Origin of the sequence: Clostridium sp. YIM B02500 (assembly GCF_022324665.1) — a bacterium.
Taxonomy (GTDB): domain Bacteria; phylum Bacillota; class Clostridia; order Clostridiales; family Clostridiaceae; genus Clostridium; species Clostridium beijerinckii.
In genome coordinates this window covers 1-57,671 of record NZ_JAKGTE010000032.1, presented here as the reverse complement: position 1 = coordinate 57,671, position 57,671 = coordinate 1, and the positions used below count along the sequence as shown (strand labels likewise).

General features: G+C 31.5%; 45 protein-coding genes and 1 pseudogene. 13 read left to right on the top strand and 33 right to left on the bottom strand.

All coding sequences use genetic code 11. The features are described from left to right. Positions 1 to 183: 183 nt before the first annotated feature. Positions 184 to 984: a ribose-phosphate pyrophosphokinase gene (locus tag L1S46_RS21225; RefSeq protein ID WP_238900869.1), complete on the bottom strand. Its 801-nt coding sequence runs from the start codon at positions 982 to 984 to the stop codon at positions 184 to 186. A 69-nt stretch (positions 985 to 1,053) separates the two neighbouring features. Further along, complete coding sequence (locus L1S46_RS21220) at positions 1,054 to 1,947, bottom strand: NUDIX domain-containing protein (RefSeq protein ID WP_017212802.1); 894 nt, start codon at positions 1,945 to 1,947, stop codon at positions 1,054 to 1,056. A gap of 737 nt (positions 1,948 to 2,684) precedes the next feature. Here L1S46_RS21220 and L1S46_RS21215 point away from each other — a divergent pair. Further along, positions 2,685 to 3,221: a GNAT family N-acetyltransferase gene (locus L1S46_RS21215; protein ID WP_238900868.1), complete on the top strand. Its 537-nt coding sequence runs from the start codon at positions 2,685 to 2,687 to the stop codon at positions 3,219 to 3,221. Between the two features lie 684 nt (positions 3,222 to 3,905). Here the strand turns inward: L1S46_RS21215 and L1S46_RS21210 are convergent. Continuing rightward, on the bottom strand, positions 3,906 to 5,240 hold the full coding sequence (locus L1S46_RS21210) for an ATP-binding protein (protein WP_238900867.1): 1,335 nt from the start codon (positions 5,238 to 5,240) through the stop codon (positions 3,906 to 3,908). Positions 5,241 to 5,621: 381 nt separating this feature from the next. Between L1S46_RS21210 and L1S46_RS21205 the strand changes: the two genes are divergently transcribed. The 4 genes from L1S46_RS21205 to L1S46_RS21190 all read left to right on the top strand — a co-directional run bounded on the left by L1S46_RS21205 (position 5,622) and on the right by L1S46_RS21190 (position 7,827). Further along, a complete protein-coding gene (locus tag L1S46_RS21205) occupies positions 5,622 to 6,485 on the top strand; it encodes an ABC transporter substrate-binding protein (RefSeq protein ID WP_238900866.1) in 864 nt (287 codons plus the stop codon). Between the two features lie 181 nt (positions 6,486 to 6,666). Beyond that, a complete protein-coding gene (locus L1S46_RS21200; RefSeq protein ID WP_017212800.1) occupies positions 6,667 to 6,981 on the top strand; it encodes a spore coat associated protein CotJA in 315 nt (104 codons plus the stop codon). A 9-nt stretch (positions 6,982 to 6,990) separates the two neighbouring features. Continuing rightward, on the top strand, positions 6,991 to 7,254 hold the full coding sequence (locus L1S46_RS21195; protein WP_017212799.1) for a spore coat protein CotJB: 264 nt from the start codon (positions 6,991 to 6,993) through the stop codon (positions 7,252 to 7,254). Between the two features lie 6 nt (positions 7,255 to 7,260). Further along, entirely contained in the window at positions 7,261 to 7,827 is a 567-nt protein-coding gene (locus L1S46_RS21190) for a manganese catalase family protein (RefSeq protein ID WP_012058296.1), read from the top strand. 479 nt (positions 7,828 to 8,306) lie between these two features. Here L1S46_RS21190 and L1S46_RS21185 read toward each other — a convergent pair whose 3' ends face one another. Further along, on the bottom strand, positions 8,307 to 8,618 hold the full coding sequence (locus L1S46_RS21185; protein ID WP_017212798.1) for a glutaredoxin domain-containing protein: 312 nt from the start codon (positions 8,616 to 8,618) through the stop codon (positions 8,307 to 8,309). Between the two features lie 555 nt (positions 8,619 to 9,173). Between L1S46_RS21185 and L1S46_RS21180 the strand changes: the two genes are divergently transcribed. Continuing rightward, positions 9,174 to 10,544 (top strand): 8-oxoguanine deaminase, encoded by a 1,371-nt coding sequence (locus tag L1S46_RS21180; RefSeq protein ID WP_238900874.1) that lies wholly within the window; start codon positions 9,174 to 9,176, stop codon positions 10,542 to 10,544. Positions 10,545 to 10,783: 239 nt separating this feature from the next. On the opposite strand, the gene L1S46_RS21175 is transcribed toward L1S46_RS21180, so the two are convergent. Together L1S46_RS21175 and L1S46_RS21170 are read right to left on the bottom strand one after the other, a co-directional pair. Beyond that, positions 10,784 to 13,438, bottom strand: coding sequence for a phosphoenolpyruvate synthase (locus tag L1S46_RS21175; protein ID WP_238900865.1), 2,655 nt, complete (start codon positions 13,436 to 13,438; stop codon positions 10,784 to 10,786). A 22-nt stretch (positions 13,439 to 13,460) separates the two neighbouring features. Further along, complete coding sequence (locus L1S46_RS21170; RefSeq protein WP_238900864.1) at positions 13,461 to 14,075, bottom strand: TetR/AcrR family transcriptional regulator; 615 nt, start codon at positions 14,073 to 14,075, stop codon at positions 13,461 to 13,463. 308 nt (positions 14,076 to 14,383) lie between these two features. Here L1S46_RS21170 and L1S46_RS21165 point away from each other — a divergent pair, with 308 nt between their 5' ends. Further along, a complete protein-coding gene (locus L1S46_RS21165; RefSeq protein WP_026015896.1) occupies positions 14,384 to 14,971 on the top strand; it encodes a TetR/AcrR family transcriptional regulator in 588 nt (195 codons plus the stop codon). Positions 14,972 to 15,029: 58 nt separating this feature from the next. Continuing rightward, a complete protein-coding gene (ppsA, locus tag L1S46_RS21160) occupies positions 15,030 to 17,654 on the top strand; it encodes a phosphoenolpyruvate synthase (protein ID WP_238900863.1) in 2,625 nt (874 codons plus the stop codon). A 180-nt stretch (positions 17,655 to 17,834) separates the two neighbouring features. Here the strand turns inward: ppsA and L1S46_RS21155 are convergent, their stop codons facing one another. Next, positions 17,835 to 18,230: a hypothetical protein gene (locus L1S46_RS21155; RefSeq protein ID WP_087702702.1), complete on the bottom strand. Its 396-nt coding sequence runs from the start codon at positions 18,228 to 18,230 to the stop codon at positions 17,835 to 17,837. A 500-nt stretch (positions 18,231 to 18,730) separates the two neighbouring features. Beyond that, positions 18,731 to 19,975 carry an ammonium transporter gene (locus tag L1S46_RS21150; protein WP_017212791.1) on the bottom strand — a complete coding sequence of 415 codons (1,245 nt, stop codon included), beginning with the start codon at positions 19,973 to 19,975 and terminating at the stop codon, positions 18,731 to 18,733. Positions 19,976 to 20,264: 289 nt separating this feature from the next. Here L1S46_RS21150 and L1S46_RS21145 point away from each other — a divergent pair, with 289 nt between their 5' ends. Next, a complete protein-coding gene (locus L1S46_RS21145; protein WP_238900862.1) occupies positions 20,265 to 20,426 on the top strand; it encodes a hypothetical protein in 162 nt (53 codons plus the stop codon). 293 nt (positions 20,427 to 20,719) lie between these two features. On the opposite strand, the gene L1S46_RS21140 is transcribed toward L1S46_RS21145, so the two are convergent. From L1S46_RS21140 to L1S46_RS21115, 6 genes are all read right to left on the bottom strand, one after another. Continuing rightward, entirely contained in the window at positions 20,720 to 21,328 is a 609-nt protein-coding gene (locus L1S46_RS21140) for a hypothetical protein (protein ID WP_238900861.1), read from the bottom strand. Between the two features lie 251 nt (positions 21,329 to 21,579). Further along, a complete protein-coding gene (locus L1S46_RS21135; RefSeq protein ID WP_238900860.1) occupies positions 21,580 to 22,899 on the bottom strand; it encodes an SEC-C metal-binding domain-containing protein in 1,320 nt (439 codons plus the stop codon). Positions 22,900 to 23,119: 220 nt separating this feature from the next. Next, positions 23,120 to 23,845, bottom strand: a complete 726-nt coding sequence (locus L1S46_RS21130) for a DsbA family oxidoreductase (protein WP_238900859.1) — start codon at positions 23,843 to 23,845, stop codon at positions 23,120 to 23,122. An 82-nt stretch (positions 23,846 to 23,927) separates the two neighbouring features. Then, positions 23,928 to 24,296: a DUF1304 domain-containing protein gene (locus L1S46_RS21125; RefSeq protein WP_077306277.1), complete on the bottom strand. Its 369-nt coding sequence runs from the start codon at positions 24,294 to 24,296 to the stop codon at positions 23,928 to 23,930. A gap of 398 nt (positions 24,297 to 24,694) precedes the next feature. Beyond that, a complete protein-coding gene (locus L1S46_RS21120; protein ID WP_238900858.1) occupies positions 24,695 to 27,118 on the bottom strand; it encodes a flavocytochrome c in 2,424 nt (807 codons plus the stop codon). A gap of 14 nt (positions 27,119 to 27,132) precedes the next feature. After that, positions 27,133 to 27,732, bottom strand: a complete 600-nt coding sequence (locus tag L1S46_RS21115; protein ID WP_238900857.1) for an NADPH-dependent FMN reductase — start codon at positions 27,730 to 27,732, stop codon at positions 27,133 to 27,135. 252 nt (positions 27,733 to 27,984) lie between these two features. Here L1S46_RS21115 and L1S46_RS21110 point away from each other — a divergent pair, with 252 nt between their 5' ends. Continuing rightward, complete coding sequence (locus L1S46_RS21110) at positions 27,985 to 28,932, top strand: LysR family transcriptional regulator (RefSeq protein ID WP_077869960.1); 948 nt, start codon at positions 27,985 to 27,987, stop codon at positions 28,930 to 28,932. Beyond that, positions 28,925 to 29,863, top strand: a complete 939-nt coding sequence (locus tag L1S46_RS21105; RefSeq protein ID WP_238900856.1) for an FAD:protein FMN transferase — start codon at positions 28,925 to 28,927, stop codon at positions 29,861 to 29,863. The genes L1S46_RS21110 and L1S46_RS21105 overlap by 8 nt, the downstream gene beginning before the upstream one ends. Before the next feature lie 110 nt (positions 29,864 to 29,973). Here L1S46_RS21105 and L1S46_RS21100 read toward each other — a convergent pair whose 3' ends face one another. The 6 genes and pseudogenes from L1S46_RS21100 to L1S46_RS21075 form a co-directional block, all read right to left on the bottom strand. Continuing rightward, a complete protein-coding gene (locus L1S46_RS21100; RefSeq protein WP_238900855.1) occupies positions 29,974 to 32,583 on the bottom strand; it encodes an FtsX-like permease family protein in 2,610 nt (869 codons plus the stop codon). Then, entirely contained in the window at positions 32,580 to 33,263 is a 684-nt protein-coding gene (locus tag L1S46_RS21095; RefSeq protein WP_077856444.1) for an ABC transporter ATP-binding protein, read from the bottom strand. The genes L1S46_RS21100 and L1S46_RS21095 overlap by 4 nt, the downstream gene beginning before the upstream one ends. Before the next feature lie 135 nt (positions 33,264 to 33,398). Continuing rightward, positions 33,399 to 34,400, bottom strand: coding sequence for a HAMP domain-containing sensor histidine kinase (locus L1S46_RS21090; RefSeq protein WP_238900854.1), 1,002 nt, complete (start codon positions 34,398 to 34,400; stop codon positions 33,399 to 33,401). A gap of 1 nt (position 34,401) precedes the next feature. Continuing rightward, the gene (locus L1S46_RS21085; RefSeq protein ID WP_238900853.1) at positions 34,402 to 35,079 is read right to left on the bottom strand and encodes a response regulator transcription factor; all 678 of its coding nucleotides are present in this window, start codon (positions 35,077 to 35,079) and stop codon (positions 34,402 to 34,404) included. A 236-nt stretch (positions 35,080 to 35,315) separates the two neighbouring features. After that, positions 35,316 to 35,549: pseudogene (locus L1S46_RS21080) on the bottom strand (hypothetical protein); the annotation flags it as partial. 460 nt (positions 35,550 to 36,009) lie between these two features. Beyond that, complete coding sequence (locus L1S46_RS21075) at positions 36,010 to 36,966, bottom strand: 2-dehydropantoate 2-reductase N-terminal domain-containing protein (RefSeq protein ID WP_238900852.1); 957 nt, start codon at positions 36,964 to 36,966, stop codon at positions 36,010 to 36,012. Between the two features lie 101 nt (positions 36,967 to 37,067). Here L1S46_RS21075 and L1S46_RS21070 point away from each other — a divergent pair, with 101 nt between their 5' ends. Next, positions 37,068 to 37,619: a TetR/AcrR family transcriptional regulator gene (locus L1S46_RS21070; protein ID WP_238900851.1), complete on the top strand. Its 552-nt coding sequence runs from the start codon at positions 37,068 to 37,070 to the stop codon at positions 37,617 to 37,619. A 773-nt stretch (positions 37,620 to 38,392) separates the two neighbouring features. Here L1S46_RS21070 and L1S46_RS21065 read toward each other — a convergent pair. From L1S46_RS21065 to L1S46_RS21050, 5 genes are all read right to left on the bottom strand, one after another. After that, positions 38,393 to 39,124 (bottom strand): CPBP family intramembrane glutamic endopeptidase, encoded by a 732-nt coding sequence (locus L1S46_RS21065; RefSeq protein ID WP_238900850.1) that lies wholly within the window; start codon positions 39,122 to 39,124, stop codon positions 38,393 to 38,395. Between the two features lie 139 nt (positions 39,125 to 39,263). Further along, the gene (locus L1S46_RS21060; protein WP_238900849.1) at positions 39,264 to 40,457 is read right to left on the bottom strand and encodes a helix-turn-helix transcriptional regulator; all 1,194 of its coding nucleotides are present in this window, start codon (positions 40,455 to 40,457) and stop codon (positions 39,264 to 39,266) included. A gap of 276 nt (positions 40,458 to 40,733) precedes the next feature. Continuing rightward, positions 40,734 to 40,862 (bottom strand): hypothetical protein, encoded by a 129-nt coding sequence (locus L1S46_RS26425; RefSeq protein ID WP_275299038.1) that lies wholly within the window; start codon positions 40,860 to 40,862, stop codon positions 40,734 to 40,736. A gap of 301 nt (positions 40,863 to 41,163) precedes the next feature. Beyond that, positions 41,164 to 42,006, bottom strand: coding sequence for a nitroreductase family protein (locus L1S46_RS21055; RefSeq protein ID WP_238900848.1), 843 nt, complete (start codon positions 42,004 to 42,006; stop codon positions 41,164 to 41,166). Between the two features lie 63 nt (positions 42,007 to 42,069). Next, positions 42,070 to 42,249: a hypothetical protein gene (locus L1S46_RS21050; RefSeq protein WP_041897881.1), complete on the bottom strand. Its 180-nt coding sequence runs from the start codon at positions 42,247 to 42,249 to the stop codon at positions 42,070 to 42,072. Between the two features lie 199 nt (positions 42,250 to 42,448). Here L1S46_RS21050 and L1S46_RS21045 point away from each other — a divergent pair, with 199 nt between their 5' ends. After that, on the top strand, positions 42,449 to 43,030 hold the full coding sequence (locus tag L1S46_RS21045; RefSeq protein WP_238900847.1) for a TetR/AcrR family transcriptional regulator: 582 nt from the start codon (positions 42,449 to 42,451) through the stop codon (positions 43,028 to 43,030). A 261-nt stretch (positions 43,031 to 43,291) separates the two neighbouring features. On the opposite strand, the gene L1S46_RS21040 is transcribed toward L1S46_RS21045, so the two are convergent. The 8 genes from L1S46_RS21040 to L1S46_RS21005 all read right to left on the bottom strand — a co-directional run bounded on the left by L1S46_RS21040 (position 43,292) and on the right by L1S46_RS21005 (position 57,527). Further along, positions 43,292 to 43,483: a YwbE family protein gene (locus L1S46_RS21040; RefSeq protein WP_238900846.1), complete on the bottom strand. Its 192-nt coding sequence runs from the start codon at positions 43,481 to 43,483 to the stop codon at positions 43,292 to 43,294. A 189-nt stretch (positions 43,484 to 43,672) separates the two neighbouring features. After that, entirely contained in the window at positions 43,673 to 47,095 is a 3,423-nt protein-coding gene (locus L1S46_RS21035; RefSeq protein ID WP_238900845.1) for a chemotaxis protein CheB, read from the bottom strand. A gap of 422 nt (positions 47,096 to 47,517) precedes the next feature. Next, entirely contained in the window at positions 47,518 to 48,297 is a 780-nt protein-coding gene (locus L1S46_RS21030; protein ID WP_238900844.1) for a class I SAM-dependent methyltransferase, read from the bottom strand. Positions 48,298 to 49,442: 1,145 nt separating this feature from the next. Beyond that, complete coding sequence (locus tag L1S46_RS21025; RefSeq protein ID WP_012058270.1) at positions 49,443 to 50,318, bottom strand: AraC family transcriptional regulator; 876 nt, start codon at positions 50,316 to 50,318, stop codon at positions 49,443 to 49,445. Positions 50,319 to 51,504: 1,186 nt separating this feature from the next. After that, on the bottom strand, positions 51,505 to 52,899 hold the full coding sequence (locus tag L1S46_RS21020) for a GntP family permease (RefSeq protein WP_077856815.1): 1,395 nt from the start codon (positions 52,897 to 52,899) through the stop codon (positions 51,505 to 51,507). A 188-nt stretch (positions 52,900 to 53,087) separates the two neighbouring features. Then, entirely contained in the window at positions 53,088 to 54,644 is a 1,557-nt protein-coding gene (locus L1S46_RS21015) for an acyl CoA:acetate/3-ketoacid CoA transferase (protein WP_238900843.1), read from the bottom strand. Between the two features lie 432 nt (positions 54,645 to 55,076). Beyond that, a complete protein-coding gene (locus tag L1S46_RS21010) occupies positions 55,077 to 56,783 on the bottom strand; it encodes a sigma 54-interacting transcriptional regulator (RefSeq protein WP_171781171.1) in 1,707 nt (568 codons plus the stop codon). A gap of 318 nt (positions 56,784 to 57,101) precedes the next feature. Then, complete coding sequence (locus L1S46_RS21005) at positions 57,102 to 57,527, bottom strand: MaoC family dehydratase (RefSeq protein ID WP_077830696.1); 426 nt, start codon at positions 57,525 to 57,527, stop codon at positions 57,102 to 57,104. Between the last annotated feature and the right edge of the window lie 144 nt (positions 57,528 to 57,671).

The following is a 57,671-nucleotide window of genomic DNA, read 5'->3' as shown; positions in this document are numbered from 1 at the left end:
TACATTAGAGAATATGTTGCAGGCATTTCTTCATCATAAGTTGTTCCATTTTTGCTTGTCACGAGCTTGTCTCGGGATCATGCTGAAATGGTGAACTTATTATGTTAGAAAGCCTCAACTTATTCTCAGTAACCGAAACAACAGAGTACCTGTCCTTTCGGTTGATTATTGCATAAGCCTAAGTTATACAATAGAGGATATTTCAATCTTCTCATGCTCTTTAGATAAAATGCTGTTAGTAGTAAATACCTTAGTAATTAAATCAGTCTTTAAAATTTCTCCATCAAAAATTGTATCCTCACAATGTGTTACCACCAGATAAATCTCGGAAGCTCCCATTTCTTTAAGCTTTTTAGCTGTTAAAATAAACGTTCCACCCTTAGAACATAGATCATCTACAATAATAGCTTTAAAATTTTCACATTCTACAGTTCCGTTTATTTCAAGCTTATTTATAAATCCTGTTTTAAAATCTCTTTCTTTGTTTGCAGTTAATATTTTTTCATATTGAATTTGTTTGCCGTATCTCTTAGCTGCACCTGCATCTGGATAAACTAAGTAAACTGAATCTTTTTTATCATCAACTTTTTCAAATAAATTTTTTGCTAATATTGCAGACATATTTATAACTTTAACTCTATCGAGTAATGCGACACATACATCTGAATGTGGTTCGTAAATTGATACTTCTTCAAAATTTAAATAATTAATAAGTCTGCATAAATGCTTTAGGGTAAATACAGTAAACCCTTCTGTTCTGTCCATTCTGCTATAAGGCATATAAGGAATTATAAGATTACATTTAATATTTAATTCATCCAAATGTTCCTTTAAAAATATCAAATGAGTTATATCATTATCACTTTCAAATTTGAGCTTAATGGTATTTACCCATTCTTTAATATTTAACTCTTGGCTGTTTATTAAACTTTCTCCATTAGGAAATTTTTTAACCTCTATTTCTTTGTCATTAAAAAAAATCATTTAATTATCCCCTCTCATATTAAATCTCAATTCTCTATCATTAAATTTTATTAATAACTTACATTTTGTTTAAAAATTGTGCTCCCAGTTTTCATTAAACTTAAATACTTTAGCAGGTCTAAAAGGTTTCCCCTCTATTTTTTCATCAGTTTCTATAATCATATCTTCCATTTTTCTTCTGAAATTCAAGATTTCTCTTCCCATTATTGCTTCATATACATTTTGAAGTTCCTTAACTGTAAATAATCTAGGCAAAAGATTTAGTGCAATTGGCGTATATTCTATTTTATTTCTAATTCTGTCTACTGCATAATCTATTATTTTATAATGATCAAAAGCTAATTCATCATTACTTTCATTTAACGTCTTATAACTATTTTCCTTTTTCCTAAAAATAGTTCTTTCTATTTTTTCTATTATTTCATAATTAAATTTTATTTCCTCATCTTCACTTTCAAATTTTAGAATATATTTATTTATGGTATGCGTCTCATTTTTTTTAGAATCAATTAAATTCTTTTCTACCCAAAACCACTTTGATTCTTTCCTATCTTTATAATCACCAAATCTAATATCTTCTTTAGATATTAATGCTATATTTCCTATACTTATTACTCTTGTCCTTGGATCTCTATCAACTTCTCCAAAAGTATATAATTGCTCAGTATATACATTATCTATTCCTGTTTCTTCTTTTAGTTTTCTTAGTGCTCCTTCTTCTAAACTTTCATCATTTTTAACAAAGCCTCCTGGAATTGCCCATTTTCCTTTGTAAGGATAATCATCTCTTTTAATTAAGAGAATTTGCATTCCCTTCTTTGGTACTTTCCTTGAATTCTCTTCTATCCTATCACCGGTTGTAAATATAATAATGTCATTTGTAACACTTGGCCTATCATAAATATTTACATCATATTCACTTAAAAATTTTCTTTCATTTTTATCCGCTAGTTCTTTATTCAATTTACCCACCTCTATATATTAAAAAAATTATTATATTTACTATTTATCATTCAGATAATATCAATTTGATTTTATGTATTAATATTAACTCTATTAACTTTATTTGTAAATACCTTTTTGAAAAATAATTATAGATATCCAAATTTTAAATTATATTTATGTGTATCAAAACCGAAATTAGATACAAATTTGTTCCAGCGGACTAATGAAATTTTCGCTGGATAGTTCTAAGTTGAAGGTTGAACCCATTTCTGCATGCTCCAAAAGCAAGTTTAGGACAAGCAGAAAATGGAACAACCTTCAACTAAGAACTATAACAACTCAATTTCAAATGCCGCTTTCACAAACATGTATCTAATTTCTAGTATAATTCACAAAGATTAAAGTATATCTTTTGGTTTCGATATCTATATAGGTTCCCCATTAAAAATTTAAAATATCTCAAGCAGAGAAATTTTCATATTCATATGGAACAAATATGTATTCAATTTGGGCTGATATCAATATAATTTCGCCTCACGTTCGTTCATCGATATAAAGAAATAATAGAGGCTAAAAACTTTATAATTCAAAGCAATGTAGAACACTCATATAGCAGAATAAAAGACTTAAAAATAGAGAGCAGATGTATGTATGGCTTTTGTGATATTTTGTAAATCATGTTATAATAAGTGTTATTAAAAACTATAGTTTAATAAACAATAACAGATTATTGTGAAGTTATAGGAGCGTATAGAATGAAAGAATTCTTTTTAAAATCAATAAGAATTGGATTTTCAAGATGGAGTGAAGATGATATATGTGATGCTTTAGAATTATGGGGAAATCCAGAAGTAACAAAATTTATCACGGCAGAAGGCACAATGTCAAAAGAACAAGTACACCAAAGGCTAAGAAAGGAAATAGAAAATTACAACAATTACAATATTCAATACTGGCCAATTTATTTAATAGAAACTAATGAAAATTTAGGATGCTGTGGTTTACGTCCATATGATCATGAGAATAATATATTAGAAATGGGAATTCATTTAAAAGAGAAGTATTGGGGAAAAGGGATTGCTAAAGAAGCATGTTTGGCAGTAATGGAATATGCTTTTAGAAATCTTAATGCTAATGCACTTTTTACTGGACATAATCCTAAAAATTCAGCCTCTGCTCAATTGCTAAAACAACTTGGATTTGTTTACACCCATGATGAATATTATCCACCAACAAAATTATACCATCCTTCATACTTGATTAAAAAACAAAACTATATGGATATGCACTAAAAGGCAATATTCATAAATCATGAATCAAAAAATTAAATAATAAATGTAAAGTCGTATTATTAAAGAAAATGAATTTGCGATTTTTTTGTGTGCATTTTTCATATATTTAGCATTATAGGCATATAATCCCATTTATGATTTTTAAGGCTATATTTCAGAATTATATTAAACATAGCCTTATATTATTAAGAAATGAAAATGAAAAAAACTTTTTTACAAGTTTTATTATACTTATACTACCTTAACATTAGCTTAATGAAATTCAAAAAATATTATTATATATATGTTGCAAAAATAATTCTTCATTATAATTCTAAAAATCTTGCAATAATTTTAACCATAATTGTGAATTGTGAAATGTGCATTGCTACAGATACTTTCTAATTATGTAGTTAATTTACTTATCACAGAATAATAAATAAATGTATAAATTAAACCCGTAAGGGCAATAAATCCTAAAAAGTACTTTATTAATTTCAATACTTTTGACATAAATCTAATCCTTTCACTTTGTTATTATTTTAGTGATACACAAAATATCGTTTTACTATTATTTTAATGATACATCAAAATACCGTTAGTTTCAGAAAATGTTAAACTTTATTTATAAATTTATTCAAATATTTTTTATAGCATTCTAATTTTATCTAAGTCAATATAGCACTATATTAAAACTTAATTTAATTAAATCAACTCGAACTGCTTAACTGAGATATTTTCAACATTTCTTGTTATTGGTAGCTTCATAAAAAATGTTGTTCCCTTACCTAGCTCTGTGTCAAACCATATTTTGCCCTTATGAATATTAGTAATTGTATGATAGACCATAAACAAGCCAAGTCCTGTTCCTCCACTTCTTCTAAAAGAAAAAGGTTCAAATAAAGTCTCATTTATTTCCTCTGGAATGCCCCCAGCAGTATCCTTAATTATAATAAGTATGGAATTTTTATATTTTTCAGTTGTAACTTCAATTAATCCACCATTGTCCATTGCTTGAATTGCATTGTTTATAAGATTCTCTATTGCCCTCTTTAAAAGCTTTTTTGATATGTTTGCATATTCATCTACATTGTCTACCAATGATAGCTTTATATTTTTATGAGTGCAAATAGGCTGAAATGAGTTTAAAACATCTTTTATTAGAGGAGTTACCTTCTGTGGTGTGAGCTCTTCTGGTTTAAATATACTTAAGAGTTCCATTACCATATCATTCATTTCATCAACTTGATTAATTATTCTATCAAAATAATTGTCCATCCTAGCTTTATCTGAAGTTGCTATGCCAAGCTGACCTAACCCTCTAACTACAGATAGTGGATTTTTAAGATCATGAACAGCTGTTGCAATTAATTCACTTGTTGCAGCTAAATTGATTCCAGTTGATGTGTTACTAAATTTATCATTGATATATTTCATGGCTGTCTCAATTGAATTTATACAAGCTATAAAAGAGTGTAATTTTACCGGATTCATATGTTCAACTGGAACACTTATTCCAATTGCCCCTATGACATTTTCATTATTTATAATTGGCACACCTATACATCCACACTTACAATCAGGCATACCATAGTGTTCTGCCCCATAAACCAAAATTGGCTGCCCCATTGCCAATGCAGTACCTATTCCATTATTCCCAATATTTTCTTCTGACCAATTTACCCCAAGAGAAAAACCTTCTATTATTCCACCCAGTTCTTCAGTCTTTTCTCTAAACTCAATGATCCATCCATCATTATCTGATAAAGCAATTATGTGTGGAATATTTGCCAAACTCATAGATAGTGAATCCATATACAAGTTTGATATTTCTGTTAGTTTAGAGTTTTCCTTTTTCTTTTTTTCAAGATCCCTGCTTGATAAAAACTCAAATTTCACTTCCTTAGGATTCATTCCTAACTTCTCGCATCTTTTCCATGACTCTAATGTAATTTGTCTCGCTGTTGGATTTTCATTTATAGTCGATATAAAATCATCCCAAGATGAGAAATCATTGCTTATTTCTACTAGACATTTCATTCGGACTTTCACCCCATATATTTATTGTTTGACTATAAGTCAAATCTATTATTGTTTATTATTCGCTAATCAGATTTAAATTCCTCTTTTTCAACAAAATAATACATTATAAGATAAATAATTTCCTAGAGTTATGATTTATTTATCTATATCATAACTATTTATTGAGATTTTTACCACCCTTTATTATACCTTCTTTTTCTTAACATAACCTTAATTACAAAAAATCTTTTGATTTAATATATATTCCAAAAATATTTAAAGACTCTTAGTCTTAATCGTGAATTATACATTTTAAATTGCAGCATATATATTATAAGTCTCTTTAATGAATAATTTTATATTAAGTTAAGATAATAATAAAAAGGAGAAATTTAGTATATGAAAATTCATAAAAAATTACTTGTTTTTGCTATGTTATTAATAAATATCATTCAATTAATATTTTGTGGCGCTAATATACCGAATAATGAAATGACAAAAGATAGATTGGAAAGAGTAAAAGAAAAAGGGCTACTGGTTATCGCATCTTCAAATGATATTCCCTTTGCTTACATAGATCCAAAAACTAAAGAATTCACTGGAATTGATGCAGAAATTATAAGAGAAGCCGCTAAAAGGCTTGGGATAAACAAGGTAGAAATGAAGCAAATTCCATTTAACAATTTATTAAAACAATTAAATACAGATGATAGCATAGATATAGTAGCTGATGGAATGTATGTTACAGATGAACGAAAAAAAGAAGCATTGTTTACAAATATATTATATAAAGAATCTGAAGCAATAATTACCCCTAAAGTATCTAAAATTGTCTTTAAGGAAGATTTTAAAAATGCTGTAATAGGTGCACAAGTTGGAACAGCTTTTCTAGATCTAGCCAATAAATGGAAAGCAGAGGGTGTTGTTAAAGATGTAGTTTCATTTAAAACTCAAAATGATCTATTATCAGCAGTAAGTACTAAAAAAATAGATGCCGCAATAACTGATTCTATTTTTGCTTCATATATGATCTTTCGAAGTAATTTATATTTGAGGGTATTGCCTCCAACAGATTATACTCCTGAATCCCCTGGCAAAATAGCTGCTGCTGTTAGGAAAAATGATATTACTTTAGCAAAAGCAATAAATGAAAAAATAGATGAAATGAAATATGATAAAACAATTCCTGAAATACTCGAAAAATACGGCTTAAATAGCAGTTACTTTGTTTCAGTTACAGATGGTCATATTTATCTAAATTAAAGTGAAGGTAGTAATTAGTTTTTCTAAATACTGCCTTTATTTTAATTTCACACTCCTTTATAACATTTTCAGACAACGAATATCAAAAATTCAAAATATATTTTATAAATTATCACATTATTTCATAATACGCATAAGATACTTATATAAATGAACAACAAATGAAGGAGTGTTAACCCTTATGTACAGACGCGACGATGATGACTGTATGTGTAAATCAAAAGAATATTCTAAAGAATACTCAAAAGAGCATTCAAAAAAATATGAATATGCACGCGCATATATATTGCCTCAAAAATATGAAAATTTGTATTCTTGCAAAGAAGGTTTCGTAAAAGGAACAATATTTAAAGACCTTTACAGACCATATAAAAAACAGCATGATCATAAAGGCTATGATTGTGACCATAATCATCATGAACATGAGCATGAGCACCAAGATGAGTATGATCATGAATATGAAATTGAATACAAGAAAATCAAATACGAGAGGTGATATAATATTATGAACCAACGAGAGATGCTAAATAGTATAAGAGTTTATCAGTTTTGTGCTGTAGAGCTAAACCTATTCCTCGACAATTTTCCTGAAGATAAAAACGCTAAAGAAGATTACAACAAGGTATCTTGTAAGTTAACTGAACTAATTAGCGCATATGAAAAGAACTTTGGTCCATTAACAAACTTTGGATCTGCATATGTAGAAAATCCAAAAGCTTGGGTAAGTACACCATGGCCTTGGGAAAATTGTAGCAGGGAGGAGGAATAAGAGTTTATGTGGTATTATGTAAAAACATTAGAATATCCAGTAAATCTAAAATGCAAAGATCTTAATATGGCAAAATTATTGGTAACTCAATATGGTGGGCCTGATGGAGAATTAAGTGCTGCCTTGAGATATTTAGATCAACGCTATACTATGCCAACTGGAAAATCAAAAGGATTATTGACAGATATCGGTACAGAAGAAATGGCCCATGTAGAAATAATTGCTACAATGGTATATCAACTTATGGAAAATGCAACTATAGAAGAGATAAAAAAAGCAGGACTTGCTGGGCATTATGCTGATCATAGAAAAGCAGTATTTTATACAGATGCAACAGGAAATCCATGGACTGCAACTTATATACAAGCCAAAGGCGATGTAATTGCTGATTTACATGAAGATTTAGCTGCTGAACAAAAAGCACGAGCAACTTATGAAAATTTAATACACTTAACTGATGAACCACAAATTAAAGAAATATTAACATTCTTAAGAGAAAGAGAAGTCGTTCACTATCAAAGATTTGGTGAATGCTTAGAACACGTTCAAGATGCAATGTGCTTAAAAAAATAAGATAGCATAATTTATATATATAGGCTTATATATATAAATAAAACTGCCTCAAAATACAATTTTGGGACAGTTTTATTATACGTATATATTTTCCTAGTAAAGGCACATATTTATCAATAAATTCTTGCTTAGGCTCTATTATATGTAAACAAAGTTTCTTTTCACCACTATTACTATTTGTACTAGTCACTTTTTCATCTTTAGCAATAGAGATTAACTTTTTTTAAATATTGTATGCCTATAAATGTCTTGTACTACATTCATTCTGATTATTATTTTTTCTATGTGGTAAGTCTGAAATTTAACTCTTTAATTTAGTTGCCTTTTAAAATTACTAACAACAATATATCTATTATTATTGTTAATATTTATGCTCCGTCATTATACCAATTTAAGAATATTATACCTCGATGGTATTTGAACCTATTAAATGCGTTTGCTAGGCATTAACGATATTTTATATTCTCGTGCCAGAAATATTAACATTTACCGCTACCATCAATAGAGCAACTATTTGCACCATTCTTAGGCTTTTCTATATCCAAATAATCAAATACGTCTAATGTTTTTATTCCATCTTCTAAAATAAAAAACGGAATACCTATTTTCCCATCTTTAATAACATTAGTAAACATTTTATCATTATCACGATAAGATAAAAATTCCTTTAAAATTTTAGTACTTTCGGTAATATTTTTATAATCCAATTCTATATCTTTATGTTCTTCTAAAATAGCTTTTGCTTCAACACAATCTGGACAAATTGCCGCCCCATACATTGTTATTTTCATTATATTATCATCCCTTTTTTTAAAAATAGTTTTTATCTAAATTTACTCCTTTATTTTGGATATAACCACCAAGCATTATACCTATTTCTTCTACTATTAAAACTGCTTTTCTCTATAAAGTCAACTAAATCAGTTATAAAATTGTTAAATCATTTATAGTATTAAATTTCTCATATATATTATTTATAATTAAATTCCCTCTCCAAAATTTCTCACCATCTCCAAGCACATACATGCTTCACTTAAAATTTAATATGTAGAATTGGGAATTATGATTGAAGATCAGAGAAAGTTCTTATCTGCTTGAGGCGAAGCGCGACCTTTGAAATCCACCAAATTACATTTTTAGGTGCTGAACCATATGAATCCTTCTATATTCATATGAAAGATGACATTTATTACAAAAATTATAAATAAAACTATACAAATATCAAAATAATTGATAGTATAATACCAAGGAAAATATAATTTTATATTTGTGCAAAAACGTGTAGAGTTAACCACTTTGAAATTACTCATTTCAAAGTGGTTTTTTATTTTAAGGAGGATTTTATGATGAAGAAATTAATTTTAAAGAACATTAGACATGCCATAACATTCAATGACAGAGAAGAGGTATTTGAAAATGTAGACATATTAATTGAAGGACCTAAAATTACTTCAATAGCTACTTGCCTTGAAGTACCTGCTGAAACCGAAATTATTGATTGTACTGGACTTGTGGCTTTGCCAGGGTTTGTAAATACTCACCACCACTTATATCAAACGCTATTTAGGGGAATAAAAGAAGTTCAAGAAAAGCCACTTTTCCCATGGCTTATTGGGCTTTATGAATTTTGGAAAAATATAACTCCAGATGCTGTATATTATGGTGGACTAGTAGGTTTTAGTGAACTTTTAAGAACTGGATGTACCTTAACTTCAGATCATCACTACATCTTTCCAAAGAACCAGCCTGACACATTAATTGATGAACAAATTAGAGCAGCACAAGAAATTGGAATTCGCTTTACTGCTACAAGAGGTTCTATGTCTTTAGGTAGAGATCATGGTGGACTTCCTCCAATGTCAGTTGTTCAAGCTGAAAGTAAAATATTAGAGGATAGCGATAGACTTATAAGCAAATACCATGATACAAGTGATTTTGCAATGACAAGAATAGCTCTTGCACCATGCTCACCATTTTCAGTTACCAAAGAATTAATGCTTGAAACTAAGAACTTAGCCAGAAAAAGAGGAGTTATGCTTCATACTCATCTTGCAGAAACTATTGATGAAGAGAAATTTTGTATCGAAAAATATGGAAGAAGACCCTTTGAGCTTATGGAAGAACTTGAATGGCTTGGTCCTGATGTTTGGTATGCACATGGAATACACTTTAGCGATTCAGAAATAGATAGATTGAATGGAACTGGCATTGCCCATTGTCCTTCATCAAATATGAAACTTAATAGTGGTATCTGTAGAACTTCTGAAATTTTCAAAAAAGGTGGACATATAAGTATAGCAGTTGACGGAAGTGCAAGTAACGATGGCTCAAACATGTGGGAAGAAGTTAGACGTGCGTACCTTCTAAATCATCTACAGTATGGAGCCGACGGACTTAATGCATACGAAATACTAAAGATTGCAACCAGAGGTGGTGCAGATGTTTTAGGAAGGCCTGATACTGGGAGACTTGATGTTGGAAAGGCTGCTGATATAATACTATTTGATCTTAACAAGGTTGAGTATGCAGGATGCCATGATCCACTTGTTTCATTAGTATGCCTTGGAAATTCAAGCTTTACCAAAATGACTATTGTTAACGGAAAGTTAGTATCAAAAGATGGAAATCTTATTTCCATGAATGCAGATGAAATTGGAAATACAGCTAATAAAATTGCTAAAAATATAGTTAGCAATGAAAGATTACGCAAATGGTAGTATTCAAGATTTTTGCTTAAATTCTTATATTGATTAATTTATAGATTGTTTCATCTTTTGCAAAATGTATAGGATTAGGCCACCAGTTATAGGAGAAATCCACAACCACCTGTAAATAGCTATTTAAGCTACATACAATGGTCGTGGATTTCATATAGAGGCGAAGTGCAACCTTTGAAATTCACCAATTATTATTTATCAAGGTTTGTATTTTATTATTGATTAATAAAATACACCACCTATTCTTCTATAACTATTACATAGCCGCTATTTCCGTCTACTCTGATTTTTTGACCTGTTTTGATCTTTTGGGTAGCTTCTGATATTCCTACAACTGCTGGTATTCCATACTCTCTAGCTACTACAGTTCCATGAGTTAAAAGCCCTCCAACTTCCATAACTAATCCAGCTGCATTTATGAAAAGTGGTGTCCACCCTGGATCGGTGAATGGTGCTACAAGAATCTCCCCTTTATTCAAGGATGCCTTTGAAGGATCAATTATTACCTTTGCAATTCCCTCAATAACTCCTGAAGAAACTGGAATGCCTGGAAGTGCTCCTTTTGGAAGATTCCCTATCTTATATCCTCCTTTTATTTCTTCTCCTTCACTTGTAATAACACGAGGAGCATTTAACTTTTTATAATGTTCATATTCTTCTTTTCTTTGTTCTACTATTGTTTTAAGACTTTCATTATTTTCAATTGCTCTATATAATTCACTGAAATTCACATAAAAAATATCCTTTTCTTCATTTAAACTACCTTTAGCAACCAAATTTTCTGCTTCTTTTAGCAATTCCTTCTTAAAAATCATACAAAGTCTCATCATCATAAATTTGTGATGTTCTCTTATTGGAAAAGAATTTCTTAAAACAAATATAAGCCTTTTTGCAATTTTCGCTTTAATTTTACCATGCTTTCTTTGTATTTCTTCTACCATATTTTCTGTTGCTGCCTTAGCTTTTTTTATAGTATTTTTGTATTCTTCCCTATGAGCACCTTCCTCTGAAGTTTTGATTGTTGCAAGTATTGATTTTACAAGTGGCTCTGGATTTTCAATCCATCTATCTCTAGCTATATCTATTTCTCCTGAAGCACGCACTCCGTACATATTTATAAAATCATTAAAAAAGCTCTTAAATTCCTCATCGCCTTTAACTTCATTTATTCTTGAAACCAAAGTTTCATAATCTTCATTTTCAAACTCATCAATTAAGCTTTGAGATTTTCTCACCATATCCGCCAAGTCTCCAGTAAGTAGTCCCATTTCCGTTGTAATATTTCCTTCTAAACCTTTTGCAATTATATTAGTATAATTATTTGTTCCTAAAAGCTTCATTTCCAGCTTTTCAAGAAGCTTAAAGGCAATAATTCCTGGAGCTAAATATGGAAGTATTATTTTAGCATCCTCATAAAGACTTGCTTTTTCATGTATTATATTTAACTTTTCAGTACCTTGCTTTGAATTTAAAATTGCCTTCAAGGTATCTTCTTCACGCTGTTTAATGTAATTATTCATAAGCTCCACCGTTCCATCTAGGTTAGTGAAAACAAGGTTTTTTATAACTTTAACTGCTGCAGGAGCTATATATTTTAATAAAGGTTTTAAGTTAGCTTTCTTTCCTTTAAACTTTTCCTTAAATTCTTCTCTATTAAAAAGCTCTCCTAAAGCCTCTGCCATCAAAGCATCTGCATTTGTTAATAAAGCTAAAAGCTTTTTCTTTATTCTTTCAGAATTCATAAAACCACTTACATCTGCATAAATCCTACCACCTGCTGAAGCTAAAATTTTATATTTTTCTTCTCTTTTAATATTTCGTCCAAAAGGCAGCATGTCTCTAAATAAATCAAGACCTAAAGGGGATATTGGATCAGTCATCACTTGAAGGTGATTTAAAGAAATATATACATGTGTGTTATCATCATTGTTATTAGGCGTTGGAAGTGGAAATAATGATGTAATGGCACGGCTCTGCACAATATACAGCTCACCATTTTCTAAACACCACTCAATATCCTGAGGGCAGCCATAATGCTTTTCTATTTTCATTCCAAGTTCAGCAAGCCTTTTGATATCAGAGTCCTCCATCACTTGGTTAGTAGATTTTTCACCTGTAATATCAACTTTTTTAGTTCCCCCACCTTGAATTGGCATTATAGCAAGTTTCTTTTCTGCTATAGTCTTATCTATTATTTCCTCTTTTTTCTTATTAAATTTATATATATCAGGAGATACAAGACCAGAAACTAACGCTTCCCCTAGTCCGAAACTTGCATCAATAGAGATAATTCCTCTATGCCCTGATACAGGATCTGCAGTAAACATAATACCAGCTATATCTGGAAGAACCATTTTTTGAACTACTACAGACATATGCACTTTTTCATGTTCAATTTTATTTTGCAATCTGTAAAGTATTGCTCTATCAGTAAATAATGACGCCCAACAATTTCTTACAGAATTAATTAGTGAAGTTTTTCCTTTAATATTAAGATAGGTATCTTGTTGACCTGCGAAAGAGGCAAAAGCTAAATCTTCTGCGGTAGCACTCGATCTAACAGCATAATAGTTATCAATCCCAACCTTATCAGCTGCTTTAATGATTTCTTCTTCTACTTTTTTAGGCATCTCTGCTTGTTCTATTTTTTCTCTTATTTTAGCTCCTATGGTAGCAATATTTTCAAGATTTGCATCTTTAATTTCTTTTACAATAAAATCATAAAGTTTATTGTAATTTATAAATTCCTTATAACTTTCTGTAGTTACACAAAAACCAAAAGGAACTGGAAAACCAGCCTCAGTCATCTCTCCCAGATTTGCACCCTTCCCTCCTACAAGTGATAAATCTTTCTTATCTATTTCATCAAAATACAATGTATACTTATTTCCCATAGTTATTCTCTCCCTTACTCCACTAATTTTTTTGAAGCTTTGCTCCATTTAAAAATAATTCTATAATTTGGCACTTTGACAATTCTAAATCGATATTCTCATTTCCATAAATACTTGAAATAAAATAATTCATATACATGAATTGAAAATTTCTCGCCATTATTATTGAAGAAATGTCATTCCTAAGCTGGTTATTTTCTTGCGCGTTTTTTATAACTTCTGAAATCAAATTTTCCAATCCACTTCTATTAGTATTATCTATGGGATTAACATTAAAAAGTGTTTGGAGTCTGTATCTAAAATAAATTGCTGTATATTGAATATTTTCTCTAAATATATGATTTATGAAATCTAGTATCTTATTCAATGTTTCTTTTATATCTCTTGTTTCTTTGAATTTTTCACTAACTTCACTAAAATTGTTATCATGATTATTTATAAGAGCCTGAAAATAAGCTGATAATATTGACTCTTTATCTTGGAAATAATTATATAACGTACCCTTAGAAATATCTGATTTCGTTGCTATTTCCTCCATATAGGTTTCTTGAAAACCTTTTTCTTCAAAAAGAGCTAATGCACTATCAATTATTATTTCCTTAGTCAATTCTTTTTTACGTTCTCTTCTATTTATCATCAAAACCCCTCCGATTTTTATACTTCGTATATTTTTGAACTCAGTATAACTTTATACTAAATCAAATATTTTTAGAAGTCAATATTCTTTATATTAAGACTTTAAAATAAAAACCACGACCAAAAGATGGTTATTAATAATTCTAAACTCTAATCTAGAGCTTTAGACTATATTGATGGATGTAATTCTTCACCTTTTCTTATCCCTCATGCTCAATAATTCCATTTCTTACATGACAACTTTGTCACATGACATACTTGTCATACAAAATTAATTATGCTATGATGTCTTCAAGAGGAGATGATATTGTGCCAAAAGACACTTTTAAAAATTTAAATGAAGATAAAAAGCAAAGAATTTTTAATGCTGCTATACAGGAATTCTCCACCAATTCTTTCAGCGATGCATCTATTAACCAGATTATTAAAACTGCTGGAATACCACGTGGAAGCTTTTATCAATACTTTAATGATAAAGAAGACCTCTACTTATATATGATAGAAGAAATTTCAAATGAAAAGAAAAAACTTATCCCTGAAAGAGTTTTAAATCCAGACGCTGATTTTTTTGAAACTTTTATACAAAAAACTAAAGATTCACTTGAATTAGGTAATGCTAAACCTGAATACACCAAGATAGGTATGCTTATGCAAATGGATAACTCTGAATTTATTGCTAAATTTCGTACTGCTTCCATTGAAAAGTATAGAAAACAACTAAAACATAATAAGGAATGCGGTCTTATAAGGCAGGAAGTTAATACTGATATAGTTTTGGATATGCTTTTCTCATATAGCTTAGAGGAATTTTTCAAAAGCGGCTTTAATGAAAATGAGTATTTAAAAAAAGTTATCGATGCCATTAATATAATTAAAGAAGGAATCAAAAATAATTAAGGGTTAATAATAAAATTATCTAATTGTTTTATGCATTGAATTAAGGAGGAAAATAGCTATGAATCCATATGTACTTGGCTTTCAAGAAATTGATAAAACAAAACTTATGATTGTTGGAGGTAAGGGTGCTAATCTTGGAGAATTATCTAGGATTAATGGAATACTTGTACCAGAAGGATTTTGTATAACTACTGAAGCTTATAAAAAGATAATTGGATACAACAACGAATTTAATTCACTATTAAGTGAATTATCCCTTTTAAATATAGAAAACATAGAAAAAATCGGTGAAATAAGCGGAAAGATTCGTAAAGTTATTGAGGAGATAGAAATTCCAAAGGATATAGATGCTGAAATAACCTTTCACCTTTCAAAACTTGGCGAAATAAATGCTTATGCTGTACGTTCTAGTGCTACAGCAGAGGATTTGCCAGCAGCTTCATTTGCAGGACAGCAGGATACGTATTTAAATATTATGAGAAAGCCTTCTATTCTTAAGCATATAAGTAAGTGCTGGGCATCACTGTTTACAGATAGAGCCGTAATCTACCGTATGCAAAATGACTTTGATCATAGCAAGGTTCAGTTATCTGTAGTTATTCAAAAAATGGTGTTTCCTCAAGCTGCAGGAATTATGTTTACAACTGATCCTATTACATCTAATAGAAAGATAGTATCTATTGATGCCAGCTTTGGGCTTGGTGAAGCTTTGGTTTCAGGACTCGTGAATTCTGATATTTATAAAGTGCAGGAAAATAAAATTATTGATAAAAAGATATCTGCTAAAAAACTTGCAATTTATGCATTAAAAGAAGGCGGTACTGAAGAAAGAGCAATTACAGGTGAGCGTCAAAATATGCAGACACTGACAGATGATCAAATTTTACAGCTTAGTAATATGGGTAGAAAGATTGAGTCTTATTTTGGTCGTCCACAGGATATTGAGTGGTGCCTTTATGATGATAAATTCTATGTTGTTCAAAGTCGTCCAATTACTACTTTATATCCTTCACCACAAGTTAATGATAATAAAAACCATGTTTATTTATCCTTTGCTCATAGACAAATGATGACAGAAGCCATGAGACCATTAGGTTTAAGTTTCTTCCAAATATTCTTTAAGCAATTTGGAATACAAACAAATATGCCCGTGATAGGCGGAAGATTGTATATGGATATATCCCATGATCTTGCTTCACCAATAGCTAGAAAGCTTTTTATCAGTGGTTTAGACAAGGTAGATGTTTTGATGAAGAGTGCACTTATAAATCTTCAAAAACGAAAAGAATACCTTAAATCGCTTCCTAAAGGAAAGACATCTTTAAATGTAGAAGGAGGTGTCCTATCTTTTGGAATCCAGATGATAAAGGAATATCTCAGAAATGATCCAGCTTTTGTTGAAAAATCCGTAGCTGAAAATCAAGCACTGCTTAGGAATAAAGAACAAATATTTTCTTCTATTTCTGGAGAGGAGCTCTTTGATTTCATTGTAAAGGACATGAAGGATATAAAGGCTGCTATGTTTAAAGTCTATGGAGCTTATTTTGCAGGATCTTATGCCTCTAACTGGATAAACAAAAATATGAAGAAATGGCTTGATGAAAAAAGTGTAGCAGATACCCTCGCTCAATCAGTATCAAACAACGTTACTTCCGAAATGGGATTAGAGCTCCTTGATGTAGCAGATGTAATAAGACAGTATCCAGCTGTAATTAAATATCTTGAGAATGCAAAAAGAGAAACTTTCTTTGAAGATTTAAGTAAAATAGATGGAGGTAATATTGTCAGCGACTCTATTCACAGTTATCTTAAAAAATATGGTATGCGCTGCTCTGGAGAAATTGATATTACCAGAACAAGATGGAACGAAGACCCAATGCTTCTTGTTCCACTAATACTAAGCAATATAAAGAATTTTGAACCTAATGCCCACAGTGCTAAATTTGAACAAGGACTTCTTGAAGCTAAACAAAAAAAAGCTGAAATATTAAGTCGCTTGAAGCAGCTGCCTGGTGGTAATAGGAAGTTAAAAAAGACAAAGAAAGTCATAAGTGTTTTACGTAATTTTGCTGGCTATAGAGAGTACAATAAATATCTTTTAATCTGTTATTTCTGGATTGTAAAACAGGCATTACTCAAAGAAGCCGAAACCTTAAAACAAGATGATGTAATCAAAGACATAGATGATATATATTATCTAACCTTTGATGAACTTAAAGAAGCAGTTAAAACAAAACGTGTTAACTACAGCATCATAAATAAGCGGAAAGAAGAATACGAAATTTATAAGAAATTGACACCACCTCGTATAATGACTTCTGATGGAGAAATAATTTCAGGCGAATACGATACAGGTAATATGCCAAAAGGAGCAATAGCTGGAACCCCTGTTTCTTCTGGTATTGTTGAAGGGCGAGCTAGAGTTATTTTAAATATGAATGAAGCAAAAATAGAAGAAGGCGATATTTTAATTACAAAATTCACCGATCCAAGCTGGACACCAATCTTTGTTCTTGTTAAAGGTTTGGTAACAGAAGTGGGTGGAATGATGACTCATGGTGCTGTTGTTGCTAGGGAATATGGTCTTCCAGCAGTGGCAGGCGTAGATGACGCTACTAAACTTATCAAAGATGGTCAACGAATTAGAATAAATGGAACTGAAGGTTATATAGAAATATTATAACCTAATAGTATATTTTATTATTCAATATAAATAAAAGTACAACTATAATAAGCGGCCCAATTTGAGCCGCTTTTTTTAAACCCAAAACGGAGGTACTATACTCATGAAAAGAGAAAAGAAAATTGATAAGCCGCAGTACTCAAAGGTAGAACATAGCATACTGAGTTGCTACTTTATTATTTAAGATTTTTCACATATTATCTCGTAATTTCCTTTAAATTTATCTCCTTCTATAAAAAGCTCATATATGTCGGTTTTCTCTATTTTTATATCCTTTTCTCCCTTTTTCCCTGTATCAAACTCATATATTAAGTTTCCTTGTGAATCAACAAATCTTAGCAATAACTTTCCATCGTTAATAGTTGATTTATAATTAAATCGTATAATATCTCCTTGATTAAAAGTAATTGTATAAGGAATTTTTGAAGAATCTGTCCATTCTCTATTTGTACTCATACGCCTAGTTATTGATGTTGTTTTATTATTTTCTTTTATAACTGTGTAACATGATAATAATGCAATTAATCCAAAAAGTATAATGCATACAAAAGATTTTTGATAAGAGTTTAATTTCATGATATCCTCCTTTATTAAAATATTATGATAAAAATATAATCAGTTTTAAAGAATTATGTATTTGTTTCTTAATAAATCATAGATATTCTACGATCATATAAATACTATGCCATCTTTCCTTCTAAAAATCTTATTTTTACCAGCTATATTCTAATAATAAGCATAATTTTTAAAGAATACCTTGCTATATTTCTAAGGATTTTCTAAAGATTATTTAACTTAACTTTATTCTTGCATCATTAAATTAAATATCTCGAAGGTTTAAATTTTCACCAGTGGATATGTTTCAAAGCAAAATAAAGGGGCTGTTGCAAAACTAGCATATTTAGTGCGACAGTCCCTTTGTGAATTTCCGCCATGCAGCGGTTATCCTCTTAATGTATTGTCGTAGGTTTCATGTTGGCGGCGAAGCACGACCTTTGAAATCCACCATAGAATTTTTTTAATTCTATTTTTTAATATTATACTTTCTCCATTTTATGCATTCATGCATTATATTCCTAGTCTAATCCATTAAATGATGGATAAGCAGATTCCCCATGTTCAGCTACATCAAGTCCATCAGCTTCTTCTGAGCTATCAACTCTAATATCCATAAACATTTTCATAACTTTTATAATTAAGAAAGTCATCCCACCTGCAAATATTATTGTTATTACAATACTCATTATTTGTGCAATGAAAAGTTTAACATCTCCATAGAAAAGACCATTCCATTGTGCTACAGGATTAATTGCAGTTTGTCCAAAAATTCCAGTTGCAATACCACCCCAAATTCCACCGATTCCATGACATCCAAAAGCATCAAGTGCATCATCATATCCAAACTTAGCTTTTACTTTTTCCACAAAGAAGAAACAAATTGGAGATACTGCTATACCAATTATAATTGATGACCAAAGTGGAACAAAACCTGCTCCTGGTGTAATTGCAACTAACCCCAATACTGCTCCTGTTGCTGCTCCAAGTAATGTTGGCTTACCATGTTTTACTTTTTCAATTAACATCCATGAAAGCATAGCTGCAGCTGCTGCAGTATTTGTTGTCATGAATGCATGTACAGCAAGTGGACCAGCTCCAAGCGCACTACCTGCATTAAATCCAAACCACCCAAACCAAAGTAATGCTACTCCAAGAACTACAAATGGAATATTATGTGGTCTATATGCCATAATTCCATGTCCACGTCTCTTACCTAACATAATACAAGCTACAAGGCCCGAAATACCTGAGCTTATATGAACTACATTTCCTCCTGCAAAATCAACGGCACCTAAAGAACTTATTAATCCACCAGCTCCCCATACCATATGTGCCATTGGATAATATACTAAAAGTGACCATATAGCTACAAATATGAACAATGCTGAAAACTTCATTCTTTCTACTAAAGCTCCAGTTATAAGCGCTGGAGTAATTATTGCAAACATCATTTGAAATGCAGCAAAAAGCTCTTGAGGTATTGTAGGTGCATATGCTGAAGGCTCTGCTCCTACCCCATTAAAACCTAAGAAATTAAGTCCACCTATTATCCCATGAAAATCATTACCAAAAGACAATGAATAACCTACTAAAACCCACATTATTGATGCTAATCCACAAACAAAGAATGAAGACATCAATGTATTTAAAACATTTTTCCTACGAACCATTCCACCATAAAAAAATGCAAGTCCTGGTGTCATTAAAAGTACAAGTGCTGAACAGATTAATATAAAACTGCAATCGCCTAAATTAATTTCCATATAAAATCCTCCTTAGTATGTTAAATCTCAAAACAAAATTTCAGCTATTTATGTATAAGTTTTTTTAATTTTTGAATTCTTTTTCTCAACTAAATAATGTCCTATTTTTTGTATAAAAAAACGACATCCGAAAAATATACTTTTTAAAGTATGTTTGTCGAACATCGTCGTTCTTATTTCATAGTATATTATTCTCACGGAATTTTGTCAATATTATTTACATTTAAAAATACAAATGATTATTTTATTATCATAACGATGATTAAATCCTCAAGTGATCTATAAAACATTGAATAATTCTAATATAGGGGCAATAGCCATAACGAAGGAAACAATTGATGCAGCTGAAAATGAAATTTCTAATGATTTGAATATCTGCATGGTAATTCATGTAGATCCAGTAAAAGAACAACCCCCAAAAATAGGCTCAACAATAGCCCATTTTCACTAATCTTATACTTTGTATATAAAAAATATGACTACAGCTTTAAAAATCTTTATCAAGAACAAAATCGCAGGCGACTGTGGAGCCGGAGATTTTTTTACGCATCTGCCTTTTCGAACGCATGTGAGAAAAATCTGGCAGGCGAATATATTTTCTCTTTTATTCTCTTTATAAAACATAACATTCTTAATCAGCCTTTTCATAAGTTATCCACAGATTTGAATCGAATATAAATTCCTAGAGAATAAAAAAGAATTTTAACAATGCTCTTGTGCATTACTAAAATTCTTTTTACATAATTATAATTTTTTAACCTTGAATTTATCCTTGTCATTTACTATTTTAATATTTAAATTATTTAATACTTTATCTAAACTTTTTATTCGATTAATATATTTTATATTATCTTTTTTAATTACCTTTTCTATCATTTTAATTATAGCTTCTTTTTCTTCAGCTTCTAATTTAATTCTTTTACATATATATTCTCTGTTAATGTGAATTAATGTAGTCCAAATTTGTTCTTCCACTATGTTATTAATATTCATCATAACCCAAGTAAAATCTTTTCTTCTATCTTTTACAGGGTATGCCTCCTTAAAGAATTTTATAAAGGCATCTTCTTCTTTAGGCTCCTTTTCAACTACATATTTGCCAAACTGATTTTTTAATTCATTTTGAAGATACATAATAGTATTAGGTTTAACTTTATCTGACATCTTCTCAATATTATCATAGATAAAATTATAAGTATCTTGAATCTTTTCTGGGTCAGCCTCACCCTTTTTTAGTATCTTAGCAATATCAATATATTCTAAAATGTTCTTCTTACAATTTAATTCTTTGTTATATAACTTTTCCCATATTTCTTCTGCATTTAAATTTTCTAAGCTTAAGTTTTCTTGCATGCTTACACTCCTTGGTATCTTTTAAGATACTATGTATTAAAATAATTGTACTCGTAAAAATATTTGTATTAAATTATTATCAAGGTACGCGATAATTTTATCACAATAAAATAAAAGGAGCAATTATAATGAATAATATTTTGAAAATTAACAAGGAACCGTCAAAAAAATAACTAATAATTATACTTGTATATTTTGTATACTTAATTTGTTATTTTATTTCTTGTTCCTTAATTAAAGTTATCTAATAATTATTCAAATAAATTAATAACCTTCTCATCTTTACCGCAACACTTTTTATATTTTTTTTCACTACCACATGGACAAGGATCATTTCTTTTTATATCCTTATTTGCCTTTAAGCTAACTACATTTGATTTAATATCATTAGTGGTTGAACCCTTATATCTCCATAACCTAATTTTCTTAACAAATTTATTCATCATACTCGATGCAACATATCTGGCTTCTTCATTTTCAATATTAATTAATTCTATCATTTTATCTACTGCATCTTTAGGTTCATTTTCTTGAACATCAAAAATCAAGTCTTCCATCATAGCTATTAACATGTCTCTATCTACTCTAAACATATTAGTAAACTCTTTATAAAAAGTTTTTCCTGCTTTACTATTATAAACCCAATTTTCTTCTAACATATTTAATAATTCTTCTTTCGAAATCATGGCATAACTCAAATCTTTTTCTGTATCTATATCCTTTAATAGTTCATCGAAATTATCTATTTCATTATTAACAATAAACATTCCTTCTTCTCTATATTCATTGTAGTAATATGTTGCCTCTCTAATTAACTCTTCTAATTCACAATTTTCTATATTCAAATATCTTTCTATTATCTCTTTAGCATCTGTTAGTTTTAAAATACCATATACTTTATTCATTGCCCTAAAGATATTTACAATTTCACTATTGAATTTTATTACACGTCTATATTCAATATTATTTCTTTCTTTTATTAATGCTTGTACTATTTCAGGCATTAAAAATATTGATACACCATCTTTTACAGTTGGAAAGAGCATTCCTTGCTGTATAAAATATACGCTCTTATCTGCTTCGTCTTCATCAATATCATCAAAAAGTTTTACACCTTTGCTATCCACATAACTTTTTAAAATCCTATATCTTTCCTCGTCAAAAAATAAAGCTCTTTTTTCAACCAAATTCTTATATTCTTTAAGTAATGTTTCAATTAAGTTTTCTTTATTTAAACCTGATATCTTATTTACTCCAAGATTTCTTGCTATATTATATATTTCATCTTTAGACAAACAATTTATTAATTCATTTAAATCAAAAGAATAAACTCTTTTACTTAGCTTTTTCTCTATTTTATTAGCAAGTTTATCTAATCTATCTTCTATGCTCCTGCAATCCTCACATAGCCAACCATTATTTTCATCACTAAAATAACTTGCTGGTTCTCCACAGTTTTTGCATTTATTATTTTCTTTTTCCTCTTCATTACACTTTTTCATCTCAATGCATTTCCCTGTATTTTCTTCTCCATTTTTTATTTGTTTATTATAATCATCCTTTTTCTTCAAATAATTCTATCTCCTCTGTATATAAAATCAAGCTAATTCTTAAGCACAAATTTGATTTTATATATAAATTAAATTTAAGTCAATAACTCACTAGTACTTTCTATTTTATCTGATAAAATACCAAAGGCTATTTCAAAATTGAAATTAAATTCCTATTTTGAAATAGCCAAGTCTTAGTTCTTTATTAATTTTTCAAAAAATTAATCATTCCAATACAGTCTCAAATTTTACACTTGCCATCTGAACAAATTCCTAAACTAATATCATCTTGACTTTGTTCTTCCACTGTAAATTTCTCTATTGGTAATGAAAGTTCTTCTTTTCTTACTTTCTCCAATATCTCTAAAAATAACTCAGGTTGTTGCGCACCAGATATTGCATATTTATTATTAAATACAAAGTAAGGAACACTGTTTATTTTAAGCTTTGAGGCGCTTTCTTCGTCCCTTCTCACTTCCGCTCCATACTTATCTGATTCCAATACTTGTAAAGCTTTATCAATATTAAGACCAACTTCACCAGCTAGGCCAGCCAATACTTTATAATCAGATATATTTAGTGAATCTATAAAGTATGCTTTTAAAATTCTTTCTGCTAATTCATTCATCTTTCCTTCTGTTTTTGCATAGTGTGTTATCCTATGTGCATCAAAAGTATTAGTTGGGATTAATTTATCAAAATTATAGTCAAGACCAATAGCCTTAGCTTGTTCAACAATTTGATTATTTGATGCTTTAGCTTGCTCTACTGATATGCCATACTTTTTTGCTATTATTTCATGAATATTTCCATCAAATTTCTTTTTAGCTGCTAAATCAAGCTCAAAACTTCTAAAAACTAATTCAACTTCATTCCTATGTTCAAATTTACTTAAAGCAATTTCTAATCTCCTTTTGCCTATATAGCAAAATGGACACACAAAATCAGACCATACTTCTATTTTCATTTCTAACACTTCCTTCCTAGTATTTATATTATAAAATTTTAATTAAAAATCAAACCTTCTCTTAATTCTCTCATGTTAATTCCTACATTAAATAAATTAATAGAATTATTGCTAATATGGCTAAACCACCTTGCTTTATAAAAATATTTTTATTGGATGTAATTGCTCCATATATAGCAGCAATAATTACACATCCTAAAAAGAAAAATCTTAATTGAGTTGACATTGATTCTGATATAAAAAAGCTCCAAAATAATCCTGCAGCTAAGAAGCCATTATATAATCCTTGATTTGCAAACATAACTCTTACTTCTTTTTTATCAAGAAGTTTACTATCTATATTAAAAGTTCTTTTAGCAACTGATGATTTAATAAAAAACATCTCAAGCAACATAATAAATATATGTTCAATTGCTACTGCAATGACTAAAATATCTAGGACAATCTGCATAATATCCTCCTTTGCACATTCATAATCTTATTTCTTTGTAAGTATCCATTTCTTTCAATTTAATTGTAATAAATACAATTGTGCTTGTCAATATATTTTTGCTGTAATTAGTATATAACTTCAGTAGCAATTATTCTTTATCTGCAGTCCTTTTACCTATTTCGATATCATATATACTCTACCGAACATTTAAAAGAAAAACTTAATTTTTATAATGAATTCATTTCTTTAAAATAAAAAAACATAAAAATCAGTTTAGATTTTCGTGGGTTTCATGGTGGAAGCGAACCGTATCGTATCAAATGTACAATATCTATTGAAGAATAAGAGAAAGAGCCTATAACCGCATTTTTACTTATGCGTGTCATCGGCTCTTCGTCTTTGTATCTAACCCTTAACTATTTCATTTCATCAATTGCAGTTTTACCAGCAATTCTTCCGAAGGTAAATATATCAGTTAATGCATTACCGCCAAGACGGTTACCTGCATGGATACCTCCAGCAACTTCTCCAGCAGCATAAAGATTTTTAATTGGTTTATCATTTTCATCTAATACATGAGCTTTAGTGTCTATCTTAAGTCCACCCATTGTATGATGAACTGCTGGCTTTCTAGGAGTAGCATAAAACGGTGCTTTCTCTACTTTTAAGCTAAATGTATCCTTATGGAATTCAGGATCAAAACCAGAATCCACATATGAATTATATTTATTAATTGTGTCTACAAGAACTGCAGGATCCATACCAACTTTTACTGCTAGCTCTTCTAGAGTATCAGCTCTAAATAAAGTACCAGCTTCTACCTGACGGTCTAGCTTTTCTTGACTTGTATTAGCTGCGGTTTTCTTTATTTCATCATCAGCTATAAGGTAGAATAAACCACCCTGTTCAATTGCAGCTTTTGTTAATACATCTCTTCCAGAGAATTCATTAATAAATCTTTTTCCTTCTTTATTTACCATTACAAAGTTTTCAGGAGGTACTTGAACTCCACTGAATAATTCACCAGTTTCAGGATCAGCTACAGGCATCATTTGAGTAAAGCCCATTCCTATAAGTGCTGCTCCTACAGATTTACCAAGTAATATTCCATCACCAGTCATAGCATATGAATTGGTAGTTTTTACATCATCAGCTATTTCACTCCAGTAAGTGTTGTATTCTTTTAGCATCTTTGTGTTCGCACCAAAACCACCACTTGCAAGGACTACTGCTTTTGCATGAACAGTTATCTTTTGGCCATTGACACCAGTTGCTATAACTCCTTTTATTTCACCATCTTCTATGATGAATTCTTTTACAGGGCTATCAGTAATGATTTTTCCTGAGTTATCTTGCACATATTTTGTTAGTGCAAGTATAAATGATGAACCATGGCTTTTTGTAGGTTTATGACCACGACGCCAAAGTGCACCAACTGGAGCAAATACTATGCTCTTATCATACTCAACCCCTATATCCTCTAGCCATTTAACACTTTCTAAAGCTCTGTCTGTAAGTATCTTTACTAGATCATATTGGCCGTATATTGTGTTACCATTAAGGTCAGTTCTTTTACCACCAAAATATGTTTGCATTCTGTGAAGTAATGGCGAATCAAATAGATGTCCCTTTTGTGTGCCAAACTTTTCCTTATAAGCAGAAAACTCTTCTCTAAGTGCACGGAAATCATCTATGTATTCTGGATGAATTAAGCTCTCATCTGTATCTAGTAGCTCTTCAATTGTATGTCTTTCTCCTTTATTTTCTTCAAACTGCATCTGCCACTCTGGATCTGCAGCATTGATAGGACCACCTGAACGTATGGTATTTCCACCTACTGCTGGATATTTTTCAAGAACAATAGCACTTTTACCATTCTGAAGTGCTGTTGCAGCTGCACTTAATCCAGCGCCGCCTCCACCTACAACTACTACATCACAACTATATTCTTCGTCTTCTTTTATAAGACTGCTAGCAGGCTTTGGACGTCTCTTAAGTATGTCAGGGTTAACTCCTGCAAGCTTAACTGCTTTAGCTACACCGTCTAGTACAGCATTACTAGTTTCTGACGCACCAGAAAGAGCATCAACATTTAATGTCTGTCCTTCAATTATTTTATCTGGTATTCTTACAAAAACTACATCTGCAAGTCCTTCTGTCTCACCATCTGTATTTATATCTATACTTTCTATTCTTTCTTCACTAAAGGATACCTTCATTGGAAGACTTCCGCTGTGACCTATTGCATCTACCTCATATACTCCTGGTTTAAAGGTAAACTCTTCTTCTTCATTAAGCTGATTTGAAATCTTTGCAAAACGCATAAAACGTAGGAAGCATATTTCTAAGAAGTCTATTGTTCTTTCATTGTTTAGATTACCTTCCTCATCAAACGCTTTGTGTGCGCTTCCAAGTAAAAACTCATATCCTGGCATTACATTTGCATCAACACCTGGTGCATCTAGGATTTGACGAAGATGCAATTGTGCACGTGAAGAACCTTGAACATCAAGAGATGCGCCAAGGATCATTACTGATTTACCAGCAAGTGGATGAAGATCAAAGCTTAGCCATTCAATTAAGCTTTTAAGACTAGATGGAATTGAGTGATTATACTCAGGAGTAGCTATAATAACACCATCACTTGCTGTAATCTTATTATTGAACATCTGTATAACTTCACTTGAGGACTGATTATCAGATTGATTAAACATAGGAACATCAGTAATCTCAAGTATTTCTATTTCTGCCTTTGACTCAAAATATTTTTTCATAAACTGAAGGAGTTTACGATTATATGATCTTTTTGCACTAGTTCCAACAATTGCTATAAATTTCATTAATATTAATCCTCCTACTCTTCCCAAGTGAATTTTTTAACTTTTTTATGTAAAGCTTTTTCTGCTAAAAGTTTTGATGTAATATCTGTAAATAGAAGAAACTCTCTGAAAATTTCATCAAGCTCTGCTAGCTTATCTGAATAGATAAGATTTCCTGCGCTATCAAATGCGCCTTGTGATTTTCCTAAAAGGAATTCACTACTTGGCATGATTCTTGCAGCAAGCTCAGGTGAATCAAGTATTTGTCTAAGATGTGCCTGTGCACGAGAAGAACCAAGTGTACCAAGAGAAGCCCCCACTATTAAAACAGGCTTATCAGTAAGTGCCTGACTAGTGTAACTAATCCATTCAAGAGCACTCTTTAAAACTGCAGGTATGGCATGATCATACTCTGGAGTTGCTATTATTACACCATTTGCTTTTAAAATTTTATCAGATAATTCTGCTACCTTTTCAGGGACATCAGAATCCTCTGGTTCATTAAAGGCAGGTAAATCCTTAATTTCATATAGTTCTATCTCTGCCTCACTCGAAAAATGCTTTTGCATAAATTGAAGCAGCATACGATTAGTTGACACGTCTGAGTTAGTGCCTACAATTGCTAAATACTTCATAGTAATCCCCTTTCTGTACTTCAAAATTTCATAACTTCATAAGTTTAATAATTGTTTGATATAATTTTAACATGTTACATATATTATATCTAATAGTTATTTATTGAAGTTTGATAACATATTTGTTATAATCAAGCACAAGAATATATGAGTTAAGGCACTATTACATAAATAACAAGTCCACTTGCAAAGCTATTTGGGACTCGTTATTTATTTTAATGTGCCTAATTATTTCACAAAAGGATGAATTAAATGTCAAAATACTACTCTCAGGATATTTTATATTATATTGATGCCATTTTAAAATACAGTAATTATGGCAAGGCTGCCAAATCACTTTATATTTCTCAACCTCACTTGACACAGAGTATTAAAAGGATAGAAAGTCAGTTAAACTGTGAGCTTATAAGTCGTAGCAAGCTGCCATATCGCTTAACTGAGCAGGGGAAGATATATTATCAGTATTTAACTTCAATAGAAAATAATTATGCGAAGCTGATTAGGGAAATATCAGCTGTGTCTGATATAGATAGCAAGGTTATAAAGATAGGAGTACTTCCTAGCCTTGGGACCTACCTTTTGCCTCTTTTTTTACCAAAATTTTTGGATATACATCCAAACTGTAGAATAGAGCTTTCAGAGACTTTACCAGAAAAAAATGAGAAACTCATTCTGAATGGTGAATTGGATTTTTGGCTTGGACAAAATTCAAGAAATATTTCTCCAAACTTAAACTCTATTACTTGGGGCAGACATGGATACCGTGCTATTATTCCTCGCTGCTGTGATCTATATCAAAAAGATGTCGCCATTATTCCAGAAGGAACTATCGACATAAACAAGATATTGTGTCAAAAGCTGATACTAACTTCCAAGGGTTCTGCTATAAGAAAGCAGATAGATCAATTATTAAGCGTTTATAAGGTGGAACCAAAAATCATAATGGAAAGCACCGAAATCAACACTGTACGTAATCTTGCAACGAGTAATTTGGGACTGACCTTTATACCAGAAAGCATCTATGTAAAGGAGTGTCCATCTGAATACAACATATATCAAATTCCAATTGATGAACTGAATTTAGATTATTTTATGGCTTATCACAGTGAAAAAAAACTAACTGATATTGATAAAGACCTTATAGATGCATTTCTAATTCATGGACAAAATAATTACATTGTAGGAGAGCAAAATGAATGAGTATACGAAGATAATATATCTTATGGGAACAAAGATCTCTATATATATAAAGGGAGAATCTGCTGAAAAGCTTGCAGAAAAGGCTTGTGATATGCTGATTAATTATGAAAAAGTCTTTAGTGCTAACAGTGATAACTCACAGCTTGCCACGCTAAAAAAAACAGCTCCACTAGCTCCGCAAGAAGTTTATGCAGAGCTGTATGAGCTGATAAAAATAGGAAAAAAACATAGTTTATGTGAGAATACATATTTAAATATTGCAATAGGACCATTAATAAAATTATGGAGAATAGGTTTTAAGGAGGCACATGTACCAGAGAAAGAAGCTATAGCAAATGTACTGGAACTTTTAAAGCCTGAAAATATACAACTAGATGATGAAAAAAAGACCGTGTATTTCTTAAAAAAAGGCATTGAGATAGACCTTGGAGCCATAGCTAAGGGCTATTTTGCTGATAAAGTTATGGAATTCTTTAAGGAAAATGGGTCTATTTCAGCTATGGTTGATATGGGCGGTAATGTTCTCGTTTTTGGAGACTCACCATCAAACAGCGGTGACTGGAATGTGGGAATACAAAATCCGTTTCTACCAAGAGGAAATGCAGTGGCACTTGTCAAAATAAAAGATCAATCCGTTGTAACATCAGGAATATATGAGAGGGTGTTTGAAAATAATGGACGTAAATACCACCATATATTTGACAGCAAAACAGGCTACCCAATAGAAAGTAATATAGCTTCTTTAACTATTATTGCTGATAAATCGCTAGACTGCGATATATATACTACTAAATTGTTTGGATTAGATGCTGCTTCAATTATTCATAGAGTTAATAGAATTAAGGGTATGGGTGCTGTTGTAATAACTGTGGATGGAAAACTAGCCTATACAGATAATCTTAAAGGAAAAATATCTCCATTAACAATGTAAGGTACAGTCAAATAAATAACAAGTCCATCTGCTAGCATATTTGGACTTGTTATTTATTTTCATGTGCCTAATATTCCAAAGAATATAGATATTAAATAATTCTATTGATACTATTCACTCTTGAGTGCATCTATAATATTCTCCTTTTTTACTCTTGAGCTAGAATAAAGCATTGCTACCCCCACAATTATAAATACAGAAACTACAGCTGATAAAATGCTTACCCATGGAAGAATAAAACTAAAATTAAATTTTCCCATGATTATTTTATGAATTAAATACATTATTCCAATGCTTAGTGGAAGTCCATATGCAAGTGATTTAATGCCATAGAATATACTTTCATAGTTTATCATTTTATTGAAGCTTTTTGGTGTCATTCCAACAGATTTTAAAATGGCAAACTCTCTCTTCCTAAGAGCAACACTAGTGGATATTGTGTTAAGTATATTTGCAACGCAGATAGCTATAATTAGTGCAACAAATCCATATCCAAAAACTGACATAAGCACAATGATCTGATTTTCTCTTTGTCTATTCATAAATACATTTTGAATAGAAATTTTATTGTCCCCTCCAGCATTTATAATAGTTTCAATATCTGTCTGAAGTGTTACAGGATCATTACTATTTATAAATAAGTTTGTATCTATGCTTTCAACTATATTCCCACGAACACCTATTATTTTATCAAATACTTCTCTAGATACTATAATGTTAAATTCTGGATTTGTCCCTTCAGAAAAAACTCCTGTAGGTAATTTATCTGTAGCATCTGCTATTTCTACTGATGTTAGCGACTCATCTTTTTCTGGTTCAAAGCTATGATAAAGCAAATCTAGCTTTTCTCCCTTATTTACTTTTACTGCCTTTGTTTGGACATATTTTTTAGTCTGCATATCTTTATATTTAACTGTATCAATAACTATTACAGAAATTTTATTTGTATCCTTTAATAAGTTAAAATCTACTCCAACTTCTTTTGCATATATTTTAAGAGCTTCGTTATCTAATGCATTTACCTTAATACTATAAGGATATGCTCCATTTTTCATTATACTTTTGTCGTCACCTTTCAAGTAGTCTGCCATGGAGTTTTCATTAATCCATACCCTTGCATCGAAAGTATTTACTTGGCTGAGCTCTTTTATGTTATCAAGAGCGCTTATTTTTTTAACTGTATTGTTTTTTTCCTCTGCATTTTTACCTGTAATCAATACATTTATATCAAAGTTTATTCCATCTTGACTTAAAATAACAGATTTCTTTAAATCCGAAGTAAAAGAGTTTACACTTAAAAACAATATCATGCTGATAGTCAAAGAAAATACTGTTGCCTTATATCTACCTTTATTTCTTTTTAAATTCTTAAGTCCTATATTTCCCTCAATACCAAACACTTTTTCTGTAAACCTTGAAGTTTTTATCTCTTTATCTGTTAATTTTATATCCGAGGTTTGGCGAATAGCATCGATAGCAGATATACTTGAAGCTCTTTTTGCAGGAATATATGTTGATATTAATATAGTAAGAGCAGAAACTACAATTGCAGCAATAACAATTAACGGCGATACAACTATCCTAAAGTTTTCAGTAATTCCCAAAACTCCCCTAATCATAGAGTTTACACATAGGAACGTAAGGCCCATACCTAAAAATCCGCAAATAATTCCAATCGGAATACCTATTACCCCTATGACTGCTCCTTCAAAAAACACTGAATCTCTCTTTTGTCTTTTGGTAGCTCCTACACTTGATAGCATTCCTAAATATCTTGAACGTTCTGATACAGAAATAGCAAAAGCATTATATATGAGTGAAATAGATCCAACCATTATTATAATAATCATTATAGCTGATAGACCAAGAATCATATTGTTCAGTGAATCATCCTTAACAACTCCATAATATCTAAGTAAGCTATTATTAAACTCTACTATTTTTATTTTATTTTGTGCTGCTATATCTTTTGCATGATCAAATAGTCCTCTGTTAATACTTTTTAATATTACAAATGCATTTTCTTTTTCCTGCGAAGTAACATTATTTTCATCTACATAACCAAGTACTGTAAAACCTGGAGCCCATGTGGGCTCAAACTCAGGACGCTTTATTATACCTACAATTTTATAAGTTTTTGTATTTTCCTTTGTTAAAGTTTCTCCAAGAGTATCTTTATTCTTTTGAAAATAATCGTTCTGTGTCAAAACTCTATTGTCGTTTTGATTATCTTTCGAATATCTCTTACCAATATCAGCAGTTAGAGTATCTCCTATTTTGTAGTTAACTTTAGCATTGTTTATAATGTCCTCTGAAATTACAACTTCATTTGCAGCTTCTGGGAACCTTCCCTTACTTAATTTAACTGGAAACTTACTAAAACCTTCTTTGTTGTACTCCTGTATAAATAAGTAAGGTTTACTAACATTTTTACTTCCATTTAACAATGCATATCCTAAATCCCTACTCAAAATAACATTCTTCGTATTTTTATCACTTTTTATTGACTGGAGCTGAACGTTATCAATATTTTTATAGACAACATGCCACTCCCCTTCATTGGCTATACTTTGTCTTTGCATTACATCCATAAAAGAAACTACGAGAGTAGCCACACCAATTACCATTGCCGCAGAGATAATTACGCCTATTATAGTTACAATTGTTCTCTTTTTATTTAATTTTAAATTCCTTAAAGTCAATTTATTTATTATATTCATGAGCGAATCACCTCATCCTTTTTAATTTCACCATCTTCTATTGATATGATTCTGTCAGCTTGTAATGCAATACGCTCATCATGAGTAATTATTATAAGGGTTTGGTTAAAAGTTTTATTAAACATTTTTAGTAAATCAACTATTTCACTACTATTCTTACTATCTAGATTTCCAGTTGGCTCATCAGCAAGCATTATAGCTGGATTATTTATAAGAGCTCTTCCTATAGACACTCTTTGTTGTTGTCCACCAGAAAGTTGGTTAGGCAAATGATTGAGCCTTTTCTCTAAGTTAAGTATTTTTATTATCTCATCAAACTGCTTTTTATCTACTTTGTGTCCATCAAGCAGTAGTGGGAGAGTAATATTTTCTTCTACATTAAGTACTGGAATAAGATTATAAAATTGATATATAAGTCCGATTTGTCTGCGCCTAAAGATAGCCAGCTGTGTTTCATCTAAATTATAAATATCAGTATTATCTACTAAAACCTTGCCACTAGTAGGTCTATCTACCCCTCCAAGCATATGAAGCAAAGTTGATTTTCCCGAACCTGATGGTCCAATAATTGCGACAAATTCTCCTTTTTCTACTGAAAAGGATACATCATTAAGTGCCTTTACCGCAGTATCCCCAATGCCATATACCTTAGATAAGTGTTCTATTCTTAGTATTTCCATCTTAAAACCTCCAAATTTTTTTATCATGGTTTTAGTATATATAGTTCAGATGACTTTACAGTGACTTTATTATTACAATTTAGTCACTTATGAATTTTTGAGCTTTAAATTTTGTTTGATATAAATATCTATCCTTTATACCGTTACCTTATAAAATTTTATAATAAAACATGTCCCCTCATTTTTCCTGCTGCTTACATTTATATCTCCATTTTGACTTGTAACAATGGTTTTAGCCATAGCAAGACCTATTCCCACGCTATCTTCACCTGCATTTTTGCCCTTGTAAAATCGCTTGAAAATATATGGTAAATCTTCTTTTTCTATTCCACTTCCGTTATCTGAAATCTTTATTTCTGTAAACAAAGGATTTTCATCAAAGAAGATAGATATTCTTCCATCTTCTCCAGTATGCTCTATGCAATTTTTTATTATGTTGATTAAAGCCTCTGTAGTCCAGTATAAGTCTCCAATAAAGCTTACATTACTACAGCCTTCTATCACTAGTGTTTGATTCTTAATTTCTATAGGAATCAGAAGAGGCTCAGTTGATTTTCTAATTAGTTCTGATACAGCTACTCTATCCTTTTTAAAGCTCACCGTTCCAGCATCTATTTTAGATAGCTTTAGTAAAGAAGTTAACAGCCACTGCATACGATCAAGCTGCATTTCAATATTATTAGTAAATTCAATTCTTTTTTCCGCCTCTAGGTCATTATCGCTTAATAAGTCTGACATAACTCTCATAGATGTAAGCGGTGTCTTCAGCTGGTGGGATATATCCGATATGGCATCAGCAAGCTGCATTTTCTCTTTTTTAAGAAGTTCCCCTTGCTTTGAAAGCATAAGAGTTACCTTATAAATCTCATTTTTAAGAATGCTTAGTTCTCCCTCTTCGTTATCTCTAATATCCAGCGAATACTCTCCATTGCAAATACGCCTCAAATAACCAGAGAGTTTCTCAAGCTCTCCATATTCTCTTTTAATAAACCAAAAACTACTAACAAACAAGATAACAAAAGCCATAAAAGAAATTATTCCTGCTAGAACATTCAAGAAAAAAATACAGGTTGCTGCTATAGTAGATACTATAAAAGCAATAATAAAGTATACTCTAACCTCTCTATTTCTTATCATTTTAATCACCAACCTTATATCCCAAACCCCTGACTGTCTTTATAATTATAGGCTTTTGTGGATCATCTTCTAGCTTTTCTCTTATCCTTTTTATATAAACCGTTAGCGTATTATCATTTACGAAATCTCCTGCTACATCCCATATTCCTTCTAAGAGTTGATTCCTTGATAAAACCTGCCCTGCATTATTTGCAAAGATTAGCAATAGACGATATTCAAGCGCTGTTAAAGTAATTTCTTCATCATTTTTATATACCTTTGCATCAAGAGTATTAATACGAATATTGTTTAATTCTAATCTTGCTTTTGAACTGCTGTCCTTACCATATCTGCGTATTACAGACCTTATGCGAGAAATAAGTTCTCTGATACGAAAAGGCTTTGTTATATAATCATCTGCACCCATATCAAGTCCCATCACTACATTAACTTCATCATCGCAAGCAGTTAGAAATATGACAGGTGTATCATCTTTTTCTCTAACTATCTTACATAGTTCATATCCACTTCCATCAGGCAGCGATAAGTCAAATAAGCATAGATTAAATTTATTATCTTTTATAACACCCTTAGCTGAGGAAATATCATAACAAACCATTGTATCAAATCCCTCCTGCTTCAAGGAATATTCTAGTCCAGATGCAATAGTTTTATCGTCTTCAACTAGTAAAATCTTCAAGTTATATCACCTCTCTTATAGATTTAACATTATTATAACAGCCTATACGATTTTTAGGTGACTAAATTGTAATAAAACAAAAATTGCAATTATTCTAGTTTCCTACAAAGTAACTAAAACAACTGCAATCTAATAATGGAAATATCCTCCTTTCTATTTTCTTTAACAAGTTCAGTCATTCTTCCCTCACAAATACCCCCGAGGGTGCTTCTGAAGTCCGAAGGGCTGAAATTGCTTCTAATTCCAATATGTTTAATTCTCTCTATAACAATGCTTTCATTTTCTGTACTATACACAAGTTGACCATTTTTACATTTTGTAAATTCCTTCATAGCTTCTCTGCCGTCTTTTATTGCTTTTATAATTGCAACTTCATCAACATATTTAGTTTTCTCATCTTCATGATATTCCACAATCTCAAATTTAACAAATTGATTTGGATACATTTCTCTAACTTCTTGCCATTTCATTTGAAACAACTCCTTTATATCAAATACTTGAATCTTATTCTTAATTTGCATTTCTATTTTATACAATCCGTTCTTATCATCTTTTATTTTAATTATAACTTACCTATAACTTCTTAAAATAAATATTTCACTTTGGATCAATACTAATGGCATTTTAAAACAATATTTTTTGTAAATATTATTCCTACAAAAAGATCTACCCCCAACAAAAAATGCACACCCCTAACTCAAAAAGAATCAGGGGTGTGCATGTCCAACATAAAATTCTATAAATTTAATCTAAAAACTTAAAATTTTCTACCACAGTTTTTCCTATAAAACACTGAAATCCACTTAAATCAGTGGCTTTGCATTGTATCACAATCTCGGTGATTATTTGGTGAAGGCGAAGCGTACCTAACCCCTGTTCTATATTCTTCAATTTTAATAACTTTCACATTCAATTACCATTTTTTCGTTCTTACATTGTGACATCATTTTGATTTAAAAATTTTAATAAATCATTATTCAGCTGCACAATTTCGTTGTTTGCACTACTGGCATAATCCGGCAACATCATATCCTTTACCATTTTAGTCCGAAGCCACATCATAAAGAAAAAATCTAGAATGAAATTTGGACATTTAAGCACAATTTTAAATGCAGATGGGTTAATAGCGACTCCAGCCTTTTGTATTGCCCTTAAATATGCTTTTAAAGTGATTGTTATTTTGTGTGCCGTTTTTCTGATTCTAGCTGCTTCTTCATCAATTATCTTATTTTCAAAATATAAACTACCCAACAGTGCAATATCCGATACTGAATGTGTTATTAGATATGATTTCATATCCTTATTAATTGTATAGGGAAGTTTTGCTGTTTTAAATAATTTTGCGAGGTTTTTTACACGTTCTGTCTCTAAACCATTAATTTCTCCAAACATAGTAGCAACTAAAACCTTTGGTGGAATTCGAGCATACAATATTCCATCTTTAATCTGTCCGCCAACACCGGGAAAGGCTGGTAAAAGCCTATCGCTAGCAATATCTAGCCACGGAGAAAATCCACTTGAATTACTCGTCATTGTAACAATATTTTTGCTTTTATTGTCTTTTAGTACTAACAACGCTGATTGGGATTTATCGTAACGAACTGTAACGAAAATAAAATCATATACATCATCATTTTCAAGCGTATCAATGACATTTACTTTTATAGATTTAACCACACCTTTTTCATTATATTGTAGGCCATTTTCTTTCAATGCTTTAAATCTATTAGAACGTGCAAACATAGTAACGTCAAGCCCTGCTTCGATGAATTTCATTGCGTAAATGCTCCCTATGACACCTGCACCAAAAATTAAAATTCTATTTTGTTTTACTGACATAAAAACCACTCCTTGTATTGATACTATTTTCTCTTGACTATGCGACAACGCGTTGTATAATAGAATTGTAAATGGTTATTACAGCTTTATCAACCATCAGATTTTTATTATTTGTTGGTTGATATATTTGTTTACAAAAGGAGGATCAAATGAAAAAGCAACCTGAAATTACAGAAAAAACAAGGCAAGCGTTTATAGATGTTTTTTGCGAATTATATAGTCAAAAGCCCATTGAAAAAATCTCAGTTCAAGATATTGCCAATAAAGCGGGATATAACCGTAGTACATTTTATCAACACTTCGCTGATATTTACGAATTATTAGACTCTGTTGAAAGTGATTTATTGAGCTACATGAAAGAGGAATTGACAAATATGAAAACATCTACGGCTTCTATCCAAAATGCACTTAATTGTATAGAGAATAGCAAGCATATCTCAGTTCTCAAGGCTCTCTTGGGTGACTATGGAAGTGTTCATTTTTTAGAGCGCTTGAAAAGAGAAATCCCCTTTGATGGATTAGACTTGAACTTTCAAGAATATGATTTCTTAAAGCCATACTTGATTGAATTTTACATATCAACATCCCTTTCCTTATTTCGCCTTTGGATCAAGCAAGAAAAGGATTTATCCTCAGAAGAATTTTTCAAGTTAGTAGATACCCTATATAAAAATGGGATAACGCCTTATTCTAAAAAATAATGGGCATATTCCTGCGAGCTAGCGAAATACACAAATTTTACTGCTCATATGTTTCCACTAACTACTGAACTACAAATCATCCACACTTCATACCAGCGGATATGTCTACATAAAACAAAAAAGCGGCAAGGTCAGTTTTTTAACCAACCTTGCTGCTTTATTATATTCTTAGAAACGCTGTAAAATAAGGCTTTTAGATATCCTTGCATTACATCAAGACAACACTCTCAACGTGCCTTGAGGAGATAAAAAAAATGACCATCGGACCTAATCATCCCCCCTTAAAGTCATGATATACTTTCAATAATCCGTAACTTTAACTTGTTCCATTGGCTAAAATCACTTTTTTGTTATATCATGGTGATTCACACTTTTCGATATTTTCTATTTCATGTAATACAAACCACTTCTATCAACTTATTTATATAAACGTTATTACTCCAGTGAAAGAAAGGAGATCCATATCTAACCCGAAATAAAATCACACATTTTTCTACATTCGCTTGAAAATGCCGCGGCTGCGTACGTCTATTGTCCGGACTGGTAGGTGGTGCGTCGATACTAGCAAAGGTCAACAGATCCTTCTTAGAATAGAAACGGCGCACATCACTTCTGCCTCCTTAAGCAGATTGAGATAATCAGCATTGGTGGAAGCTATCACGGGACGAAGCACGGCGGCACTCACCCGACAAACGCAAGATCTATTGGAGCAGCATGGTCGAACCCTTTGACCGAGCTGTTTGTCTCTACCACGATGTCTCATGAAATTAAATCTATAGCGTAGAATAGTAGAAAAGGTTGAGGCTGTTATACACCATATGCACCACGACCCCGGGCCAGACGGAACCCGTCTTACGGAACAGTATACCGTTCATGATACCGACCATGAATGCGTCGAACAGGATGACATTGAATCCATGAACGATACCGAAGATCGCAGCACTGCCGACCACGCCGGCCAATGCGCCGTAACGGTTCAGCGCATTGGCAATAACAGCACGGAATACAAACTCCTCGCCGAGCGGCGTGAGGATGGCGCCAGTGATAATTAGAACGAAGATTGAGAAAATTCCGCCCTTCGCCGCCGTCTGGAAGTCCGCTTGGTTGTTCGGCTCGGTGATGAAGTGAAAATACACACCCTCTATAACAAAACATCCAATGAACGCAGCAACCCCGAGGCCAACTCCAACAAGCAGCCATTTCCGTTCGGTCGCCCGGAAACCGAAAGCGCGCAGATTGCGAACTCGCAGGGCGCAGGCTGCGAGCAAGGCGGCTAGGCCAACGAGACCATTGACTGCACCTCCGATGTTAATTCGCAAGATGGCTTGCTTGTCAGGGATTTGCGACATCCAAATACCGAGCATAATAATGCCGATCAGATAGAGGCTCAGTGCAGTTAGGGTCTCTGGCCAGCCAGGCCGGGCTCCTTCCATAATTCCTCCACGGCGGCGTGTGTCTTTCTTTTGTTTGTCCATCTTTATATCCATCCCTTTCTTTTCGCTCATGGCACAAAACGTTATAAAAAAAGTGCCATCGAGCATTATTTGTTTTAGAATCAATCCCATAGGGCGTGCGGTATACTACAAATCACGGGAGGTGAGTAGGCTGTCTGGATTGTCATAACATACCACCCGCTTAATTAGATTAATGCTTCGGCGACAGTCTATTTGCAGGCTTCCCATTTTCCATAATCATTCCTTCATAAATTTTCAGCCGCTCAGCATCCAGCACTTCTGTAAAAATAGGATTATGCAGCATCTGTACGATATCCTTTTCAAGCTGCTGATTATTCTTGATGTTTGTGATTCCAATATCTGATTTTGAATCCCACTCTTCCAATTTTGTAAAAAACCGATCCCCCCGCAGTCCAAGACCCTGCTTCATAGAAATCTGCTCACTGTGAATAAATTTTTTGAGATATTTATAGGCTTCATTCTCTATTTCTTCCGTCTTCAAACTTTTATATTTTTCCTGATTAATTTTACATTCTTTCAACAGAATACATAAGCTGGTAGTAACATAATGATAATATGTGGATGCAAACTTCGGATTTACTTTTTCTATTTCAAAACATCCAAGCACCATATCCAAACGATGAATTGTTTCAAAAGTTAGCTCTGAATCTTTCGGATGCAAAAGCAGGAAGTTCATCCCATGACTTACCAGCATGATAATATTTTTATACATCTCTACCTGTAAGGTTGTATCTGCTTCTTCTTTATTACCAACCTCCATATAAGCCAAAGACAATAAGTAGCCTTTATTCTGAAAAGAAGATTTTTTTACACCGTTTTCCAGGTCAGATATTACCTCTGCTGCTTTTCCTGTGATCAACGCAGTAATCTCTTTTACTGTGATCACATTATCGCAGATAATCATATCCTGACAGTTTTCTAAAATATTATTACACAATGAAATAATCTTTTCACCTGCTGCAAGCTGCCTTTCTTCATCCGGGGCAAGTGAAATATGAGATTGCCATAATATAGCCATATACAATAAAAAGGGATAGCAGGTATAATACTCTTTTACCAGTTCCTCACTTTTATCAAATGTACATTCAAAGCCTTTTTCTACAAATTCCCTGGCCAGTTCTTCATAGATTGCACGTATTTGCTTTTCATCAAGCTGAGGTTCATAACCCATCAGTTCATCAATCGTAACATCAAAATAAGCAGCCAACCGTGGCAAAAGCTGAATATCCGGCATGGTATAACTCATTTCCCACTTCGATACAGAAGCCTTCGTAATTCCCAAAAAATCTGCAAGCTGCTCCTGCGTTATCCTTTTTCCCCTCCTTAACCTAACAATATTTTCTGAAATATTGATTTTTCCCATCTTTGTACGCTCCTAATTCTTCATGACTTCATTCAGAAATAGTAAATGCAGGCTGCTCCGTACCATTCAATTATCTATTCCTGCTACTATCATACCAGCTTGCAACAATATAATACAATGGGGTAGTACGATACTTTGAGTTATTCTGTATCTTGTTACGATACCTCAAACATTAAAAATGCTTTTGACTAAAAGTATCGTACCTTTTAGCAAAAGCATAAAATTTCACAAAACCCTATTTTCTGATTAAAGCAGATTTCTCCGTGTCTTTCTGCTTTATTTATAATCCATTCCTTTCAGTACGGCATCTTCCGTTAGTTTCCCTCTTCTTTGATCCAACAATCTGATTGCCATGTCTGTCTTTCTTGCATTTACTTCAAAAATCCTTTTCGACTTTTTTGCCAACTTAATCTGTTAAAATATGCTCCAATACCATTTAAAGCCCTCTTAAAACATATTTATTTATCACAACATCGAATGTTGCTTTTCTCCCCTCCTCATAGCCGGTCATGTTATTATCTATTTCGATACAATTCAACAATGCATTCTGTATGAGCTGTTGAAAATACACAAAAACCTCATTTATTTATAATACGGTTTACCATAACGTGTTTAATGTAGACTTTATAAAGTTAATAATTTCAATTTTCAATAATATAATTAAATAAACTTAGGGACTTGAACTCCGTCAAGCCAATTTCCTTCCCTATTTTCTAACCCAAGAAATAATATATTTTTTATTATCCTGAGAGGAAAGTTGTAGTTTCTCCCAATATCCCACTAACCCTAATTCTGCTGAAGTTAACTCAAAATGACACATAGCTATGCCAATATCAACTTTGTGCATATCATTATAACTATCACTTTTTGAGTCTTTACTTTGTTCTAAATAGAAATCGTATGAATTAGAACTTTTAATTATTCTCCAAGGTTGCTTGTTTGCTGCTGAAGGTGCAAGCCTTACCATTTGAAGGGGAATAAAATACTCTAAGCTTTCAAGCTCCTTTAAAGGTGTATTGAAATCTACATCAAAAAATAGTTTAGACCAGGCTTTTCTATTTTTAGAACCTGCCATAAACCTAACGAAAGTATCCATGCCTCTTCTTGATTCACTGGGATACCCTACAGGTATAATTATTGGAAGGATTTCATTATCTTTAAGCTCCATAACCTCTGCAAATTGACCTTTATTAAAGGTCCCACCTAACCAACATGTACCCAAATTTAAACCAGTTGCATACAATACTGCTCTTTCCAATGAATATCCTAAATCAACTAATGCATTATCTGATTTTGAAATTGATGAGACTATGAAGGTAGAAGTTCCTTTTATAACACCATAAGTTCCAAGCTTTAAATCTGAATCTTTAGAGTCTATCAGCTTAACTCGTATATTTGTGCCAAAAGGTGCTTTAACCTGATTTATAACATCTATTATGCTATCGCCAATTGTTTTGTCCAAAGGCACTCCATTATATGACCTCATCGATGTTCTTGCTTTTATAACCTCTATAATTGACTTTTTGAAAATCGGATTATCTAAATTCATATTTCAACACTCCCACCCTTTTTATTTTATAGTAAGTCCGTAGCTGAATTGCTAAGTTATATGCTAAGAATGTAACTTTAACTTAGATATTAATCCTTTAGTTATGAATTTAACTGCACCAGCCTGACAATATGTTTCATTAAGATATGATTGTGATTTGTGAGCCTCTCGACAGGCTTTACAATTCCCGTGATTTTTACAGCTTTTATTTATGCATTTACAGTTTGGATTTATAGTTGACATATTTAACCCCCTAGAAATAAATATTTATTTCAAACAATTATTATAGCTACACATATTGCAAAACCAACTCGTGTTGCTTATAATGATTATAAAATTAGCTTATATATTTTTCAACCAACAAAATTGATAAAGTGTTGCTTGCATAAAACTAAATCTGCAATATGAGTTTAACTAAAATTCTTTTAAATGAGGTAATAATATGTCAGTAAATATAAATAATCCTAGAGTAAAAAGAACCCGTGATCTTATTATCAATGCTTTTATTTCACTAGTTACTAAAAAAGGCTTTGACTCCATTACAGTTAAGGATATTACTACCGCAGCCACCATAAACCGTGCAACCTTCTATGCACATTTTACAGATAAATATGCACTACTGGACACCGTCATAGTAGAGAAATTCTCTGAGATCTTTTCCCATAAGCTACAGAACGAGATGCGCCTAAATGAGAATGCTATACGAATCCTCATTCTTTGCGTTTGTGAATACTTTGATCTAGTAAAAAGCACCTGCAAGTGCGGTTTTGACTCTATTTTACCTTTAATAGGAGATAAAATATCTTGTGAGCTATATTCTACGATCTATGCATTGCTAATAAAAGACCATGAATTAGCTGAAAATGAACAAATACGAGCCCAATTAGTTGCAACAATGATGAGCACTTCTATTTATAATGTAATTTACAAATGGGAAGTTCAGAAGAGACCAATCCCTCAAGAACTTCTAATTTCTGAGATTATTGGGTTTGTTTTTACAGGTATGGATACTTTAAAAAAATGAAAAACACTATATCTAATAGTGTTTTTCATTTTTATTGTGCCAATTTCATTAAGTTTTTATCAATAATATTCACTGTATTTTATTATACTAAACCTCAAGTTCTTAAATGCTTGACTCACAGCAATCCATACTTTCATATATGACACTATCTTTATGATAAATATTTATATCGCTCCAACTATAATCAATGTTTATAATTTCTCCTCAGGTTACTCCTACTGCTTCCATTGATTGTTCATAAGTTACATAATATAATAACTGTTACTTTATCTCTTTTACCCTGCCCACAATACCGCTCTCAAGCATCACTTTTATGCCACGATGATGCTCTGGTGAATTAGTAAGTATCTTCGCCACTATTCCTTCTGTCAATTTTCCTGTACGTTGATCCTGCTTTTGAACAACTAAAACCGTTGCTCCTATTTTAATATTGCTTCTCTTTGTTCCGTTCATTTCAATTTCCTCTCATCTATGATTAATATTTATCCCATTGTACACTAAACTAACTATTATTTAAACCTTTCATAAAGTCCTTTCTTTTGAGTATCACCATTTATATGATAAATAGTCAAAACCAAGGTTTTATTTTAATACAATCATCAATTTATATCTATCTGGATTTTTTTAGTTGATACATAGTAATTACTTTTTTAATTTATAAATATCTGCAAACTCTATATTTATCTTTTCCACATTGCCCTCCTGTTTGATTTCTGCTTTTATTGCAGTATTTTCTTCTGTAACTGTTTTTACCGGTATTTCAATGAGAAACTCTGTTCCTTTACCGTATTCACTTTGGACTGAAATTTCACCTTCATGCATAATAACTAGGGATTTAACTAGTGATAATCCTATACCGCTACCTTCATGATTTCTAGTAAGAGATTTGTCTACTTGTCTAAATCGGTCAAAAATAATCTTTTGTTTGTCTTCTGGTATACCAATACCCGAATCCTTTACAGAAATTTCAATAGTTTCACCCTTATCTTTTATACCCACATTTATAATGCCACCCTGGTCAGTAAACTTTATCGCATTTGATAAAAGATTTAGTATAATTCTTTCAATGCTATCTAAGTCGCAGGCTGTAATCTTTTCTTCTACATCTGTATCAAATACCAGTTCTATGCCTTTGTTTTCAATATAGTCTGCTACTGACAATGTAATATTTTCAACAATCTCTACAATATTATGATTCTGCTTACAGATTTCAAAAAAACCCGAATCAATTTTTGTACTATCAATCATATTATTTACAAGTCTTAACTGTCTGTAACAGTTTTGTTTCATGATATTAAAATACTTCTCTTGCTTATCAGCTACATCCTTATCCTCTATAGCTTTCCTTTGGCTTTCTAAAAGCTGCAAGGTACTCATAATAACATTCAACGGCGTCCTAAGCTCATGGGAAAGGTTGCTAAAGAAATCAGCTTTCAATTGATCTAATGAAATTGCCTCCTGTAACTTTTCTTTACTTTTACGTTGACTTTCTTCTGCTTCCTTCCGAGATGTAATATCAACAAGAGAGATAACAACACCCTTAATAACATTTTCATTTGTAAGGAATGGAGAATACCTTAGTATGTACCACTTATTGCTTATGCTCTTTACTTCCTTTTCAACTGAAATTAGGTTATCCATCACATTACGGGATATTTCAATTAAATCCTCATTTTTAAAGTTATGTGCTATATGGCCAATTGGGCGGCCGATATCCTGTTCTATAAGATTAATTTCCTTTGCAATAGCTGGTGTAAACTTCCTTACACGTAGGTTAATATCTAAAAACAAAGTACCTATAGTTGTACTATTTAAGAAATTTGTCATATCGTTATTTAAATCAGCCAGTTCCTGTAGCTTATACTGGTATTGCGTGTTTACAACCATTAATTCTTCATTGACGGATTGAAGTTCTTCGTTGGTACTATGCATTTCCTCGTTTGAAACCAACAATTCCTCATTGGCTGATTGGAGCTCTTCGCTTGAAGTCTCTAACTCTTCTATGGAGGATTGAAGGCTCTCCTTGGTATACTGAAGCTCTTGTTCTAAGTCAGCTATACGGCTATGCAATTCACTTACTGTATCAAAATCTTCAACATAGTCTTTGTGGCTGCCGACACTATTAATTTCTTCAAATATTACAAGAATAAGTAAACCACTCTTCTTTGTAAACAGTGGTTTAACAACAAGATTAATATTGTTTTCTTCTCGGGCTAACCTGACTTTAATATTTGAATAAGCAACAGTTTTTCTCTCTTTTCTAACCTTGCCGATTGCAGTTCCAACAGCAGTTGATAGCTCCTTAGGCACCATCTTTTGAATGTCATAGCATATCATTCCCCTAGGCATCTTCAAGTATTTATCCACATCACCACAAATTTGTACAAGCCTACCATTCTCATCAACCAGCACACTTGGTGGTAGACATTCTTCTATTAAAATTGTATTGATATCTTCCATTTCTCGCTTGTTCCTTTCCACTGGAGTAAAATAATCTTCTTCAGGTTTTGACTTAATTACCTTTATACCTGTGGATATAACGGAAAAATCGTCTATGAGTGGACGCTTCTTTATATCCTTCTTTTTATAAATTTTCCACTTTGCATCAAAGGTAGAAAAATATTCACCCATTTCTCCGGTAGTTTCACTTGTCCCTAAAAACATAAATCCATTTGTTTCAAGAGCAAACTGAAAAGTTGAAATGATCCTTTTTTGAAGATCAGGTTGGAAATATATTAACAGATTTCTACAAGTTAAGAGATCAACTTTATAAAAAGGCGGATTATTTATTACGTTATGGCTTGAAAAAATAATCATTTCACGAAGGTATCTTGAAACATGGTAGCCGTCCCCTTTTTTTATGAAGTAACGGTTCAAACGCTCAAGTGATACATCTTCAGAGATACTCTCTGGATAAACTCCCTTGCTGGCATATTCTATTGATTTAATGTCAATATCTGTAGCAAAAATCTTTATATTTATATTTCTTTGGATTCTATCCATATACTCTTTAAATAATATTGCAAGTGAATATGCTTCCTCCCCAGTAGAACATCCAGCCACCCAAACCCTGACAACAGCATTGTCTCTCTTCTTGCCAATAATTTCAGGGATAACTTCATTTTTTATCAGCTCAAAAGCATTGAAGTCCCTAAAAAATCTTGTTACTCCTATCAATAAACTATTGTATAAACACTCAATCTCTTCTTGATTTTCCTTTAAGTACGAAAGATACCCCTCTAGTGTTTGTATTTGACATATTCTTATCCTTCTATTAAGGCATCGAAGGACATACCCCTGCTTATAGAGGCTAAAATCAGTGGAATGCAAATTTTTAATTATATTGTAAATTTGCAATAAAATATCCGTTGTTTCATCAACCTTTTCCGCTTCGTCCTCTATTACATTTATCATCGAAGATTGGTTTGTATATCTTAGCAACTTTTCAGGTATGCTTGAGGGAGATAAAATAAAATCGCAGATATTGGCGGCAATTACACTTTTAGGCATTCCGTTGAATTTTGCAGTCTTAATATCTTGTGCTATTACAATGCCGCCAGCTTCCTTTATTGCCCTAGCCCCCCGTGTACCATCACTTCCTGTACCTGAAAGTATGATTCCTATGGATTCTTCATTTATATCTTCAGCTAGTGATTCAAAAAAAGTGTTTATAGCGAGATTAATCTTGTGTATTGGGTCCTGTTCCTCAAGTAAAAACTGCCCCTGTGATATTTTAACATTAAACTTTGGGGGGTTCAGGTAAACACATCCCGGTGAAATTTTCATTCCATTCTTTATCTGATATACTTCCATTTCCGTTTTTCTGGATAGTATTTCTGGCATAAGGCTTTTAAATTCAGGAGATAAGTGCTGAATTACTACAAAAGCTATATTACTGGCAGGTGGCATGTTTGCGAAAAACTGTTCCAGTGCTTCCAGTCCCCCAGCCGATGCTCCAATACCCACAACATAAAAATCCCCGATTTCTGTAGCTGAACTACTCTTATCTAATTCTGGTTGAACTATTTTAGTCTGTTCCTCATCAAAGTTGCTTAAATCTATCATTTCGTCCTCCCCGTCAAGGTCTTATATAAAAAATCATCTATATAATACAAATTATACCATACATTCGACTTTTTTTACACTCTTATATATGAGTATTAAGGTCTAATAATGCCACTTACTTTCATCTTCATCCTCCTTTATTTATCGGCTTTAAAATATCAGCTTTTTAATCTATCCTCTATCTGAAAAGCAGAAGTACTTTAGTACTGAATCTGAATTTAATATTGATGGAACAGCAAAACACAATTACGCAAAATCCAAACCTTAGCACAATATTCCAAGTTCTGTGTAAATGTTAGACCCATAAAGCAAAATTCCCTCAAACCTAATAGTCTGAGGGAACATAAAACACACTTCAATATTTACTTAAAAACCTTCAAACCCTTTGGTGTCAGCCTATTTCTCATTTATATCTAAATTATTTATATATTTTTTTCAATTACGCCATAAATAATTGAACCGCTTTTTTTGCCACCATAATATTTTTCTATTCCTAGCTTTTCAAAATCATTAGAGCCTTGTCTTTCTTTAATAACAACTCTTTTTGAACATACTCTAAGTGCTTCCATTAAAATATTTTTTGTTAACCCTTTGTGATCTGCAAAATCCCTAAAGGAATTTATTGATGTTGACTTTCTATTTGGTTCTTTAAACATAGGATCAAAATATACTACATCAAAACTATTATCTCTTTGCTTTAAAATATAATCTTCATATGATTCATTAACAACCTTTATATTATCTATATTTTTGCCATTAACACCATTATAGTTTTCTAATCCACATTTACTTAAATAAGCTATATACTTATTAATTTCCGTCCCTACTACATATCCCTTTTCTCCAACAACTGCTGAAAAGACAAGAGAATCACCTGCAAGACCTAATGTACAATCCAATATACTATTTCCTTCTTCTAATTTTGTTGCCTCTATTATAGCTTCCTTATTTCCTTGCCTTATTGATTTAACCTTAAGTTCTGACATATTTGGATGCCAAAACAGTGCACTATCTTCTCCCTTTATAACAATCTTATCTCTTTCAACTACTAATAAATAGTCAAAACCATCTTTCAAAATTGTTTCCTTGATACTAAAATTACCTCTTTTTATATATGATATGTTTAAATCTTTAGATACACCTTTTGCTTTATAATTTAAACTCTCATCTGCATCTCTTGTCGTAGTAACTGCAATCTTCATTTTTCCCTCTCTGTCTTTCTTCATATATATTGTAGAAATAATTGTGAATTTATAATTACAAAATATATGGTTATTCTTTTGTTCTAACAAACATTATACTATATTTCAGTTGAAATATGAGTTTTCTTTATAAATACTGAAATGCAATATGACATTGTACACAAATAACTCATAGTATTCTATAGAGTTATCGCACTAAATAATTAAAAATATTATCTTTCTTGATTTTGACATAGAAGTTAAAAGTAAAGAAAAAGTCCTCACATATTGCTAGAAAATAGTCCTCATCCACTTCCATAAGTTACAATTTTATTTTGTGTATACTATAACTAAAATTACACATATTAATATTATAAAGGAACATAACAGTTGAGCAAAGATTTATATATGCTCTTGAGTTAGGGTGTATATAGGTCGAACAAAGATTATATAATGGTCATAATATTATGGCTGTTATATTAGTCGGCGATAAGATTTTATATGATGGGGAAAAGTTTTATTATAGTTGATTTATATCTATTATAATAGTACTCCAACTTATTATTTAAGGTCGAGTTAACATTATTCAATGTGTTGAATTGATTTTATATAGCCGTGAGGTTATATTGAGTTGAGTAAATATGTTGTTTGGTGGAGCAAAACATGATTATTAGGTTGTGATTTGTTGTATTATTAGTCGAAAGATTTTTATATGATAATAAACTATCTTTTATTGTGCTAGTTAAGATTGTTATGCTCTTTTAAAAAACAATATTCAGTACTATAACCATACTGAATATTGTTTTTTTTACTTTCTTAATATTGTTATTTATATAAGATATCAAGTCATTCTTAAACTCACTACTATTACCCCAGAGGTCCTAATTTAAAATTCCAATTTTTTATCCTAAATTAAAAAAGCTTAACAAGTTATAAAAAATAATATTTATAGGAGTTGATAGGGGTGTGGGGCTTACAAGTTATAACATATTACCAGACTGTATATTTAATATTTTTATATTCATTTCTCACCTTAAATTCCACAAGATACATTTCCTTGAGTAACGGTAATTTTCTTGACATCTGCTGTATAAAGAAATACCACAAAATTCATTTCTGAATAATGTGATATTTCTGCTTCTTCTTTATTTTTTTACTTGTCTATACTAGCACTTTTTTATAACCGGTATCCATATTTCGCTTTTAAAAGTTAGTGAAGTTACATCTTTATTCTCATTCCATAAGATCTCTGGCCCTTGTTTTTGTTCGTAGTTTGAAGATGGAAACCATTCAGAATAGATGCGTCCCCAAATATTTTGCAATGTATCTGGAAATGGTCCTACAGCTTCAAATACTGCCCATGTTGAAGCAGGAACTTCAAGTTTTGATAAGTTATCTGGACACTCTTTGGTAGTCGCTGCACCTATATAATGGTCAAGCTCTCCTTTTTCTTCCATTCGTCCTTCTGAAAAATTTAAAGATGCACTTATTAGTCCCCTTGGTTCTGTATTAGATAATTCTTTCAATTCATTGATATTTTCAACAGTTAAGCTTTGCCACATCTTAGCAATTTCAGGATTTACTCCATTAAAAATTATAGGTACTCTTTTCTTAATACCAATTATATTAAATGCTTCTTTCTCTTCAATTTTATAGTTCATTTCATTTCCTCCTTCAATTGATAAACGAAAAGTCATTCTTGGATATGATTTTAATGATTTTCCATTATATCGAGCTTCCGATGGCGTTATCCCGTGCAAATTTTGAAACGCTCTTGTAAATGAATCTGCTGACTGGTATCCATACTTAACGGCCAAGTCAATTATTCTTATATTGCTATTATTAAGTTCAAAAGCTGCTAAGGTAAAACGTCTTCTACGAATGTACTCAGACAGTGAAACTCCTGCAAGAAAAGAAAACATTCTTTGAAAATGATATTCTGAACAAAATGCTAATCTTGCTACTTTTTTAAAATCAATTTCACCATCAAGATTTTCTTCAATATAATTTAATGCTTCATTCATTTTTTTTATCGAATCCATTTAGTAACCTTCCTTTCATCTATAGAATATCAGAAATCATATTTATCCATCCGACTATTCCTGCACAATTATGTAGGGTTAATTTATCACAAAATTTTCTGGACCTCTGAGGTGTTAGTCATGAATTTATAACTGCCCCCTGCAGGTTCTCCATGAGGATTTATGTCTAAAATCGATTAAAAGTGAACATTTTCCACAAAATATTGTATAAGTAAGCATATCCTCATTTCTATATAACATCAATTGATTTTGACATCTTGTGCATTTTACTCTTTCCAATTTAATTCTTTCTTTAAATTACTGATACTATCACTTTTATCAGCACAAAACATTTCAGAAAATAAATCCAGATTTTCTTCTCCATCTTTTTCAATATATCTTTAGTATAGATTCTAAATCTTTATAATTCTGACTTAATTCAGTGTTAATATATGTCTCTAGATTATATTTTTCTAGAATCTCATTCCTATTCATATTTTTTCAAACTCTGCTTTTGACATATAGTTCTACATTTAAAGTTTTTGCTATTTCATTATCCTAATTTGCTCTTGTAAATAAAATTTTTCATTTTTATACACCTACGTTGGAGATGTATGATTTTTTACCCCATGTACTTAATGTAGAGATGACTTTTTTCTCACACTATATACTAATAGAATAATAAAACACTCCTATATAAAAAGAACAAAATCGCAGGCGACTGTGGTTAAGTTCCGTATTGTGCTCCGCACTCTTTTCATAGGTGTAGATTTTTTTACGCATCTGCCTTTTCGAACGAATGTGAGAAAAATTTGGCAGGCGAATATATTTTCCTTTTTATTCTCTTTACAAATCATAACTTTATTAATCTGTCTTTTCCATAACTTATCCACATATTTAATTTGAATATAAATTACTAGAGAAGAACAAAATTGGCTGCGCCACGCTCTTTCTTGACACCGTTTTTTACAGACCAATATCCTTATAACCATTGGTATAACTAGCCTTCAAAATCAAAAAATTCTATACTTTCCTAGACAATAAAAAAGAGTAGATTTCACACTACTCTATAGAACTATTTATTATTAAGCCTCTACTCTTATGCTTGTTATTGTAACACCATCACTTATAATTGTCTCTTTATATTGATCTTATGAAAACTTAAAAATACGGTTACAATATTCGTAATCCTCTCTGCTTTCAATTTTTATACAAAGTGTAAGAAACTTTGAAGGAATATCATTATGAAACATGTTCCTGTTTTTAATACAGTTATAAAGAAAATGTCTCTGTATGCTTGCTTATGAGTTAACCCTGTAATTGCTAAAAGTGTAATAACAGCTCCATTGTGAGGTAATGTATCCATACCGCCTGAAGCCATTGAAGCTACACGGTGAAGTAATTCAGGACTTGTACCTGTAGCTGCTGCCCATGCCATATATTTTTCACCGAACATGTCAAGAACTATACTCATACCGCCTGATGCTGAACCAGTTGTCCCTGAAAGAACATTTACAGCAACTGCTTCAGAAAGAAGCGGGCTACCATTAGAATTAATTCCTATTAAAGCATTAGCTATAGATTTAAATGCTGGAAGTGATTTGATAACATTACCAAAACCAACTTCTGAAGATGTGTTAAGTATAGCTAAGAATGAACCAATAGCACCTAAGTTGATAGCTTTAGGTATAGTAACTTTCATAGTTTTTGGATTTGATAAACATGCAAGTATACTACCAACAAGAAGCCCGATAATAAGTGCCCAGTTATTCATTGTTCCTGTAATTCCGCCTTCAGCCATGTTATATGGTGCTTGAGTTGCCCAAGATGCGATATTCCAATTTGGAAAAACTACTTTTTGAAGAACTAAAGTAACTATAAGCACAGATACCAACGGTAATAGTGACATACCAAAGCTTGGTAAAGCTTCATTTTCATCAAATTCAGGTTCGTTTTTATGCCCTGTACCATATCCTTCTCCCTTTGCCTGAGCTGTACGTTTACGCCACTCTATATAAGCCAAACCTCCGCATAAAATGATAATTGTTGCTATGATACCAACAACTGGAGCCGCATAAAGGTCTGTGTTATAGAACTTCATTGGTATTGAGTTTTGTATTTGTGGTGTTCCCGGAAAAGCATCCATAGTAAATGTGAATGCTCCTAATGCAATAGTTACTGGGAGAAGTCTCTTTGGTATATCTGCTTCTTTGAAAACAGAAGCAGCAAATGGATATACAGCAAAAGCAACAACGAAAAGACTTATGCCACCGTAAGTAAGAATTGCACAAGATAAAACAACTGCTAAAATTGCTCTCTCCTTACCTAATTTGTTTACTATTGCTTTAGCAATAGCTTTTGCTGCGCCGGATTCCTCCATTGCTTTACCGAATATAGCTCCCAATAAGAAGAATGGGAAATAAACTTTTAGATAGTTTGCTAAATTAGGTAAGAATATTTCTGTGTAACTTGGTAAAATAGACATTCCAGATAATAAAACAGCTACTAGTGCGCACACTGGAGCCATAACTACAACTGAGAAGCCCTTATACGCTAAAAAAATTAGTAGTCCTAATGCTAAGAAAATTCCTAAAACCGCCATATTATAATACCTCCATATATATTTTTTCTTTATTCCTATATGTTCATATAGGGTTCCTCATGGATGATTAAATTTATATTGTGAATATATTCACTAACTAGAACTCAATGATATTCTTTTGTTTAATTCTCATTGCAGAACCCTATAACTAATTTTATCTATCAGTCCATAACATACTAACTTAATATTTAAATTTTTAATCCCATCGGTTCTGCTTTGAATATACTTTCATCCATAAGTTTTAAATCTGGTGATATTATTGGTTTAAATTCCATATGAGCCAATACATCCTTCTCCAAATCTACTCCTGGTGCTATCTCTATTAGAACTAAGCCATGTTTAGATAATCTAAATACTGCTCTTTCTGTAACATAAAGTACAGGCTGTCCAATATTGGATGCGTATTCACCACTGAAAGTAATTTGTTCAACTTTATTTACGAACTTATCAACCTTACCTTCATTTAGTATTGTTAGCTTACCTTCATCTATTTTTAGTTTTAGTCCCCCTGTTGTAAATGTGCCGCAGTATATAACTTTTTTAGAATTTTGAGTTATGTTTATAAATCCACCACAACCTGCAATCTTAGGACCAAATTTACTAACATTTATGTTACCAACTTTATCACATTGTGCTAATCCCAAGAAAGCTACGTCAAGACCACCGCCATCATAAAAATCAAACTGAGTAGCTTGGTCCATTATACATAATGGATTAGTTGTAGCTCCAAAGTTTAAGCCACCTGCAGGTACTCCGCCTATTCCTCCCGGCTCTACAGTTAGAGTCATTTTATCTCCAATACCTTCTTCACTAGCAACTATAGCTATTCCTTCCGGCATACCAATTCCTAGATTTGTTGCAGCATCAGGTACAAGCTCCATAGCACATCTTCTTGCTATTACTTTCCTTTCATTAATCTCTAATGGTACTATTGAATCTACTGGCACTCTAGCATCTCCAGAATATGCTGGGTTAAATGCTTCACCAAATGTTTGCATGTTATTTTCAGGAGAACCAACAACTACTGCATCAACATATATTCCTGGAATTTTGACTTTTCTTGGATCAAGGGATCCTTTAGCAACTATCTTTTCAACCTGAAGAATTACTATTCCACCAGAATTTTTAGCTGCTTGAGCCATTGCAGTTGCATCAAGTGTTAGTGCTTCCTTTTCCATTGTTGCATATCCATCCTCATCTGCGTATGTTGCTTTTAAAATGGTAACATCTATAGGAAAAGTTTTATAAAGCAAATATTCCTTATCATCTATGTTGATTAAACTTACGATGTCTTCTGTTGTAAGTTTATTAAGCTTTGCACCTTCTATTCTAGGATCTACAAAGGTTTTCAATCCAACATGAGTTAATGTCCCTGGTTTTCCAGCAGCAATATCTCTGTACATCTGTGATATTGTTCCCTGCGGTAAATTGTATGCTTCTACCTTATTTTCCATAGCTAGTTTTTGAAGCTTTGGTGTTAAATTCCAGTGTCCACCTATTATTCTTTTAAGCAGCCCTTCATAACCAAGATGATTTAAACCCTTATCCTTCCCGTCACCTTGACCTGCTGCATATATTAATGTCAAATCTCTAGGTAACTGTTTACTCAAAAATGATTTTTCGATTTCTGCTGTAATTTCTTCTGGATGAGCACAGCCAACAAATCCACCCACTGCAATAGTATCTCCATTTTTTATTAAAGCGACAGCTTGCTCTTTTGACATAACTTTAGATTTAGATTTCATTCATAATCCCTCCTCATACCTTTTTATAGAGCAATTAGGATGCCAAGTTTCTTTCCAAAAGTCGAAAACCTTTTCCAAATCTACTAAACTCTTTAAATATTATTTTTTTAAACTGTTTACTATTAATTCTATTTACCTTCTTAAATAAAATAAATCAGAAAAATATGTGTTTTTTTTGTACACTTTTAAAGATTTTCCCCCATAAGATTAATATTATATAATCTTTGTTAATGTTTATTTCCTTTACATGTATTTTTTTTATACATATTTTTTTATGAATTAATAAAAGCTTATAAATAGGCTATTCTCAAAATTTCTATCAATGTTTAAACTAATATTATGTAACCTATTTTATTGAATACTAATTGCATAAGTATTTTAAATATAGGGTAAAAAACAATTAAGTAGGAACTTTTTAAAATCCCTACTTAATTATACTTTTAAATTAAATTCTTCTATTTTCTTATATAACCCCGCCCTGCTTATTCCTAATATTTGAGCTGTTTTATTTTTATTCCAATTGTTTCTATTTAAACACTCTAGAATAACTTCCTTTTCAACCTCTTCAACTATGGTTTTCAAGTATTCATTTTTATCACTATATCTTTTGTATTTAGCACTTGTAAATCTTTCAGACAAATGTTCTGTTTTTATCATTATATTGGAATCCAACAAATTAATTGCTCTTTCAATAACATTTTCAAGTTCTCTAATGTTACCTGGCCAATCATAGTTGCCTAAACACTCTATAGCATCTTTAGATATCCCCTCTACATATACATCTAATCTTTTTGCTATTTTAATTCTCAATGCATTTGCCAATGCAGGAATATCTTCCTTCCGCTCTCTTAAAGGAGGTGAAACAATTTTCACAACATTTAGCCTGTAATACAGATCTTCTCTAAACTCCCCTTTTTTAACAAGCTCCTCAAGATTTTTATTTGTCGCAGTAATTATTCTAACATCAACGCTTTTTACTCCGCTGCCTCCGATACTCTCAATCTCCCTTTCCTGAATTACCCTTAAAATTTTAGCCTGCATGTTTATATTCATGTCACCTATCTCATCTAAAAATATTGACCCGCCATTTGCTAGTTCAAACTTTCCTTTTTTTCCACCTTTTTTGGCTCCAGTAAAAGCACCTTCTTCATAACCAAATAATTCTGATTCTAATAATTCTGCTGGAATAGAGGCACAGTTTATCTTTATAAATGGAGCTAAGTATCTTTTACTGCTATTATGAATAGAATGGGCAATCATTTCTTTGCCTGTACCACTTTCACCGTTTATTAAAACATTTGAATTTGTATTTGCAACTTTTCCTATTAAATCTTTTACTTTTCTTATTTTATTAGAATGTCCAATAATATTTTCTACAGAATACTTCGCCGTTTTATTTTCAGCAATTTTGCTTTTGTAAAATTCAACCTCTTTTTCTAAGTCGAGCAACTTTTTACTTAGAGCATGAAAATCGCTAATATCTTTAAATACTACTTTACCTACAGCACTTATAACCTTTCCATCTTTTTTTATAGGCACACGCATAGCAATCATTTTATTACCTTTTATTTCCTGAATACCACCTATATCTGCAATCCCTGTTTTTAAGACCTTCCCCATCTTTGTATTTTCTATTATATCCTCTACTTTTTTTCCTATAGGATTATCGCAACCTAAAAATTCTTTATAATCATCACTGATACTGGTAATTATACCTTTTTCATTTATTACCACAAACCATTCATTAAAAGCATCCATTACAGTAAGTAGCGCATCAATATAATCCTTATCTAGGTTTATCTTATTCTGCATTTTTTTTTGATCTGTAATATCAGTAAATATTTCTATTGAACCTTCTACCCTTTCATCTTTAATTATAGGAATTCTATTTGAAATAATTTCTTTTCCATTAATAAAAACCATCTGAGATAATTCAGCTTTTCCTGCTTTTGTGATTTTTGGTATTTGTATTTCAGGTAACACCTCGCCTATATATTTACCAAGATTTCTCTCTGAACTAATTCCAAACATGTCTTCTGCCTTTTTATTTATAACTAATATAATTCCTTTTTTATCAATCACTATTAAAGCTTCATTTACATTTTGAATTATTAGTTCAAAACATTCTTCTAAAAACATAATTACCTCCCTATTTAATTATATTTTGTAATAATTCATTTCATTAACAGCAATTAAACAGTCATAAATCTCTCTTTATTGATTTATAACAATAACTTTTTATACGTTTTCAAAGAAATTTTCAACTAGTGTTTATTTGTGTTTTTAAAAGAAATGAAAATCCAAATATATCTTATATTTGAATATTATTATACTACACTTAAGAAAAATTATAAAGAATCGTCAAATTTTGATATATATACAATAACAAAAGTCTTTTAGCAAACTAATGCAAAAGACTTTTGTTATTATATTCTATTTATTCAGTTCTTTAATCATTTATGCTATTTTTTTAGGTGGCATAACCATTGCTTCGCCGTCAATAACTACTTTTCCATCCTGATTAGTACATACTGTCTTGAACTTTACTCTATTTCTATCTTCAATCACTTCTATAGCCTCTATTTCTGCTGTTATTGTATCTCCAAAGTGAACTGGTGCAGTAAATTTAAGGTTTTGTGATAAATAAATTGTACCTGGTCCTGGAAGCTGCATACCAAAACATGTCGAAATAAGACCTGATACTAATATACCATGTGCAATTCTCCCTTTAAATATTGTTTCTTTTGCTGTAACTTGATTTGTATGTGCTGGATTTAAATCTCCAGTAATTCCAGCAAATAAATATACATCTGATTCACCAATAGTCTTTACGACTGAAGTTTTGTCTCCTACTTTTATCTTATCAATACTTAATCCTTGCATTATTTTAACCTCCTATTATTTTAATCTATACATTCTAACTACGGATTAAATCATTTTAATTAATAAATTATATTATTCAGCGCTCTTTATTTCTTTAACTTGAGCTATTAATTCTGGTACTACCTTAGTAAGATCACCAACTAT

Coding starts and splice junctions, on each gene's coding strand:
- L1S46_RS21225 (WP_238900869.1), bottom strand. CDS start 984: ATGATTTTTTTTAATGACAAAGAAATAGAGGTTAAAAAATTTCCTAAT.
- L1S46_RS21055 (WP_238900848.1), bottom strand. CDS start 42,006: ATGAATTTAGATAATCCGATTTTCAAAAAGTCAATTATAGAGGTTATA.
- L1S46_RS21175 (WP_238900865.1), bottom strand. CDS start 13,438: ATGGGAAATAAGTATACATTGTATTTTGATGAAATAGATAAGAAAGAT.
- L1S46_RS21155 (WP_087702702.1), bottom strand. CDS start 18,230: ATGAAATTAAACTCTTATCAAAAATCTTTTGTATGCATTATACTTTTT.
- L1S46_RS21030 (WP_238900844.1), bottom strand. CDS start 48,297: ATGAAGATTGCAGTTACTACGACAAGAGATGCAGATGAGAGTTTAAAT.
- L1S46_RS21010 (WP_171781171.1), bottom strand. CDS start 56,783: ATGTTTTTAGAAGAATGTTTTGAACTAATAATTCAAAATGTAAATGAA.
- L1S46_RS21185 (WP_017212798.1), bottom strand. CDS start 8,618: ATGAAAATAACAATGTATGGGGCGGCAATTTGTCCAGATTGTGTTGAA.
- L1S46_RS21100 (WP_238900855.1), bottom strand. CDS start 32,583: ATGAATATAATAAATAAATTGACTTTAAGGAATTTAAAATTAAATAAA.
- L1S46_RS21150 (WP_017212791.1), bottom strand. CDS start 19,975: ATGGAAATTAATTTAGGCGATTGCAGTTTTATATTAATCTGTTCAGCA.
- L1S46_RS21130 (WP_238900859.1), bottom strand. CDS start 23,845: ATGAAAATAGAAGTATGGTCTGATTTTGTGTGTCCATTTTGCTATATA.
- L1S46_RS21095 (WP_077856444.1), bottom strand. CDS start 33,263: ATGGAAATACTAAGAATAGAACACTTATCTAAGGTATATGGCATTGGG.
- L1S46_RS21025 (WP_012058270.1), bottom strand. CDS start 50,318: ATGGATTCGATAAAAAAAATGAATGAAGCATTAAATTATATTGAAGAA.
- L1S46_RS21060 (WP_238900849.1), bottom strand. CDS start 40,457: ATGGGAAAAATCAATATTTCAGAAAATATTGTTAGGTTAAGGAGGGGA.
- L1S46_RS21015 (WP_238900843.1), bottom strand. CDS start 54,644: ATGAAATCTAAATCTAAAGTTATGTCAAAAGAGCAAGCTGTCGCTTTA.
- L1S46_RS21035 (WP_238900845.1), bottom strand. CDS start 47,095: ATGATAGATTTAAGCAACTTTGATGAGGAACAGACTAAAATAGTTCAA.
- L1S46_RS21140 (WP_238900861.1), bottom strand. CDS start 21,328: ATGCAAGAAAACTTAAGCTTAGAAAATTTAAATGCAGAAGAAATATGG.
- L1S46_RS21050 (WP_041897881.1), bottom strand. CDS start 42,249: ATGTCAACTATAAATCCAAACTGTAAATGCATAAATAAAAGCTGTAAA.
- L1S46_RS21090 (WP_238900854.1), bottom strand. CDS start 34,400: ATGATAAGAAATAGAGAGGTTAGAGTATACTTTATTATTGCTTTTATA.
- L1S46_RS21040 (WP_238900846.1), bottom strand. CDS start 43,483: ATGAACGGAACAAAGAGAAGCAATATTAAAATAGGAGCAACGGTTTTA.
- L1S46_RS21070 (WP_238900851.1), top strand. CDS start 37,068: ATGAAAAAGCAACCTGAAATTACAGAAAAAACAAGGCAAGCGTTTATA.
- L1S46_RS21065 (WP_238900850.1), bottom strand. CDS start 39,124: ATGAGCGAAAAGAAAGGGATGGATATAAAGATGGACAAACAAAAGAAA.
- L1S46_RS21115 (WP_238900857.1), bottom strand. CDS start 27,732: ATGAAGTATTTAGCAATTGTAGGCACTAACTCAGACGTGTCAACTAAT.
- L1S46_RS21210 (WP_238900867.1), bottom strand. CDS start 5,240: ATGAAATGTCTAGTAGAAATAAGCAATGATTTCTCATCTTGGGATGAT.
- L1S46_RS21170 (WP_238900864.1), bottom strand. CDS start 14,075: ATGATAAATAGAAGAGAACGTAAAAAAGAATTGACTAAGGAAATAATA.
- L1S46_RS21105 (WP_238900856.1), top strand. CDS start 28,925: ATGAATGAGTATACGAAGATAATATATCTTATGGGAACAAAGATCTCT.
- L1S46_RS21190 (WP_012058296.1), top strand. CDS start 7,261: ATGTGGTATTATGTAAAAACATTAGAATATCCAGTAAATCTAAAATGC.
- L1S46_RS21110 (WP_077869960.1), top strand. CDS start 27,985: ATGTCAAAATACTACTCTCAGGATATTTTATATTATATTGATGCCATT.
- L1S46_RS21180 (WP_238900874.1), top strand. CDS start 9,174: ATGAAGAAATTAATTTTAAAGAACATTAGACATGCCATAACATTCAAT.
- L1S46_RS21195 (WP_017212799.1), top strand. CDS start 6,991: ATGAACCAACGAGAGATGCTAAATAGTATAAGAGTTTATCAGTTTTGT.
- L1S46_RS21215 (WP_238900868.1), top strand. CDS start 2,685: ATGAAAGAATTCTTTTTAAAATCAATAAGAATTGGATTTTCAAGATGG.
- L1S46_RS21005 (WP_077830696.1), bottom strand. CDS start 57,527: ATGCAAGGATTAAGTATTGATAAGATAAAAGTAGGAGACAAAACTTCA.
- L1S46_RS21120 (WP_238900858.1), bottom strand. CDS start 27,118: ATGAAATTTATAGCAATTGTTGGAACTAGTGCAAAAAGATCATATAAT.
- L1S46_RS21045 (WP_238900847.1), top strand. CDS start 42,449: ATGTCAGTAAATATAAATAATCCTAGAGTAAAAAGAACCCGTGATCTT.
- L1S46_RS21205 (WP_238900866.1), top strand. CDS start 5,622: ATGAAAATTCATAAAAAATTACTTGTTTTTGCTATGTTATTAATAAAT.
- L1S46_RS21020 (WP_077856815.1), bottom strand. CDS start 52,899: ATGGCGGTTTTAGGAATTTTCTTAGCATTAGGACTACTAATTTTTTTA.
- ppsA (WP_238900863.1), top strand. CDS start 15,030: ATGAATCCATATGTACTTGGCTTTCAAGAAATTGATAAAACAAAACTT.
- L1S46_RS21200 (WP_017212800.1), top strand. CDS start 6,667: ATGTACAGACGCGACGATGATGACTGTATGTGTAAATCAAAAGAATAT.
- L1S46_RS21125 (WP_077306277.1), bottom strand. CDS start 24,296: ATGCAGATTGTCCTAGATATTTTAGTCATTGCAGTAGCAATTGAACAT.